The 56,354-nt window shown below is 63.9% G+C and carries 53 protein-coding genes (2 of these 53 cut by a window edge); 24 read left to right on the top strand and 29 right to left on the bottom strand.

Going from position 1 to position 56,354, the window contains the following annotated elements; genetic code table 11:
• Positions 1-72, top strand: the 3' end of a protein-coding gene (locus DVH29_RS08210) for an AfsR/SARP family transcriptional regulator (RefSeq protein WP_158541606.1). 567 nt of this gene lie to the left of the window's left edge; the window shows 72 of its 639 coding nt (coding positions 568-639); the start codon falls outside the window, past its left edge; it ends in the stop codon at positions 70-72.
• A 31-nt stretch (positions 73-103) separates the two neighbouring features.
• Here DVH29_RS08210 and DVH29_RS08205 read toward each other — a convergent pair whose 3' ends face one another.
• The 8 genes from DVH29_RS08205 to DVH29_RS08170 form a co-directional block, all read right to left on the bottom strand.
• A complete protein-coding gene (locus DVH29_RS08205) occupies positions 104-448 on the bottom strand; it encodes a hypothetical protein (RefSeq protein ID WP_114645687.1) in 345 nt (114 codons plus the stop codon).
• 78 nt (positions 449-526) lie between these two features.
• Positions 527-898 (bottom strand): monovalent cation/H(+) antiporter subunit G, encoded by a 372-nt coding sequence (mnhG, locus tag DVH29_RS08200; RefSeq protein ID WP_114645686.1) that lies wholly within the window; start codon positions 896-898, stop codon positions 527-529.
• The gene (locus tag DVH29_RS08195; RefSeq protein WP_114645685.1) at positions 895-1,176 is read right to left on the bottom strand and encodes a K+/H+ antiporter subunit F; all 282 of its coding nucleotides are present in this window, start codon (positions 1,174-1,176) and stop codon (positions 895-897) included. Before DVH29_RS08195 ends, mnhG begins: the two co-directional genes overlap by 4 nt.
• Positions 1,173-1,658, bottom strand: coding sequence for a Na+/H+ antiporter subunit E (locus tag DVH29_RS08190; RefSeq protein ID WP_114645684.1), 486 nt, complete (start codon positions 1,656-1,658; stop codon positions 1,173-1,175). Before DVH29_RS08190 ends, DVH29_RS08195 begins: the two co-directional genes overlap by 4 nt.
• Positions 1,655-3,295, bottom strand: coding sequence for a monovalent cation/H+ antiporter subunit D (locus DVH29_RS08185; RefSeq protein WP_114645683.1), 1,641 nt, complete (start codon positions 3,293-3,295; stop codon positions 1,655-1,657). Before DVH29_RS08185 ends, DVH29_RS08190 begins: the two co-directional genes overlap by 4 nt.
• Positions 3,292-3,636, bottom strand: coding sequence for a Na+/H+ antiporter subunit C (locus DVH29_RS08180; protein WP_114645682.1), 345 nt, complete (start codon positions 3,634-3,636; stop codon positions 3,292-3,294). The genes DVH29_RS08185 and DVH29_RS08180 overlap by 4 nt, the downstream gene beginning before the upstream one ends.
• Complete coding sequence (locus tag DVH29_RS08175) at positions 3,636-6,596, bottom strand: monovalent cation/H+ antiporter subunit A (protein WP_114645681.1); 2,961 nt, start codon at positions 6,594-6,596, stop codon at positions 3,636-3,638. The genes DVH29_RS08180 and DVH29_RS08175 overlap by 1 nt, the downstream gene beginning before the upstream one ends.
• Positions 6,597-6,874: 278 nt before the next feature.
• Positions 6,875-7,300, bottom strand: a complete 426-nt coding sequence (locus DVH29_RS08170; RefSeq protein WP_147276037.1) for a hypothetical protein — start codon at positions 7,298-7,300, stop codon at positions 6,875-6,877.
• A 136-nt stretch (positions 7,301-7,436) separates the two neighbouring features.
• Between DVH29_RS08170 and DVH29_RS08165 the strand changes: the two genes are divergently transcribed.
• The 4 genes from DVH29_RS08165 to DVH29_RS08150 all read left to right on the top strand — a co-directional run bounded on the left by DVH29_RS08165 (position 7,437) and on the right by DVH29_RS08150 (position 12,117).
• Positions 7,437-8,810, top strand: a complete 1,374-nt coding sequence (locus tag DVH29_RS08165; protein WP_114645679.1) for a GumC family protein — start codon at positions 7,437-7,439, stop codon at positions 8,808-8,810.
• 56 nt (positions 8,811-8,866) lie between these two features.
• Positions 8,867-9,184, top strand: a complete 318-nt coding sequence (locus tag DVH29_RS08160) for a P-loop NTPase family protein (RefSeq protein WP_114645678.1) — start codon at positions 8,867-8,869, stop codon at positions 9,182-9,184.
• A 33-nt stretch (positions 9,185-9,217) separates the two neighbouring features.
• Positions 9,218-10,669: a mannose-1-phosphate guanylyltransferase/mannose-6-phosphate isomerase gene (locus DVH29_RS08155; protein WP_114645677.1), complete on the top strand. Its 1,452-nt coding sequence runs from the start codon at positions 9,218-9,220 to the stop codon at positions 10,667-10,669.
• 131 nt (positions 10,670-10,800) lie between these two features.
• Positions 10,801-12,117, top strand: coding sequence for an SGNH/GDSL hydrolase family protein (locus DVH29_RS08150; protein ID WP_114645676.1), 1,317 nt, complete (start codon positions 10,801-10,803; stop codon positions 12,115-12,117).
• 21 nt (positions 12,118-12,138) lie between these two features.
• On the opposite strand, the gene DVH29_RS08145 is transcribed toward DVH29_RS08150, so the two are convergent.
• The 10 genes from DVH29_RS08145 to gmd are packed head-to-tail and all read right to left on the bottom strand — an operon-like array spanning position 12,139 to position 22,468.
• Positions 12,139-13,401 (bottom strand): hypothetical protein, encoded by a 1,263-nt coding sequence (locus tag DVH29_RS08145; protein ID WP_114645675.1) that lies wholly within the window; start codon positions 13,399-13,401, stop codon positions 12,139-12,141.
• A complete protein-coding gene (locus DVH29_RS08140) occupies positions 13,398-14,252 on the bottom strand; it encodes a glycosyltransferase family 2 protein (RefSeq protein ID WP_114645674.1) in 855 nt (284 codons plus the stop codon). The genes DVH29_RS08145 and DVH29_RS08140 overlap by 4 nt, the downstream gene beginning before the upstream one ends.
• A 6-nt stretch (positions 14,253-14,258) precedes the next feature.
• Positions 14,259-14,804: an LbetaH domain-containing protein gene (locus DVH29_RS08135; RefSeq protein ID WP_114645673.1), complete on the bottom strand. Its 546-nt coding sequence runs from the start codon at positions 14,802-14,804 to the stop codon at positions 14,259-14,261.
• 22 nt (positions 14,805-14,826) lie between these two features.
• The gene (locus DVH29_RS08130; RefSeq protein WP_147276036.1) at positions 14,827-15,597 is read right to left on the bottom strand and encodes a glycosyltransferase; all 771 of its coding nucleotides are present in this window, start codon (positions 15,595-15,597) and stop codon (positions 14,827-14,829) included.
• Positions 15,594-16,859 (bottom strand): O-antigen ligase family protein, encoded by a 1,266-nt coding sequence (locus DVH29_RS08125; protein ID WP_158541605.1) that lies wholly within the window; start codon positions 16,857-16,859, stop codon positions 15,594-15,596. Before DVH29_RS08125 ends, DVH29_RS08130 begins: the two co-directional genes overlap by 4 nt.
• Entirely contained in the window at positions 16,846-17,796 is a 951-nt protein-coding gene (locus DVH29_RS08120) for a sulfotransferase family protein (RefSeq protein WP_114645670.1), read from the bottom strand. Before DVH29_RS08120 ends, DVH29_RS08125 begins: the two co-directional genes overlap by 14 nt.
• Positions 17,793-19,145 (bottom strand): lipopolysaccharide biosynthesis protein, encoded by a 1,353-nt coding sequence (locus tag DVH29_RS08115; RefSeq protein ID WP_114645669.1) that lies wholly within the window; start codon positions 19,143-19,145, stop codon positions 17,793-17,795. The genes DVH29_RS08120 and DVH29_RS08115 overlap by 4 nt, the downstream gene beginning before the upstream one ends.
• Entirely contained in the window at positions 19,142-20,392 is a 1,251-nt protein-coding gene (locus DVH29_RS08110) for a WcaI family glycosyltransferase (protein WP_114645668.1), read from the bottom strand. The genes DVH29_RS08115 and DVH29_RS08110 overlap by 4 nt, the downstream gene beginning before the upstream one ends.
• The gene (locus DVH29_RS08105; RefSeq protein WP_114645711.1) at positions 20,389-21,336 is read right to left on the bottom strand and encodes a GDP-L-fucose synthase family protein; all 948 of its coding nucleotides are present in this window, start codon (positions 21,334-21,336) and stop codon (positions 20,389-20,391) included. Before DVH29_RS08105 ends, DVH29_RS08110 begins: the two co-directional genes overlap by 4 nt.
• Before the next feature lie 7 nt (positions 21,337-21,343).
• Entirely contained in the window at positions 21,344-22,468 is a 1,125-nt protein-coding gene (gmd, locus tag DVH29_RS08100; RefSeq protein WP_114645667.1) for a GDP-mannose 4,6-dehydratase, read from the bottom strand.
• A gap of 179 nt (positions 22,469-22,647) precedes the next feature.
• On the opposite strand from gmd, the gene DVH29_RS08095 reads away from it, so the two are divergent.
• Both DVH29_RS08095 and cueR read left to right on the top strand, forming a co-directional pair.
• The gene (locus tag DVH29_RS08095; RefSeq protein ID WP_114645666.1) at positions 22,648-25,152 is read left to right on the top strand and encodes a heavy metal translocating P-type ATPase; all 2,505 of its coding nucleotides are present in this window, start codon (positions 22,648-22,650) and stop codon (positions 25,150-25,152) included.
• Positions 25,152-25,550, top strand: a complete 399-nt coding sequence (gene cueR / locus DVH29_RS08090) for a Cu(I)-responsive transcriptional regulator (RefSeq protein ID WP_114645665.1) — start codon at positions 25,152-25,154, stop codon at positions 25,548-25,550. The genes DVH29_RS08095 and cueR overlap by 1 nt, the downstream gene beginning before the upstream one ends.
• A gap of 10 nt (positions 25,551-25,560) precedes the next feature.
• On the opposite strand, the gene DVH29_RS08085 is transcribed toward cueR, so the two are convergent.
• Genes DVH29_RS08085 through DVH29_RS08070 form a run of 4 tightly spaced genes read right to left on the bottom strand, consistent with a single transcriptional unit; the run spans position 25,561 to position 29,564 of the window.
• Complete coding sequence (locus DVH29_RS08085; RefSeq protein WP_114645710.1) at positions 25,561-26,703, bottom strand: metal ABC transporter permease; 1,143 nt, start codon at positions 26,701-26,703, stop codon at positions 25,561-25,563.
• The gene (locus DVH29_RS08080; RefSeq protein ID WP_114645664.1) at positions 26,696-27,826 is read right to left on the bottom strand and encodes a metal ABC transporter permease; all 1,131 of its coding nucleotides are present in this window, start codon (positions 27,824-27,826) and stop codon (positions 26,696-26,698) included. The genes DVH29_RS08085 and DVH29_RS08080 overlap by 8 nt, the downstream gene beginning before the upstream one ends.
• A 5-nt stretch (positions 27,827-27,831) precedes the next feature.
• Entirely contained in the window at positions 27,832-28,599 is a 768-nt protein-coding gene (locus DVH29_RS08075) for a metal ABC transporter ATP-binding protein (RefSeq protein ID WP_114645663.1), read from the bottom strand.
• Entirely contained in the window at positions 28,596-29,564 is a 969-nt protein-coding gene (locus DVH29_RS08070) for a metal ABC transporter solute-binding protein, Zn/Mn family (RefSeq protein WP_114645709.1), read from the bottom strand. The genes DVH29_RS08075 and DVH29_RS08070 overlap by 4 nt, the downstream gene beginning before the upstream one ends.
• A gap of 293 nt (positions 29,565-29,857) precedes the next feature.
• On the opposite strand from DVH29_RS08070, the gene metH reads away from it, so the two are divergent.
• The 8 genes from metH to DVH29_RS08030 all read left to right on the top strand — a co-directional run bounded on the left by metH (position 29,858) and on the right by DVH29_RS08030 (position 40,147).
• Positions 29,858-33,637: a methionine synthase gene (gene metH / locus DVH29_RS08065; protein WP_114645662.1), complete on the top strand. Its 3,780-nt coding sequence runs from the start codon at positions 29,858-29,860 to the stop codon at positions 33,635-33,637.
• 95 nt (positions 33,638-33,732) lie between these two features.
• A complete protein-coding gene (gene purU / locus DVH29_RS08060) occupies positions 33,733-34,581 on the top strand; it encodes a formyltetrahydrofolate deformylase (RefSeq protein WP_114645661.1) in 849 nt (282 codons plus the stop codon).
• A gap of 13 nt (positions 34,582-34,594) precedes the next feature.
• A complete protein-coding gene (gene folD / locus DVH29_RS08055) occupies positions 34,595-35,482 on the top strand; it encodes a bifunctional methylenetetrahydrofolate dehydrogenase/methenyltetrahydrofolate cyclohydrolase FolD (protein WP_114645708.1) in 888 nt (295 codons plus the stop codon).
• Positions 35,483-35,569: 87 nt separating this feature from the next.
• Positions 35,570-36,514, top strand: coding sequence for a glycine betaine ABC transporter substrate-binding protein OsmF (osmF, locus tag DVH29_RS08050; RefSeq protein ID WP_114645660.1), 945 nt, complete (start codon positions 35,570-35,572; stop codon positions 36,512-36,514).
• A 78-nt stretch (positions 36,515-36,592) separates the two neighbouring features.
• Positions 36,593-37,741 (top strand): ABC transporter permease, encoded by a 1,149-nt coding sequence (locus DVH29_RS08045; protein WP_114645707.1) that lies wholly within the window; start codon positions 36,593-36,595, stop codon positions 37,739-37,741.
• Entirely contained in the window at positions 37,738-38,673 is a 936-nt protein-coding gene (locus tag DVH29_RS08040) for an ABC transporter ATP-binding protein (protein ID WP_114645659.1), read from the top strand. The genes DVH29_RS08045 and DVH29_RS08040 overlap by 4 nt, the downstream gene beginning before the upstream one ends.
• The gene (locus tag DVH29_RS08035) at positions 38,670-39,434 is read left to right on the top strand and encodes an ABC transporter permease (protein WP_114645658.1); all 765 of its coding nucleotides are present in this window, start codon (positions 38,670-38,672) and stop codon (positions 39,432-39,434) included. Before DVH29_RS08040 ends, DVH29_RS08035 begins: the two co-directional genes overlap by 4 nt.
• Before the next feature lie 80 nt (positions 39,435-39,514).
• Entirely contained in the window at positions 39,515-40,147 is a 633-nt protein-coding gene (locus tag DVH29_RS08030) for a trimeric intracellular cation channel family protein (protein WP_114645657.1), read from the top strand.
• On the opposite strand, the gene DVH29_RS08025 is transcribed toward DVH29_RS08030, so the two are convergent.
• The 5 genes from DVH29_RS08025 to DVH29_RS08005 form a co-directional block, all read right to left on the bottom strand.
• Positions 40,129-41,265, bottom strand: coding sequence for a succinylglutamate desuccinylase/aspartoacylase domain-containing protein (locus DVH29_RS08025; RefSeq protein WP_114645656.1), 1,137 nt, complete (start codon positions 41,263-41,265; stop codon positions 40,129-40,131). The genes DVH29_RS08030 and DVH29_RS08025 overlap by 19 nt on opposite strands.
• Before the next feature lie 6 nt (positions 41,266-41,271).
• Complete coding sequence (locus DVH29_RS08020) at positions 41,272-42,030, bottom strand: ABC transporter permease (RefSeq protein WP_114645655.1); 759 nt, start codon at positions 42,028-42,030, stop codon at positions 41,272-41,274.
• A 2-nt stretch (positions 42,031-42,032) separates the two neighbouring features.
• Positions 42,033-42,833, bottom strand: a complete 801-nt coding sequence (locus tag DVH29_RS08015) for an ABC transporter permease subunit (RefSeq protein WP_114645654.1) — start codon at positions 42,831-42,833, stop codon at positions 42,033-42,035.
• Positions 42,834-42,891: 58 nt separating this feature from the next.
• Positions 42,892-43,644, bottom strand: coding sequence for a transporter substrate-binding domain-containing protein (locus DVH29_RS08010; RefSeq protein WP_114645653.1), 753 nt, complete (start codon positions 43,642-43,644; stop codon positions 42,892-42,894).
• Positions 43,645-43,714: 70 nt separating this feature from the next.
• Positions 43,715-44,482, bottom strand: coding sequence for an ABC transporter ATP-binding protein (locus DVH29_RS08005; protein WP_114645652.1), 768 nt, complete (start codon positions 44,480-44,482; stop codon positions 43,715-43,717).
• 276 nt (positions 44,483-44,758) lie between these two features.
• Between DVH29_RS08005 and DVH29_RS08000 the strand changes: the two genes are divergently transcribed.
• Positions 44,759-45,907: a GGDEF domain-containing protein gene (locus DVH29_RS08000; protein WP_114645651.1), complete on the top strand. Its 1,149-nt coding sequence runs from the start codon at positions 44,759-44,761 to the stop codon at positions 45,905-45,907.
• 10 nt (positions 45,908-45,917) lie between these two features.
• On the opposite strand, the gene DVH29_RS07995 is transcribed toward DVH29_RS08000, so the two are convergent.
• Positions 45,918-46,859 carry a nucleoside hydrolase gene (locus DVH29_RS07995; protein ID WP_114645650.1) on the bottom strand — a complete coding sequence of 314 codons (942 nt, stop codon included), beginning with the start codon at positions 46,857-46,859 and terminating at the stop codon, positions 45,918-45,920.
• 226 nt (positions 46,860-47,085) lie between these two features.
• Here DVH29_RS07995 and rirA point away from each other — a divergent pair, with 226 nt between their 5' ends.
• Positions 47,086-47,544: an iron-responsive transcriptional regulator RirA gene (gene rirA, locus DVH29_RS07990; RefSeq protein ID WP_114645649.1), complete on the top strand. Its 459-nt coding sequence runs from the start codon at positions 47,086-47,088 to the stop codon at positions 47,542-47,544.
• A gap of 177 nt (positions 47,545-47,721) precedes the next feature.
• Here the strand turns inward: rirA and rutR are convergent, their stop codons facing one another.
• On the bottom strand, positions 47,722-48,366 hold the full coding sequence (gene rutR / locus DVH29_RS07985) for an HTH-type transcriptional regulator RutR (RefSeq protein WP_114645706.1): 645 nt from the start codon (positions 48,364-48,366) through the stop codon (positions 47,722-47,724).
• Positions 48,367-48,557: 191 nt separating this feature from the next.
• Between rutR and aptA the strand changes: the two genes are divergently transcribed.
• The 7 genes from aptA to DVH29_RS07950 form a co-directional block, all read left to right on the top strand.
• Positions 48,558-49,886 carry an omega-aminotransferase AptA gene (gene aptA, locus DVH29_RS07980; RefSeq protein ID WP_114645648.1) on the top strand — a complete coding sequence of 443 codons (1,329 nt, stop codon included), beginning with the start codon at positions 48,558-48,560 and terminating at the stop codon, positions 49,884-49,886.
• Positions 49,886-51,379, top strand: a complete 1,494-nt coding sequence (locus DVH29_RS07975; protein WP_199562548.1) for a CoA-acylating methylmalonate-semialdehyde dehydrogenase — start codon at positions 49,886-49,888, stop codon at positions 51,377-51,379. The genes aptA and DVH29_RS07975 overlap by 1 nt, the downstream gene beginning before the upstream one ends.
• Before the next feature lie 24 nt (positions 51,380-51,403).
• On the top strand, positions 51,404-52,654 hold the full coding sequence (locus DVH29_RS07970) for a Zn-dependent hydrolase (protein WP_114645646.1): 1,251 nt from the start codon (positions 51,404-51,406) through the stop codon (positions 52,652-52,654).
• Between the two features lie 115 nt (positions 52,655-52,769).
• Entirely contained in the window at positions 52,770-54,224 is a 1,455-nt protein-coding gene (gene hydA, locus DVH29_RS07965; RefSeq protein WP_114645645.1) for a dihydropyrimidinase, read from the top strand.
• A gap of 54 nt (positions 54,225-54,278) precedes the next feature.
• The gene (locus DVH29_RS07960; protein WP_114645644.1) at positions 54,279-55,070 is read left to right on the top strand and encodes an ABC transporter ATP-binding protein; all 792 of its coding nucleotides are present in this window, start codon (positions 54,279-54,281) and stop codon (positions 55,068-55,070) included.
• A complete protein-coding gene (locus tag DVH29_RS07955) occupies positions 55,057-55,623 on the top strand; it encodes a hypothetical protein (RefSeq protein WP_114645643.1) in 567 nt (188 codons plus the stop codon). The genes DVH29_RS07960 and DVH29_RS07955 overlap by 14 nt, the downstream gene beginning before the upstream one ends.
• Positions 55,620-56,354: the 5' portion of an ABC transporter permease gene (locus DVH29_RS07950; RefSeq protein WP_114645642.1), read on the top strand. Its footprint extends 147 nt past the window's final position; 735 of the gene's 882 nt are visible here — the first part of the coding sequence; its start codon is at positions 55,620-55,622; its stop codon lies off the right edge, out of view. Before DVH29_RS07955 ends, DVH29_RS07950 begins: the two co-directional genes overlap by 4 nt.

Genomic DNA, 56,354 nt, shown 5'->3' with positions numbered 1-56,354 from the left:
GGCATCGGGGTCTCGCTCGAAACGCGCATGCTCCACAAGGGGCTGATCAAGGCGATGACGCTGGAAAACTGATCATCGTGAACCCGTGCACGCGCACAAGGCCTTATATGGCGCTACAGTCGCCCACAAGCCGCCGCACAACCATGATTCTTCCCTCGAAATGCGCCTCGGCGACGACGCAACCGCCCTCTTCGAAGGCCGCCTCGATCCGGCTGCGGTCGGCCGCGCTGGCGCGGAGCGGGGGCGGCTGGTTCTGGTCGAACCGCGACAGCGGCCAGCCGCGGCTGCCATCCCTTTCGATGGGAAATATCCCCGTCCAGGGGCAGGGTGGCCGGTAGCAGAAAATGCCCGTATTGCCGAGGCCCCAGAAGGTTTCGCCCTCTGCCGGAAGCGGCAGGGGTTCGGACAGACAGGCGGCGAGGACGAGGGCGGTGACGGTGCGTATCATGACGGTTTCTTTCGTAAAAACAACACGATCATGAGACGGTGCGGTGCGGGGCAAGTTTGGCCCGCACCGCGAAAAAAGCTATTCCCCCGGCGTGGGGGGCGGGTCCTTGGGATGCAAATTGGGCAGCGGCACGGTCTCGTCGCCTTCGGAGCGGTCGCGATGGAGGGCCGCGCGGGACAGCAGCATGAGGGTCACCGGCGTCGTCACGATGATGAACACCACCAGCAGGATTTCATGGAGAACTGGCCGACCCTGGATGAGGGTGAAATAAAGCGCCGAGGCCAGGACGATGCCGACCATCCCGAAGCTCGTCCCCAGGGTCGGGGCGTGAATGCGGGCATAAAAACTCGGGAAACGCAGCATGCCGATGCAGCCGAGAAGGGTGAGCGTGGCGCCGCCGATGACCAGGATGGCGAAGGCGATGCTGCCCCAGAGTGGTAGGTCGCTCATTCGATCACCTCGCCGCGCATGAGGAATTTGGCCAGGGCCACGGTGCTGACAAAGCCCAGCATGCCGATGACCAGCGCCACCTCGAAGAAGATCGATGTGCCGATGCGAATGCTCACCGTGACGAGCATGAGCATGCCCACGACATAGAACGCGTCGAGAGCCAGCACGCGATCCTGGGCGCGCGGGCCGCTGACCATCCGCCAGACGGTGCAAAGCATTGCTATGCCAAGCAAAATCTGGGCAAGGAACAGGGAATATTCGACTATCGCTAAGGTCATTCGAAAATCTCTATCAGCCGGCGTTCATAGCGGTTGGTGATGATGTCGACCCATTCGTCCACGTCGATGAGGTCGAGGACGTGCACCAGCAGATCGCCGGTCTCCTCGTCGAACTCGACCCAAACCGTGCCCGGCGTGGCCGTGATGATCATGGCGAGGAAAGCCAGGATCGTGCGGTTGCGGGTGGTGAGCGGCACATGCATGAAACCGGCCGATTGCGGGCCGCGCGGCGACATGGCCAGCCAGGCGACGGCGGCGTTGGAGCGAGCGATGTCGATGATGACCACGACGATGAGGGTCAGCAGAACCCATGGCCTGCGTACGATGAGCCCGTCCAGTTCCAGCCTGGCGGTGATGAAGCTGGCACCGAATCCGATAAGGAGGCCGAGGACGATCTGTCCCGCCGAGATCTGCTGCTGCAGGATCAGCCAGAGCAACGCCAGGCCGAACATCAGCACGGGATGGGGGAAGATGCGTCTCATGGGTAGACCCCCCGTCCCGGATAGGGCACCGGCATCGCCGATGTGACGCCCTGGATATAGGCCACGGGATTGTGAAGTTCGGTCGCGGCATCCTGGAAGTAGAGCATGGCCGGGCCGGCGAACACCGTGAGGAGAATGCAGGCCGAGATCAGGATGGTGATGGGCACGATTTCGACGACCCCGATGCTGGGGGCCATGTCTTCGCGCGTCGCCCAGAAGGTGTTGATGCCGCCGCGCAGCATGGCGATCAGCACCGCCAGCCCCGACAGGATGATCAGGGCCACCGCACTCCAGTCCGCGCCGGCGATCTGCGAGCCGGCCCCTTCGGTATGCACGCCGATGATCCCGGTCATGATGGCGAATTTGGCGATGAAGCCGGACAGGGGCGGCATGCCGGCGAGCAGAAGCGCGCAGACGATGAAGCTGATGCCGAGGATAGCCAGCTTGGCGGGGATGGGCATGCCCACTTCCTGGTCGTCCGGCAGGGCTTCTTCATCTTCGAAGCCATAGGCCTCCATGGTTACGGCGAGGACGTCGGCGCCCGCCATCCTGCCGCGCTCGATTAGCTCGACCAGCATGAACAGGGCGGCCAGCGCGAAGGTCGAACCGATGAGGTAGTAGAACGCCCCGGCGGCGACATAGATGCCGCCAATGCCGATGGCGACCAGCATGGTGCCTGAGGAGACGATCACCGCATAGGCGGTGAGGCGGGGAAGGGCCTGGGAGGCCAGAACGCCGATCGAGCCGAAAATCAGCGTTGCACCCCCGCCCAGCAGCAGCCAATTCTGCGCAAGGCCTGCCGAGGGCCCGGTATCGAGACCGAACACCAGAAGGGAGAGGCGCCAGACGATATAGATGCCGACCTTGGTCAGAATGGCAAAGAGAGCGGCAACCGGAGAAACGGCGGCCGAATAGGCGGCGGGAAGCCAGAAACACAGCGGCCACATGCCCGCCTTGATCAGGAAGGCCATGCCCAGAACTGCTGCGCCGACTTCAAGCAGGGTGCGGTCGGCATCGGCCACTTCGGGAACTCGCAGGGCGAGTTCGGCCATGTTGAGCGTGCCGGTCACGCCGTAGATGAGGCTCACCCCGATGAGGAAGATCGACGAGGCCACAAGGTTGATGGCGATGTAGTGCAGTCCGGAGCGAACCTTGGAGATCGTCGCCCCATGCAGCAGCAGGCCATAGGAGGCGGCCAGCATGATCTCGAAGAAGACGAAGAGGTTGAAAAGGTCTCCGGTCAGAAAGGCACCATTGACGCCCATGACCAGCAGCAGGAACAGGGTGTGGAAATGCGGCCCAGCCCGGTTCCAGCGCGCGGCGGCGAATAGCATGGCGCAGATGGCGAGGATGGTGGTCAGAGTCACCATGATTGCCGCGGTGCGGTCGGCCACCAGCACGATGCCGAAAATCGGCGACCAGTTGCCGAGGAGATAGACCCCGACCCAGCCGCCATCGCCGTCCGAGCTGGTGAGGACCAGCAGGGTGACGGCAACGGCAAGCTGGACGAGTAGGGTTGCGATGACCGCAACCGCCTTGCCGGTGCGCCGCTGATCCCGCACGAACAGCATCGCGGCGCCGACCAGCAGCGGCAGCAGGATGGGGATGATGATCAGATGCTCGAGAGCAAGGTTCATTGGCCGGGCTCCCGTCCGTCGACATGGTCGGTGCCGGTCATGCCGCGCGACACGATCAGAACCACGAGAAATAATGCGGTCATGGCGAAACCGATCACGATGGCGGTGAGCACAAGGGCCTGGGGCAGGGGATCGGTATAGGCCGAGACGTCCATGGGATTATTGGGATCGATCACCGGGGGCAGGCCGGTGCCCAGCCGGCCCATGGAGAAAATGAACAGGTTCACCGCATAGGAGACCAGCGAAAGACCGATGATCACCTGGAAGCTGCGCGGGCGCAGGATCAGCCACACGCCCGAGCCGGCCAGAACACCGATGCCGATTGCGAGTATGAGTTCCATCAGGCGTCTCCCTGCGGGGCCATGGCCGGTTGCTGTTGTGGTTCGTCGGCGTCCTCCACATCGTCATCGCCCGGCCGCTTCTTGGGTTTTCGCACCGATTGGTGGGCGATGGCGATCAGCATCAGCACCGTCGCGCCGACGACGAGCGCAAAGACACCGAGGTCGAACAACAGCGCGGACGCGGTCGGCACCCGCCCGACGATCGGCAGCTCGGTGTATTGGAAGAAGCTGGTGAGGAACGGATAACCGAACACCCAGGACCCCAGGCCGGTCAGGGCGGCGATCAGGAGTCCCGAGCCGATCCAGCGGACGGGCAGAACCCGCAGGCGCTCCTCGACCCAGCGCGTGCCGCCCGCCATATATTGGAGCAGGAAGGCGATCGACATGGCTATGCCGGCCGCGAACCCGCCGCCGGGCGCGTCGTGGCCCCGGAAGAACAGATAGGCGGCAAGCACCACGATTACCGGGAACATCCAGTGCATGATGATCGAGGAGACCGGCATGTAGCGGCGCGGTCCATCGACTTCGGGGTCGTCCTCGCGGCCGAAATATTCCATGAGGAGCCGCTGTTGTTCCGGGCGCTCCATGCTTTCGGGGGCCGGGCGGAAGCGGCGGAGCAGGGCAAAGACCGACAGGGCGACGATACCCAGGACGACGATCTCGCCAAAGGTGTCGAAGCCACGGAAATCGACGAGGATGACATTGACCACATTGCGCCCGCCGCCCTCGGGATAGGCCAGCTCCAGGAAATAGGTGGCCATGGTGTCGGCAAGGCTGCGGGTCATCACGAAATAGGCGATGAGGGTCATCGAAATGCCGACCGCCGCAGCGATGACCAGATCGCGCGCCCGGCGGATTTTCACCGAGAGCGGCAGGTGGTCGGTTCCGTAGATGTCGGGCTCGCGCTTGGGCATCCAGCGCAGGCCGAGCAGGATCAAGACGGTGGTGACGATCTCGACCAGAAGCTGGGTGATCGCCAGGTCGGGCGCCGAGAACCAAACAAAGGTCAGAACCGTCACGAGGCCAGCGCCGCTCATGAGGACCAGCGCGACGAGGCGGTGGAACTTGGCCTGATGCGCGGCCCCGATGGCGCAGGCGATGCCGGCGATCCAGATCAGGGTGAACACCGGATCGGGCACCACGGAGGGGAAGGTGAACCGGCTCATGTCCGAACGCAGCACGACCGCGATGCCGGCGATGAGGACGACGATGAGAACCACGCCGATCTGGCTTTGCAGGCGCCGGGTTCCCAGGATCTTTTCCAGCCGGCCGGCCAGCCGCCAGGATATGGCGACCATGATCCGCTCGAATATGCGCTGGCCCTGGAGCATCCGCATGATGGGCGGGCCCTCGACGCTGCGGGCATAGTTGCGGATCAGCAGCCAGACGATGATGCCGCCGATCAGTGCCGTGAGGCTCATGATGAGGGGGGTGTTGAAGCCGTGCCAGACCGACAGGCTGTAGTAGGGCGTTTCATCGCCCAGCACCGCGAGCACCGCAGTGGCTAGGAAGGGGCCGATGGTGATGCCGGGAATGATGCCGACCACGAGGCAGATCAGCACCAGGAACTCGACCGGCCAGCGCATCCAGCGCGGCGGCTCCTTGGGCTCCTTGTCGAGCCCTTCGGGATCGGGGCCGAAAAAGGTTTCGACGATGAAACGCACCGAATAGACTACGCTGAACAGGCCAGCCAGCGTCGCTACATAGGGGAGGGCGCGGTCGAGCAGCGTGCCGGTATGGGTCTCGACGGTCTCGGCGAAGAACATTTCCTTGGAGAGGAAGCCATTGAGCAGCGGGACACCCGCCATGGCCGCGCTCGCCACCATGGCGGCGGTGGCGGTGATCGGCATGAAGCGGAACAGGCCCGAGAGCCGGCGCAGATCGCGGGTGCCGGTCTCGTGGTCGATGATGCCGGCGGCCATGAACAGGGAGGCCTTGAAGGTGGCGTGGTTGACGATGTGAAAGATCGCGGCGACACAGGCCAGAGGGCTCGACATGCCGAGCAGAAGGGTGATCAGCCCCAGATGGCTGATGGTCGAATAGGCGAGCAGGCCCTTGAGGTCCTGCTGGAAGATGGCGGCATAGGCCCCGAGCACCAGGGTGATCAGTCCGGCCGTGCCGACGATCCAGAACCACAGGGTGGTTCCGGCCATGACCGGCCAGAGGAGGACCAGGAGGAACACGCCGAGTTTGACCATGGTGGCCGAGTGCAGATAGGCCGACACGGGCGTCGGCGCGGCCATGGCATTGGGGAGCCAGAAGTGGAAGGGGAATTGCGCGCTTTTGGTGAGCGCCCCGAGGAGGATCAACGCCAGCGCGATATCGTAGAGCCCGTCATCCTGGATGGCCCCACGCGAGGCGAGGATGACGTCGAGCTCGTAGCTCCCCGCGATATGGCCCAGCAGCAGCATGCCGGCCATCAGCGCCAGCCCGCCGGTGGCGGTGATGGTCAGGGCCATGCGCGCGCCATCGCGGGCGGCGGCGTTGTGATACCAATAGCCGATGAGGAGGAAGGAAAAGAGGCTGGTGATTTCCCAGAAGACGACGAGTTGGATCACATTGCCCGAAAGGACCACGCCCAGCATGGCGCCCATGAAGGCGAGCAGGAAGGAGAAGAACCGGCGCACGGGATCGTTGGGCGACATGTAGTAGCGCGCGTAGAGCACGACCAGCGTGCCGATTCCGGTCACCAGCACGGCAAACAGCCAGGTGAAGCCATCCATGCGGAAAATGAGATCGAGACCGATGCTTGGGGCCCAGGCGACCTTGAGGGACAGCACCTTGCCGTCGACCACCTGGGGATAGAGTGCTACGGCGATGATCGTCTGGACGATTGCGATGCCGAGCGCCACCCAGCCTGACCGTTCCCGGTCGCTTCTGCTCAGGCCCAGAGCCAAGGCCGCAACAAAGGGCAAGGCAACCAGCAGAAGGGGGAAGAACGAGGGGTCGGGAAAGGCCATGATAGCGGTTTGAACCTATGCGTTCGAAGGGACTGATCAGCCCGCAGCGGCTCGGGGGTCTGCGGAGCGGTGAGGTAGCCGGACGGCGGCACCGGAGGCCGGCTCGCCGCTGAATTTTTACGATAATCCAGTCAATCGCAATCTGTCCTCCTCTGGAAGGGCAAATCGGACTATCGTTTCTTTACGATAGAAAAACTGACAATGGGTGAAACTTTGCAAAAAAACGACATGGGGAAAGCCGGTTCGGGCATATGTCTCATGCTTTGCGGCAGGACGTTTCACACCAGGGGCGGTGCTCGAGGGCTTTTGCAGGCCGCAAGTGGATTGCTCCGATCGGCAGCCGCGCAGGGCGCGTAGCTCAGGCGTGCTTGCGTGCTTCCGGCGCGCTCGAGGTCTGCCGCGACGGGATCCAGCGCCGCGAACAGGGCATCCGGGCCCCATATATCGGCGCGCGTCGCCACGGCCTGACGGACCGGCTGAAGGCGGAGGTGGTCGGGTTCGGCCTCGCCGAGAGGGTCGGCCAGAAGAGAATCGGCGGCGGGGAACGGGTCCAATTCGCTCAGTGGCGGCAGGGTGTCCGGAGAGACGACCCGTTGAACGAAAAGGCAGGCAAGAAGGGCAAAAAGGGCAAACGCCCTCATGCGACAGACATTCGTCTTCAGCCCAGTCTCCACGCGCCACTCCATGTTGATCGCGGCAACCATAAAGGGCCATGCCACCCTGCGCCAGTTCGTTTTTGCAGCGTCCAGAGATTTTGCGAAGGGTGCGGCGCAGGGCGCGCGCATTGCCGCAATGGGCAATTGGGCTTAGGCTGTCGGGAGAGCAGCTGGGGGCGGCGCGATGGAAGACGCAGAGGTCGACATCAGGGGCATCGTCGCGCTGCTGCGCCGCCAATTGGGACTGATCGTTGTGGTGTTCGTCGTGGTCCTCGGGGTGGCGCTGGTCGTCACCCTGGCGTTGCCCCAGCGCTATACCGCCACGGCGCTGGTGATCGTGGATACGACCGCCAAAAACCTCCTCGATCCGGAAGGGAGCGTTGTCAGTGCCGCCGGGGACACCGCCCGGGTCACCAGCGAGGTGGAAATCATCCTGTCTCCCGCCATCCTGGCCCAGGTGGTCGACGCTATGGGCCTGCGCTGGGACCCCGAGTTCGGATCGTCCGGAACGCTGATGGATCCGGTATGGAGATGGCTGCACATCGGGCCGTCCAGCGCGGAAGAGCCATTGAGCCGGGTGTTGGGCCGGTTCCGCAACGCGCTGAGCGTCGAGCGGCGCGGGCAAACCTATGTCATTGCGATTGCGGTGGAATCCCAGGATGCGCGCAAGTCGGCCGAACTGGCCAATGCAATGGCGGACGCCTATGTCGGGCAGCAGGTGCAGTCCAAGATTTCCAGCATCGCGGCGTCGCAGGCGGTTCTCGATGCCCGGATATCCAATGCCCGCGCGACGCTGTTGGCGGCCGAGCAGGCGCTGGGGAGGTTCCTGGCCGAGGAGGCCAATGCGGGGCAGACGCGTGACGATCTTTCCGTCGAGCGTCTCACCCGCCTGTCCGAACTCGAGCAGTCGGTGGGCCTCGCACGCAGCCAGCATAGCACGCTTCTGGCCCGCAGTTCCGAGCTCGGCATGCAGGCCGATCTCCAGATCGCCGACAGCCGCATCGTTTCGCGGGCCTTGCCCAACCACGCGCCGAGCTTTCCCAATCGCCGGATGATATTGGCGATGGCGGGGCTGGCCGGGCTGGGATTGGGCATCGCGCTCGCTTTCCTGCGCGAGCATTTCATCGGCGGCATCACCACGGAAGGGCAGGCGGTCTCGGTGCTGCGCCTGCCGGTGATAGCCGAAATTCCGCGACAAAGGGGGCTGGCGGGAAATGAAGCCATGTCCGTCGCCGACAGCGTCATGACCGTTCCGCTTTCGCCTTATTCGGAAGCGGTACGACGGATGAAGGCGGGGATCGACCGACATCTTAGCCAGCGAATGGCCGGTTCCACTGCGGATGGCCGGGGGACGGTGATCGTTTTCAGCTCATCTGTTCCGCTGGAAGGCAAGACGACCCTGGCGCTCTCGCTGGCCCGGAGCTATGCCCTTGCCGGCCGCAAGACGCTGATGATCGATTGCGATCTGCGCGCGCCGTCGGTGCACAGGCATCTGGGCTCGGATCCGCGCTATGGATTGCTGGACTATCTCACCGGACTGAGGCGCTTGCCAGCGTGATCATCAGGGACAGGGAGACCGGGCTTAGGGTTCTGACTGGCGCGCGGCCATCGCATGTGCCGACCGATCAACTCCTGGCCAGCGCCGCCTTCGACACGCTGATCCAGACTGCTGTCGAAAGGTTCGAGATCGTGGTGATCGATACGCCGCCGGTCCTTGTCGTGGGGGACGGGACCTATGTCTCGCGCCATGCCGATACCATTGCGTTCGTGGTCAAATGGGCGGAAACGAGCCAGGCCGAGGCCCGGGCGGGCTTGAACCGCCTCGAGGCCTTCAAGCGTCCCGACGCGGATTTTCTCGTGGTGTTGAATCAGCACGAGTCGATGCGCTCAAGCGTTTTCGATCGGTATATGCGAAACTATCAGCGCCGCTGATTCATATTCGCACAGTTTCACGACCAGAGTGCCATGGGACAAGACCAAGCCATCGATACCGCCGCCGAAACCATTACGCCGATCATCCTGGCCGGAGGGGCGGGGACCCGGCTATGGCCCATGTCGCGGGCCGACCGCCCCAAGCAGTTCCTGGCGCTGATGGGAGAAAAGAGCCTATTCCAGGAAACGCTCCTGCGCCTCGTCTCCGATGGGCGCTACGGCGCCCCGATCGTCATCACCAATCAGGACTATCGCTTTCTCGTGGCCGAGCAGGCCATGGAAGTGGGCGTCGAACTGGCCACGATCGTTCTCGAACCGGTGGCCCGCAACACGGCGCCGGCGATCGCCGCCGGCGTGTTGATCGCCGAGACACGGCAGCCCGGCGGGCTGGTGCATGTGCTGCCGTCGGACCATCGCATCGTTGTCGATGCGGCCTATGATCGTGCCATCAACGTCGCCATGGAGGCCGCGCGGGACGGTGCGCTGGTCACCTTCGGCATCGATCCGACCGAGCCGGCGACCGGGTTCGGCTATATCGAGGCCGGTGAAAAGCTGGCTTCGGGCGCTTTCGTGGTGAAGCGATTTGTTGAAAAGCCCGATACCGAGCGCGCGACGGCCATGATCGCGCAGGGCGGGTTCTCCTGGAATTCGGGCATGTTCGTCTTCACCACTGAGAGCTTTTTCGAGGCCTGTCGCCAGCATGCACCGGATGTCCTCGCCGCCGCCGAAGCGGCTATCGCCAAAGCCGTTGCCGATCTCGATTTCCTGCGCCTCGACCGGGACGCCTTTGCCGCGGCGCCGGCGATTTCCATAGACTATGCCCTGTTTGAAAAGACCGACCGGGCCGCCGTGGTGCCGGCGGCGATCATATGGTCGGATCTGGGGTCCTGGGATGCGGTGTGGAAAAGCGGGCAACAGGATGAGCGCGGAAATGTCTGGCATGGACCGGTGACGCTCGGAGCGGTCACGCAATCGCTGGTCTTTTCCGAGCGGCATCACGTGGTGGTGGAGGGAATTGACGACATCGCCGTATTGGCCTCCGAGGACGCGATTTACATCGGAAGGCTGTCGGCGGCCCAGCAGGTGGGGGCCATCGTCAAGCATTTGCAAGCCGATCCCGTGACGCGGCCGCTGACCGAAAGCCACCAGACGAGCTATCGGCCCTGGGGCGGATATTCCTCGATCCTGGTCGGGGAGCGCTTTCAGGTGAAGCGATTGTTCGTCCGGCCCGGCAAGCGCCTCAGCCTGCAAAAGCATCATCACCGGGCGGAGCATTGGGTGGTGGTGCGCGGCACGGCCGAAGTCGAGGTCGATGGAGACCGCCTCGTCCTGCGCGAAAACGAGAGCGTCTATATCCCGCAGGGGGCGCTGCACAGGCTCTCCAATCCCGGCAAGATCATGCTCGAAGTGATCGAGGTGCAGACCGGCTCCTATCTCGGCGAAGACGATATCGTGCGCATCGCCGACGAGTTCGGCCGCAACTGAACCCGCGCTTATCCCCGCCGCGGCCATGACCCTTATGCTTCCAGCCCTTTGAATGGTCTGGCGCAGGGAGCATGGGAAATGTCTGGCAGAGGAAGCGGTTCGGTTACGGCTGGAATCGAAGGGGAAGGCCGATGAGCTTTTCGGGGATCGGGGCTGCCCATATCGCCCAGGCCATCGCGGTCGGGGTCAGCGGACGACAAGGCGGTGGCCGGATCGTTGCCTGGGGCGACAGCTTTACGCAAGGCGCCGGCGCTTCGAGCGGTGTCACGCGATATCCCGCCGTGGCGTCGGGTTTGTTCACGCCGCCCCGGACGGTGGTCAATATGGGCATTGGCGGGCAATCATCGCGCCAGATCGCGGCGCGGCAGGGCGGGGTGCCGATCACCGTCAGCGCAGCCGGAGACGTGGTCGCTGCATGGGAGCGGCGGGAATGGGCGTTCGACTTCGAGAGCAGCGCACAGGGCTGGGTGCTGCGGCAAACCACCTCCGGCCAAAGCCTCACGGTGAGCGGAGGTCGCCTGCGTCCGGACAATCTTTCCATCTCGCTCGAGGGGGTGCTGTTCCACCTCGGAACACCGATACCGCAAGGCTGGGAGATCTTGGTCGATGTGGATCTGCCGATCAACGAAACCGGGCGGCCGATCCTGTGCGGGCTGTTAACGGCGGCGACCCCGGCTGGGGTATGGAACACCGATCCACCCAATCGAACCCTGGATCTCGGGCTCAACGAAGGCCTGGCCTTTGTCGCGGGCCCCAATACCAGAGCCATTGGTATCCTTACCAATACCGGGCCCGTGACGCTATCGGGCTTCGAAATCGAGAGCGTCAGGGTCGTCGCGACCGGGCCGAATGTCGGGACGGTGATCACGGATAAATCGGTCAATGTGCTCATGAACAGCGGCGCCCATACCGGCACGCTGGCGGGGACGCTGGCCGGGGTGCCGGGGGTGATGAGCACGGATGCGGCGGGGCAGTGGATTTTTACGCGCGATCGGCCGGGTCCGGCCGTGCCATGCCCGCCAGGAACGGCGTTCGTGCCGCACCAGGCCGCGCAGTTGCGCCGCTATCCGGCATGGATATGGGCAGGCCGGAACAATTTCATCGCGTCGGAAGCCGTCAAGGCCGACATCGCGGCCATGGTCGGCCATCTGGGGCATGGGCGCTATCTGGTCGCCGGAATTCTCAATGGCGCGACCGAGAAGATCGGCACGCCCGAGCATGCCGCGATCACGGCCCTCAATGTCGATCTGGCGCAGATTCATGGAGAACGCTTCGTGGATCTGCGGGCGATGCTGATCGCGGCGGGCCACCCGGTCACCGACGCTGCCGATATCGCCGATGACGTGGTGCCGGCCTCGTTCCGATCCGGCAATCTGCATCTCAACGATGCGGGCTATCACCATGTCGCCACGGCAATGGTGGCGCGGACCATGGCACTGCGCTTTTAGCGATCGGCAGCGGGGCGGGTCTCAGGCTGCCATAATGGCGGCGACGTCGACCTGCCCCATATGCCGCTTGCCGTCTGCCATGTAGTCGACGCAGATCAGCGGCTGCGTTGGATGCCAGCGCGGATGCAGGTCGCAGCGGATTTCGCCGTCGAGCCCAGTGGGGAACTGGAATTCGTGCACCCGATAGGCGCGGTCTTGTGCGAAGCTCGCAACGATCAGCGCGGCCTTGCCGTGGCGGTCTGGATAGGTGTCGGTAATGAACCAGTCGCCATCGCCCCGGAAGGAACAATGCCCGTCCATGGATAGCGCGCCGGTACCGACGGACGTGCGGTGGCCATCCCGGGTATCGAAGAGGATATAGCCGTCCCCGAGCATGGCGGCCTTGAGGGAAGCGGGCTTGCCGAGCCGGCGGTAGAGGCTGCCCAGCATGCGCCCGACAGGCAAGCGGCGCAGCAGGGACCGCTGCGCCGGAGCGAGAAGTCGGCGTTCGCCGGCCCAGGCCAGGAGTTCGTGCCCGTTACGCCAGCCCATATGTGAGGCCATGCCGGAGATGAGGACACGAAGCTCCGAGCCGTCGCGGCCGGCAACCAGCAGGCGGGTTCGCTGGGTTCCGGCGGGATCGATCCAGCGATGCAGGAAGCAGAACCGACGACCGTCCGGACTGTAGAGCGGATGGTTGAGGTAGTGGATGGCGTCGGACATGGTGGTTTCGGGAGCGTATCGTGCCACGGCGCTGGTCGAGAGCAGGAGTTCGCCGCCCCCGGTCTGCATATCGATGCGCCAGAGCCCGTCGCGGTCCGGGCACGCCGAATGTTCGGTGTTATCGAGTGCACCGGCATAGCCATATTCAGGTTTGAGCGCGTTTATGCGGCCGAAATTGAGCGATAGTGCATCGCGGCCGGTTGGGGAAAGGGCGGCGATGGGCCTTGCAAGCGTCGCGGTGTCTCCGGTGCGCGTATCGAGCCGGAGGGCGATGGAATCAGCGCCCTCCATATCGTTATAGATAATCGTGTCGGCGGCGCCCGGAAGCCATTGCAGCATGGCGCCCTGTTGGAAGTTCCAGGCCGTACTGGTGCCGAGGGCGCGATAGTGCCCCTGCTCCAGCAGGCCGATCTCGATGGGCTCGCCGGCCAGCGGCATGCGATGCTCGAAAGGGGCGCGGTGCAGCAGCAGGCGATCGCTGCCGTCCGGGGGCCAGGGGGATTTATCGAAATAGCCGAAGAATCCGCCGCCGATGGTTTCGGTCAGCGAAACGACGGGGCAGGGGGCGTGTTCGAGCTTCATCGGTCCTCGATCTCCGATGCGCCCCGGCGCAGCTCGCGCAATTTGAGGACGATGAGGAACTCATAGAAGCATTGCAAAAGACAGTAGCGCAGGCCGGGACCGCCATCGAGAAAGCCGCCCTTCCAGACATAGAAATAGCAAAATTTCAGCAAGGGGCGGGCTGGCAGGCGGAAGGAGAGCGCTTTGAGGGCGCGGCGTCGCACGACGCGGTCGCGCGAGATGAGGTCTCGCGGGTGGAAACCGCCGGCAGAAAGCGAGCGGATCGTCTCCTCGGCCTCATAGGAGGAATAGGTGTTGTGGCGCGCCACCCAATGGGAGAGGCCCTTGGAAAACGGGTAGTGGTGGTATTCGGACTTGAGCTCGCCGATCTCGCCATCGACGATGGGGACCGGGTTGGCCTTGCGCTCCCAGCGGATGCGGTCGGGTCGGAACAGGCGCACGATACCGAGGGGATAGCCGGTGCAGCGGGGAATCCAGCGGCCTTCGAAATAATCACGCCGATTGACCCGGAACGCCGCCACAGAGGGGGTGGCCTCCTGGGTGACTTGGGCGATCTCTGCCGCTAGTTCGGCCGGTACGCGCTCGTCGGCGTCGGAATAGTAGACCCAGGGATGCTTGAAGGCGATATGAGCCATGGCCCAGTTCTGGTGGCTGGCCCGGCCGTCGAAGGGGCGTTCGAACCAGCGCACGCCATAGCGCCTGGCGATCTCCTCTGTGCGGTCGGTGCTCAGGGAATCGAGGACCACGATATCGTCGCACCAGGAAAAGCAGTCGAGGCAGGCGGCGATGTTGGCCTCTTCGTTGAGGGTCTGGATCAGCACGGAAACCTTGGGCTTGGGCGGTATGCTCATGGGCGTTCAGGCGCTGACCGTGCGCTCGCGCACCGGACGGGCCGGGGTGCCGGCGCAGAGCATCCAGGGTGGCAGATCGCTGAGGACGGTGGAGCGCGCCCCGACCACGGCGCCATCGCCGATTGTGGTGTCGGGGCCGACAAAGACATCGGCGGCGATCCAGACCTGCGCGCCGATGGTGATGGTGCCGGCGACGAGCGGCATGTTGGGATGCTCGAAATCGTGCGAGGCGGCGCAGAGATAACTGTATTGCGAGATCGTCGTATGATCGCCGATGCGGATCGGGCCGGCGCAATAGCAATCCACATGAGGCGCCAGGGTGGAATAAACCCCCATGGCAAGGTTCCAGGGCGCATAGACTTTCGCGCTGGAAAAGACTTTGGCGCCTTTGCCCAGCCGCGCCCCGAACAGCTTGAGCAACCAGCGTCGCCAGGCGTGGAAGGGGCGCGGGCTGGGGCGGAACAACAGGATGTAGACGAGCCCCCACAGGGCGCGCCCGGCGCGGTTGCGGAGCGGGAAGGGGCTCGGCTTGTGGCTGATATCGATTGGCATCCGGCCGGAACCGGTGGAGCGGTCAAACCCGCGATCTGATGAAGTCATAAGCCCCCGGCCATTTGCGTCTGAAATCATTGACTGCGAATTTCGCGGCCACGAGAAGCCGGCTCAGAGCTGTGGGTAACCCGAGGACTTCCCGGTGCAGCCGGATCATCTCGGCCCGGGCATCCTCGATCCGGTCCGGTGCTTGCGAAACGCCGCCCCGGGCGAAATGGCACACCATCAGATCGATATGCCGGGCCTGGGCGCCGCGCTTCAGCAGCGTTGCCGTCAGCGCCCAATCCGCCACGCGGCGGAAGGAGAGGTCGTAGCGCGTGGATGCGATGAAGGCGCGGCGATAGAAAATCGCCTGGTGATGGGTGAACATGGAATATGCGACCATCCAATGGGGCATGGCGCGCTTGATCATCGTGTTTTGCGGACCGATCTCGGTGGCATCGCCATAGGCGATGTCGGTTTCCCCAAGCCGGGGCCAATCGGCCATTCTGCGGAGGACCTCGGCATCGGCGAGGCGGTCGCCGGAATTGAGGAAGAGGAGAAAATCGCCGCGCGCCCGGTCGAGGCCCTTGTTCATCCCGTCATAAAGGCTGCGGTCGGGCTCGCAGATCAGCGCGAGGCGAGAGTCACCCAGTGCGTGGAGGAAATCGATAGAGCCGTCGCGGGAAACGGCATCGACCACGATCCATTCGAAATCCCCGAAACTCTGGTCGCGCAGGCTGTGCCAAGTGGCTGCCAGTCCGGCGTGGTTGTCGAGGTTCACGGTGACGATTGAAAAGCGCGGGGCGGTCATGGTGCGGCCGGCTTCGCTGGGCGCGCCGGCCTGGCGCAAAGAACGCCGATGGCGAACCAAGTGGGCACCGCCATGGAGGTCATGGCGAAGACCGGATTGCCCAGCGATGCAACGCCCCAGGCCAAGAACAGGAACGCGAAATAATGGGCGAAGTTCAGCCGCGAGCGGTGGGCGAAGACGGCCTCCCGAACGAGCGGTGAGCGCAGGGCGGTCACAAGGACGGCCGCGAAAAGCACAAAGCCGAGAAGGCCGCCCTCAGCGAGGATGTCGAGATAGTCGTTATGGGTGGGCACGCCGGTTTCGGGCAGGTTGGGGCGTGGAAGCATGGGGCTACCGGTAAAGCCGCGGCCAAACAGGGGACTGGCCAAAAACTGGTCGAACCGCACCTGCCAGAGATGGAACCGCAGGTCGCTGGCGTTGATGGTGTTGTGGCTGCGGATGACCAGATAGGCAAAGGAGAGTGTGATGGGGATGGCGGCGAGGAACAGCGCCATCCTGACGGGTGAGATGGTCACCCTGCGCTCGGGCTCATGGAGGCCGTGCGTGACGAAGGCGATCATGAGATAGAGGGCCAGCAGCAGATAGGCCGTCGCCTTCCCCGAGGCGAGGGCGATATAGAGGAACAGGACGGCGAAGACCCATTTGAGTAGAGGTTCTGGGCTGCGGGCGCAAAGCCACAATGCGGCCGCGACGAGGAAATAGAGCTCGATATGGAGGATCTGGGTGAGGTGGCCGAAGCCGAGGCCGAGTTCGAAAATCCCGATAAACGCCACGCCGCCGCAAATGCTGATCAGGGCGACTTGCCGCGTCACCGGGGCCAGGCGCTCGAAAAGACCTTTGCGGGAACCGATGACGAGGCCGAGGATCGCGGCAAGCCCGGAGAGCCCCCGGCCGAGAAACGTATCTTCCAGCGCCGGCCCATCGGCGACGAGGGCCGCTATGCTGCCCGTCATCTGATAGAAGAAGAACGCTGCCATCGTGAACAGAATTGGCCGGTAGAGGGTCGATTGCTGCACGCCGCCCAAGGCGACGAAGAACAGCGCCGCGACGGCGAGGATCGCCCCGCCATATTTCAAGGGCAGCACCCACACAGTGCCCCAGCCGTTGCGCGAGGGATCGAGGATGAGAACCAGGGTGTAGAGCAGCATGCCGGCCGTCAGCAGAACGGCAATGGCGTGGTCGCGCGTCGCCGGGCGCTCGGCGATGATTGCGGGCTGCCAAACCCTGCTGCTGCCCCCTCCATCTCGGCTAGCGGCGGGCAAAGCGTGTCTCCCCGGTGCGGCCCCGCTTGGTCCGGAGGGCGTAAGGCTCGAACCAATGATAGAGCGGGGCGAGACCGATGCGGGCGATATCGGTCCAGTGGCTGTCCCCGTGGCGGCGCAATGCGTCCACGAGGGCGGTCCCGTCATAGCCCATGAAGGCCAGGTCGTCGGGCCCGATCCAGTCGAGATAGCGCCGGGCCCAGGCTCGCCGCAGCGGATTTCCGAAGGCGGTTTCCCAGTTGCGGCTGGCCGTTTGCGATACGGAAGCGGGCTGGAGTGCATCGCCCATGACGCCGGACAAGAGCGGGGGAGTGGCGACCGAATCCGGGGTATAGAGTGCGCCAAAATGGGAGAAGATCGCGGGCCAGTGGGTTTCAGGCCTTGCGATCAGATCCTCATATCGCACGCATCTGACGCGGGGATCGGCGGCGTGGGCGCGGGCCGTTCGCCGCAGGGTTTTGAGGCCGAGATAGAGGTCGTAGTGATAGAAATAGGCCTTCCATGTCCCGCCACCCCAGGTGCGATTGATCGAGGCGACGATGGCGAGCGGGTTGCGCCAGACGATGAGAATCGGGGCCTGGGGAAAGGCGCGCATGATGTCGGGAGCAAAGGCCGCGTTGCGGGGCGTCTTGTCGATGAAGATCTGCCCCGTTTCGGTGAAAAAGCCATAGACCTCGCGCGTCATTCCGGCCACCGCTCGGTCCCAGAGGACATTGCCAATCGCCGAGCGTCCGAGAAGGTCGGAGAGGCCGGCGCGCATATGGTCGTAGCCGAATTCGGCGAGGGGGCTGTCCCCGCTGCGGATGCCGAGCAGGGCTGGCAGCAGCCAGGGCTCGGGCACCGTTGCGACATCGGGTGAGCCGGAGAGCACCCGTTGGACATAGGTAGAGCCCGACCGGGGCAGGGAAAGGATGAAGCCTATCCGATGCTCCCTCATGCGGCACGCCTTTTCAGGATGAGGCCGCGGGCAAGCCCGAGATAATCACGTGGGGCCAGATAGGCGTGGGCGGTGATGCCGATGTGCCGGCGAACCATACGAACTGCCACCAGCCTTTGGATCAGGGTGGCGAGCGCGCATCCGGCCACAAAGCCCGGCGGCCCCAGCGCTATGCCCATCGGCAGGGCGAGGCCCAATGTTGCCAAGGCGCCCAGTATCTGCACCCGAAGCGCGGAATCGGCATGGCCAAGCAGGGTGAGGGTGCGGATCGAGAGACCTCCCACGGCGTTGAGGATCGCCACGAGCATGAAGAGCAGTGCCAATCCATAGGCTGGGCCGTATTCTACTCCGAAGATCAATTCGAAACCCTGGGGCCGCAACACGGCCAGCGCGGCGGCAATGGCGATGGCCGCCGCGGTCGCGCAGGAGGCCGAGAGGCGGAGGATTCTTTCCAGCCCTTTGCGATCGGAGAGGGCATGGAGGCGGACGATCAGTTCCGATCCTGCCTGGGTGAGCGTCACGAGAACCGTGCTGGCCAGGGCATGGAGCCGCAGCGCCACGGCGAGGAGGGCAATAGCGCGTGCATCGAAGATGAAGCCGGCAAGCAGGATATGGCCCTGGGCATTAGTGAGAAAGTGCAGCCCTTGCATGCCGTAGAGCGGCATTGTGGATCGGATGGTGGCGCGGCGATGGGCCAGGGCTTCGCGGCCCGGTGACAGTCCGAGAACGGACATGCCGATGAGGAGAGCGATCGAGGCGGAGAGCATGGTGATCCCGACCGAAGCCCAGAGGATGTTGGGCAGGGTCATTTGTCCGGTGGCGGTGAGGATCAGCAGTGCGCCAAGCGTGGCGGCGCTGTTGAAAAGCCCGCCGAACGGGCCCGAGCCATTGAACAGCGTGGCGGGGAGCACCAGACGCAGGCCGCGCAGCCATTCTCCCAGTACCCGGTTGAGGCTCATGGCGATCACCCATATCGCGCAAGGCAGGAGGATGGCGGGGGCTTCGAGCAGCGGCAGGGCGATCGCCAGCGCCAGCCCGCCGATAGCGGGCGAAAGAATGGCCACGCCGATGATATCTCCGGTAGCGGCGATCCGGGCGCGGCGGTCGTCGCCCCGGGCTATGGCTGCAGCGGTGTCGCGCAAGATGGTGGTTTCGGCCCCGAACAGGGACAGGAGGCTCAGCAGGGAAATGGCTGCGAAAGCGGTCGCATATTGCGCGAAGGCCTCGGGACTGAGGCCGCGGACCAGAAGGATGGTGCTGACCAGCCCCAGGCCGGTGGTGCCGATCCGGCCCAACCCGGTCACGAGGAGCACGCGAGAGAACTGAGCACCGACGGCTTGTTCACTCATGAGGGCATCCTCTCGGGAACAAGGGGGCTGAGGATGCGGACCACCTCCGTCTCCCAGGCTCGGAGAATGGCGTGCCGGCTCAGGCGCTGTTCGGCATGTCTCCGGGCCGCCGCGCCGAGGCGATCGCGGACCGTCCGGTCATCGCAGAGGGTCGAGATGGCAGCAGCGAAGGCGGCGGTGTCCTCGGGCGGGGTGACGAGGCCGCGCCCATCGACCTCCTCGGCAAGGGCAGTGCCCTCGGCAGCGGTGGCGATCACGGGGCGGCCCGATGCGAACATATTGGCTAGCTTGGAGGGGAAGAGAAGATCGGCGGTGTCCGGCCGCTGGGGCAGCAAGTGGATGGTGGCGAGGCCCAGAAGCTCGTGGAGGTCGTCGCGGGGCTGGAGATCGTGGAAACGGATGTTGCGTAGGCCCGTCGCCTGCTGCTCGAGCCGCTGTTTGTTGGGGCCTTCGCCGCAGACGACGAAGGTGAGATCGGTACGGCCTTTGAGGAGGCTGGCGGCCTTGACGATGATCTCCAGGCCCTGCTTGTTGGCGATGCTGCCCGAATAGAGCGCCACATGCGGGGTCGCTATGTCCCAGCGGGCTCGGAATGCGGAAGGGGAGGTCAGTGGTCGGATGGTCTCGATGTCGGCCCAGTTGCGGAACTCGACAATACGGCAGTTGGGCACGCCTTTGTCGGCCAGTCTTGCGCACATGGGCGGCGAGATGGTCGACACGATATCAAACAGAGAGAGCACAGTGCGCTCGAACCCATGGGCCAGCCGGGCAGATGCGCCTTTTGCTTCCATGAGGCCGGTGGCGAAGGCGGCTTCGACCTCGAAATCCTGCACGTGAAGCCAGCTTTTCGCGCCGGCGCAGAGGGCGGCGATGCGCGCGACGGGCGCCGCGATCAGCGAGGGGGCAATGGTGAGGACGATATCGGGACGCCAGACGATACCGCTCCATAGAGCCGGGACGGCGCTGCCCAACGCAAAGCTGAGATGATGCAGGAGGCGGCGCGCGGTGGTGGGATTGGCCGGGATGTAATGGGGAACGCGGGTTATGCGGACGTCGTTTTCGTTTCGTCTCGACCAGCCGAAGGGCGAATGTCCATCCATGATCTTCCATTGCGGATAATAGGGCTTTGCGGCGATCACGCGGACGCTGTGCCCGGCCTCGGCCAGATACTCGGCCATGCCGGCGGTATAGATGCCGATGCCGATCGTTTCCGGGGCATAGTTGAGGCCGAGGATCAGGACCTTCATCGCGGCCGCTCTCCAGATGCGTAGCGGATAAACCATTGATAGGTTCGGGCGATGCCATCGCGGAGGCGGACGGCCGGTGTCCATCCCAGCGCCTGCAGGCGCGAGATGTCGAGGCGTTTCGCCGGTGCGCCATCGGGCTTGTCGAGGTCGTGGAGGATATCTCCGGCAAAGCCGACGATGTCGCATACCAGTCGGGCGAGTTCGAGGATGGAGATGTCCTCTCCCGTGCCGATATTGACCGGCGTGTCGTCCGACCAGGATTGCAGCAGCAGGACCAGCGCGTCGGCGCAATCGTCGCAATGGAGGAATTCGCGGCGTGGTGTACCGGTGCCCCACAGGGTCAGGGCGGAATCGCCGCGCATCTTGGCCTCATGCGCCTTGCGGATAAGGGCGGGCAGCACATGGCTCGACGCGGGGTCGAAATTGTCGTCTGGGCCATAGAGATTGGTGGGCTGAGCAGAAATATAGTTGCGGCCGTATTGTCGGCGATAGGCCTGGGCCAGCTTGATCCCGGCGATCTTGGCGATCGCATACCACTGGTTGGTCGCTTCGAGGGGGCCGGTCAGCAGGGCTTCCTCGGCGATCGGCTGGGAGGCATCACGCGGATAGATGCAACTCGACCCCAGAAACAGCAGGCGATCGACATCGCAGGCATGGGCGGCGGCGAAGATATTGGTGGCGATCTGGAGGTTGTCGAGCAGGAAATCGACCGGCCGGGTGGCATTGGCCCAAATCCCGCCGACTTGCGCGGCAGCGACGATGATCGCGTCGGGCCGGGATTGGACGAGCCAGGCTTCGACGTCGCTCTGGCGGCGCAGATCGAGGGTTTTTCGGTCCACCGTCACGATTTCGCAGGCTTCGCGCGCCAGACGGCGCATCAAGGCACTGCCCACCATCCCCCGATGTCCGGCGATCCATACGCGTTTTCCGGCAAGCTCGAACACCATGGCCTCATCCCTCGATGCTGACGGGGAGGGCGAGGCCATGGTCGCGCAGCAGCGCGTGGCGGCGGGCAGCGGCATAGTCGGTGGCAACCATTTCGCTGCACATCTGCCGCGCGGTTATCTCCGGGTTCCATCCGAGCAGGCGTCTGGCCTTTGCCGGATCGCCGAGCAGGGACGGCACTTCGGCGGGCCGGATATAGCGGGGGTCGATCCGTACGATCGTATCGCCGACCGAAACGCTGGGGGCACGGCATTTGTCTACGGCCGTGACGACGCCGATCTCGCGCAGGCCCTTGCCTTCGAACGCGAGCATCATGCCCAGTTCCTCGGCGGCCCAGGTGATGAATTCACGCACCGAGTGCTGTCGGCCGGTGGCGATGACGAAATCCTCGGGGCAATCCTGCTGCAGCATCAGCCATTGGGCGCGGACGTAGTCGCGGGCATGACCCCAATCGCGCAGCGCATCGATATTGCCCATGAACAGGCAGGTTTCGAGGCCGAGCGCGATATTGGCGAGGCCGCGGGTTATCTTGCGGGTAACGAAGGTTTCGCCGCGCCTCGGGCTCTCGTGATTGAACATGATGCCATTGCAGGCGAAAAGGCCAAAGGCCTCGCGATAATTGACGGTGATCGCATAGGCATAGAGCTTGGCGGCGGCATAGGGGGAGCGGGGGTTGAAGGGGGGGGTCTCGCGCTGCGGGGTTTCCAGTGCGTGGCCGAACATCTCGGATGTCGAGGCCTGATAGAAGCGCGTCTTCTCCTCGAATTTGAGAAAGCGAATGGCTTCGAGGAGGCGCAGCGTGCCGATCGCGTCGATATCGGCGGTATATTCGGGCGCTTCGAACGACACCGCCACATGCGATTGCGCGCCGAGATTGTAGATTTCGTCGGGGGCGACATCGGCGATGATGCGGGTCAGGGACGAGGTGTCGGAAAGATCGCCATAGTGCAGCGTCAGCCGCGGATCGTTGCTGTGGGGGTCCTGGTAGAGATGATCGACCCGCTGGGTGTTGAACAGGGAGGCTCGGCGCTTGATGCCGTGGACGGCATAGCCCTTGTCGAGCAAAAGCTCGGCGAGATAGGAGCCATCCTGCCCGGTTATTCCCGTGATGAGGGCCGTTCTCGTCGTCATGTCTCCCCCAACATGATCGCGAACGCAGGGCCATGAACCTTATTCCGGCCATCGCGCTCTCACTGTTGCATATTGGCAGGATATCTCAAGCGCTTCGTTTTTTGCCGGCTCTGCCTCTTGACCTTACCATGGTGGGAAGGTGCATATGAGGGGCGGTTACCGATCAAGGACTGCGCATCATGAGCCAGCTCGATATTTCCCAGCCCGTTTCCACGCTCGATTTTCCCATCGCGGGCATGTCGTGCGCGTCTTGCGTCGGGCGCATTGAAAAGGCCATTCGGGCCGTTCCCGGCGTTGCGGACGTCTCGGCCAATCTCGCGACGGAGTCGGCGCGAGTGGCTTTCGACAGCAAGCCCGATCCGGCTGCTGTCCTTGCGGCCGTTCGGGGCGCCGGATATGAGCCGGCGCCCAGCGATACGCTCGTGCTCGATATCACCGGCATGACCTGTGCTTCCTGCGTGAACCGGGTGGAAAAGGCGCTGCAGGCCGTCGACGGGGTTTTTGGCGTCTCGGTCAATCTGGCGACGGAGCGGGCCACGGTCGACGTTCTGCATGGCGCCGTGGATCGGCGCCGGCTGGTCCAGGCGGTCGAGGAGGCGGGATATGGCGTTCGCGCGGTCGAGGAGACCGACAGGTCCGGCGACCGGGAGCGGGAAAAGGACGCGGAGACGCGGGCGCTGGGCCGAAGCACGCTGTTCGCCGCCGTGCTCACCGCCCCGCTGTTCATATTGGAGATGGGCTCGCATTTCGTGCCGGCCATCCATACGCTGATCATGAATACGATCGGCATGCAGGCCAATGCCCATCTGCAATTCGTTCTCGCCACCATCGTGCTGGCCGGGCCGGGCCGGATGTTCCTCGTCAAGGGCTATCGTAATCTTGCGCGGATGGCGCCCGACATGAATTCCCTCGTCGCGCTGGGCACTTCCGCTGCCTGGGGCTTTTCGGTCGTTTCCACCTTCGCGCCGCAGATCCTGCCGGGGGGCTCAGGCCATATCTATTTCGAAGCCGCCGCGGTCATCGTGACGCTGATCCTTCTGGGCCGCTATCTCGAAGCGCGGGCCAAGGGGCGGACCAGCGCGGCGATCAAACGGCTGGTAGGGCTACAGCCACGCGTCGCGCGGGTCGAGCGCAATGGCGAACTGGTGGAGATCGCCATCGAGGACGTCGCCGTGGGCGACCGGATGCATGTGCGCCCGGGCGAGCGGGTGGCCGTCGATGGGCGCGTGGTGTCCGGCACGTCCTTCGTCGATGAATCGATGATCACCGGAGAGCCCGTGCCCGTGGAAAAGTCCGAGGGCGCGGAAGTCGTGGGCGGCACGGTCAATGGCGCCGGCGCCTTCCTGTTCGAGGCGACCCGGATCGGCCGCGATACCGTGCTGGCCCAGATCATCGCGATGGTCGAGGCTGCGCAGGGCTCCAAGCTGCCGATCCAGTCGATGGTCGACAAGGTCACTTCGGTGTTCGTTCCGGCGGTCATGGCAGCAGCGGCGCTGACCTTCGTCGTGTGGCTGATCTTTGGCCCTTCGCCGCAATTGAGCTTTGCGCTGGTCAACGCCGTCGCCGTCCTCATCATCGCCTGTCCCTGTGCCATGGGGCTGGCGACGCCGACATCGATCATGGTGGGTACCGGGCGCGCGGCGGAACTGGGCATCCTGTTCCGCAAGGGCGAGGCGCTGCAAAGTCTGCGCGGGGCCGATGTGGTGGCCTTTGACAAGACGGGGACCCTTACCAAGGGGCAGCCGGAACTGAGCGATCTGATCGTCGTCGACGGGTTCGACGAAGACGAGGTACTGGCCTTGATGGCCGGGGTCGAGCAGCATTCCGAGCACCCGATCGGTGCGGCGATCGTACGGGCGGCACGCGAGCGGTCACTGACGCTCGGGCAGGTCACCAACTTCGTGGCCGCGCCGGGCTATGGGGTTGCGGGGACCATAGACGGTCGCGCCATTCTGGTCGGCGCCGGTCGGGCCTTGCTGCGCGCCGGCGTTGCCATCGATGCGCTTGCCGGCGAGGCCGGGCGGCTGGCCGATATGGGCCGCTCGCCGATCTATGCGGCGATCGATGGGCGGCTCGCGGCCGTCATCGCCATTGCCGACCCGATCAAGCCCACCTCGCGCGCGGCGATCGATCGCTTGCATGCCTTGGGGCTGTCGGTGGTCATGGTCACCGGCGACGGCGAGGCGACGGCGCGGGCCGTGGCGCGGGAGTTGGGCATTGACGAGGTCGCCGCAGAGGTGCTGCCCGGCGGCAAGGTGGATGCCATAAGGCGTCTGCGCGGCGAGGGCCGGAAGCTGGCCTTTGTCGGCGACGGGATCAACGATGCACCGGCGCTGGCCGAGGCCGATGTGGGGATCGCGGTGGGCACCGGCACCGATATCGCCATAGAGAGCGCCGATGTCGTCCTGATGTCGGGCGATCTCAACGGGGTCGCCGATGCCATCGCCATGAGCAAGGCGACGATCCGCAACATCAAGCAGAACCTCTTTTGGGCCTTCGCCTACAACACCATATTGATCCCGGTGGCGGCGGGCGTCCTCTATCCGGTCAGCGGCATCCTGCTGTCTCCGGCCCTCGCCGCGGGAGCGATGGCCCTGTCGAGCGTCTTCGTCCTGGGCAATGCCCTGAGATTGCGGCGCTTTGCGGTTCGACCCGGGCGGCATGCGGAAATGGAGCGTGGATGATGAATATAGGAGAAGCGGCGCGGGCCTCGGGCGTTTCAGCCAAGATGATCCGCTATTACGAGTCGATCGGGCTGATCGCGCCGCCGCAGCGCACCGATGCGGGATATCGGGTCTATGACGAGAGCGACGTCCATACCCTGCGCTTCGTCAGCCGGGCGCGGGATCTGGGGTTCTCGGTCGAGCAGATGCGCGAGCTGCTGGCCCTGTGGCAGGACCGACACCGGGCCAGCGCCGATGTCAAGGCCCTGGCCCTGACCCATGTGGAGCGGCTTGAGGAAAAGGCCCGTGCGCTGCAGGAGATGAGCGCCACCCTGAGGCATCTGGCGGAGAACTGCCACGGGGATGGCCGTCCCGACTGCCCGATCATCGATGCGTTCGCCGGAGAGCAGCGGGCCTGATCGAGCCCGTTCAGTTGGCGGGCGCCTGCGACCAGGGCTCGAGCACTTCGCGGGCCGTGGCGCGGCCTTTCGGCGTCAGGACCAGCAGGTCGCCGGAACGCGATATCAGCCCGTCGTCAAGGCTTTTGAGCAAGGTCTGACGGGCTTGTTCCGGGCTCCAGTGCAGATGTTCCGAAAGGGCGGCAGCGACGTTTTCCTCGCTGGCATTGGCCTCGCCCTCATGATTGTAGAGATGCACCGCGAGGGTGCGGCAGGCATTCTCGCCGCGCCGCCGTTTCCGGCGCAGCCATTGGGCGAGGATGCCGTAGCGCGGGCCAGCCAGCAGTGCGAGGGTGAAAAAGCCGCCCGTCATCAGCGCCATCATGCCGCCGATCGAGGCGTTGAGCAGCACCGCCAGCCAATAGCCGGCGATCGCCGAAGCGATGGCGATGGCGCATCCTATGACCAGCATCAGCCAGAGTCGGTCGGTGAGCAAATAGGCGGCGGCCGGGGGAACGATGACGAAGGCGATAAAGAGGATGGCGCCAACGGAATCGAAGGCGGCCACGGCCGTGCCGCTCAAAAGGCCCATGGTGGCATAGGCGAGGAGGCCGGGCATGAAGCCAAGTGCCCGGGCCAGCGCGGGGTCGAATGTCGAGAGTTTGAGCTCCTTGTAGAACAAGGTGATGAAGGCGAGATTGAGCAGCGCCATGGTCCCGGTCCAGATGACGGCCTCGGGAATGAGGAGCCCGCCGAGTTCCATGGTGTCGAGCCAGACGAAGCCGATCTCGCCCAGAAGGACGGTATGTTGGTCGATATGGACGTTTCGGGCGTAAATATTGATCAACAGGACGCCTATCGAGAACAACAGGGGGAAGACCAGTCCGATGGCGGCGTCCGATTTCACCTTGCGGGTCGACACGAGGAATTCGGTCAGCGCCGCGGTCAGGAGGCCGGTGAGCGCCGCGCCGATGATCTGAAGCGGCCCGCTGGCCTGACCGGTCAGCAGCCAGACGATGATGATGCCGAAAACGATCGAGTGGCTGATGGCGTCGCTGAGCATGGCCGCGCCGCGCAGCACAAGGAAGGTCCCGACCAGCGAGGCGGCGATGCCGACCAGGGCGCCGGTCAGCATGATCATGGCGTCGGGGCTGTCGAAGAAGGCCTCAAGCATGGTCCTCTCCATTTTCGGTACGGTCGGCCTGGGCGGCGGCGATGCCTGCCTGCGTCAGCTTCCAATGCGCCGTGGTTTCCGGCGCGTGCCGGGTTTGCGTGACGAGGGCGCGATCTTCCAGGCGCTTGAGGGCGGCATGTGTTCCGAACCCGTGATAGGCGTCGATCATCCCCTGTTCGGCGCGATAGGCGGGATCGTTGTGCTCGGCGGCGAGCCTGTAGAGGGTGGAGAGCACTTGGCGGGCGCGCAGGTGCTTGCGGTTTTCGTATTGGCGGAGCGCCTCCCAGACGATGCCGCGCTGCGGCGCCAGCAGGAGAGAGGCGAGCACGAGGACCGAAATGGCGATGACGATCAGGGGGCCTGTCGCCAGTCCCCGCGCCGTGGCGCTGACCAGGGCGCCGAACACGCCGGCGGCCATGCCGAAAAAGGCGGCGAGCCCGACCATGGTGCCCAACCGGTCCGTCCATTGCCGCGCTGCGACGGCGGGGGCGATGATCATCGCGGCCATCAACACCACGCCGACCATCTGCAGGCCGACCACAACGGCCAGGGCGATCATGGTGGTGAGGAGGACGTCGAGGGCGAGGACGGGCAGGCCCAGAGTGGCGGCGAATTGAGGGTCGAAGGTGACCAGCTTGAATTCCTTCCACAACAGCCCCACCAGGATCACGGCCAAGGCGGTGATGGCGCCCATTACGTAGAGATCGGAGCGCAGGATCGCCGCGGCCTGGCCGAACAGGAAGGATTCCAGCCCACCCTGCGCCGCATTGCCGGTGGACTGGATCATGGTCAGCAGCACGATGCCCAGGGCAAAGAAGACCGAGAGCGCGATGCCGAGGCTGGCGTCGGTCTTGAGCCGCGTGGTGCGCCCCAGCATCAGGACGACCAGGGCCGCCGCCGCTCCGGTGAGCAGCGCGCCGCCGAGCAGGAAGGGCAGGCTGCGACTTCCCGCGACGAGAAAGCCGATGCAGATGCCCGGCAGGGCGGCGTGGGAGAGGGTGTCGCCGAGCAGGCTCTGCTTGCGCAATACGGCAAAGCTGCCCAACACGCCGGAAATGATTCCCAGCAGCATGGCGCCGACGACGACGTTCTGGATGGTGAAATCGGAAAGAAACGCGATCATCGGACTTATTCCGCCAATTGGGCGGAGTGGTCGAGCAGGGCGATCTGCCCGCCATAGGCGCGGCGCAGGTTGTCGGCGGTGTAGACCTCGGAAACCGGGCCCTGGGCGATGACGCGCACGTTGAGGATCACCAGCCAGTCGAAATAATTCCGCACCGTTTGCAGGTCGTGATGGACGACGATCACCGTCTTGCCGCTGTCGCGCAATCCGTGCAGCAGCCTGACGATGGCCCGCTCGGTGGTGGCATCGACCCCGGCCATGGGTTCGTCGAGAAAATAGACATCGGCCTCCTGCACCAGGGCGCGGGCGATGAAGACGCGCTGCTGCTGCCCGCCTGAGAGCTGGCTGATCTGGCGATCGGCGAAGTCGAGCATGCCGACCTGTTCGAGCGCTGCGCGCGCCCTTTCCTTCTCCTTGCGGCCCGGGCGCCTGATCCAGCCCAACTGGCCGTAGAGCCCCATGGTCACCACGTCCAGCGCGGTGGTGGGGAAGTCCCAATCGACGCTGGAGCGTTGCGGCACATAGCCTACGCGCCGACGCTGCTGGCGATAGGGGAGGCCATGGATAGTGACGTGGCCGGCGGTGGGCTTGACGAGATCGAGGATCGACTTGATCAGGGTGGACTTGCCCGCCCCGTTGGGGCCGACAATGGCCGCCATGACGCCGGGTGGGATATCGAAGTCGATATCCCACAGAACCGGCTTGGACTGATACGAGACCGTCAGGTCCTCGACATGGACCGCAAGGCCCGGCTCATGCAGTTGGTCCATCATTCAGCAGCCATGGCCCATTTTTCGCTCCAGTCGCCCAATTCGTCCGGCAGGGCGGGCGGCGTGCCGCCCAGTGCCGTGACGATGGTGATCGTGTTGGCGTGGATCATCCCGATATAGGTGCCCTCGGCGGTGTTGTCGTCACCCATGGCATCGGAAAACAGTTCGCCGCCCACCTCGATATCCTGCCCCGCATCGCGCGCGGCGGCAATCACGGCCTCGACGGTGCGGGGGTTTATGGTCGATTCTACGAATATGGCGGGAACGCCGCGCCGGGCGATCAGTTGCGCCGTCTGGCGGATATCGGCGATCGCCGCTTCCGCCTGGGTCGAAATACCCTGGATGCCAGCGACCTCGATGCCGTAGGCGCGGCCGTAATAGGCGAAGGCATCGTGTGCGGTGACCAATATCCGCTGCTGTTCGGGGATGGTGGCGACGGCCGCGCCCACCCAGTCATGCAGGGCTTCGAGCTGGGTCTCGTAATCGGCCGCATTGGTGGCAATGGCGTCGGCGCAATCGGGCCGGGCCTCGGCCAGCGCCTGGGCCACGGCGGGAACCGTCTCCGCCCATAGGGACACATCCATCCACACATGCGGGTCGACGCCATAGGAATCATCGGTAGCGATCAATTGCCCCCTGTCGATGCCAGCTTCTGCGGCGGCGAGGGTCGGGACGCGCGCGCCGTAGCGCTCGAGCACATCGGCAAGCTGGCCTTCCAGAGAATAGCCCGAATAAACGATCAGCGCGGCATGGTTAAGGGTCTGAACATCGTTCGCCGTTGCCTGGTAGAGATGGGGGTCGATGCCCGGCCCCATCATGACGTCGACTGCAACGCAGGCGCCGCCGACCTCGCCGACCACGTCGCCGATCATGCCGACGGTGGCGACGACGTTCAGGGGGTCTTGGGCGAGGGCGGGAAGCGGACCGAGGGCAAGGGCGAAGGCAGCAAGGGAGCGAAGCGTGGGCATGAAGGATTGATCCGGTTGGTGAGGTTGGCTGAACATGACAATCATTCGCAACAACGTCAAGAGTTTTTGCGAATGATTTGCATCTAGGCTTGTCGCATGGCGGTGGAAGCCGAAAGGACCTATCCTCGTCGAACCGTTTTCGTCCGCTCTGCGTTTGACATAAAGATTTCTTTATGTCTCTTAGAGCGAGCCGATTTGCGGCCCGTCGAATGAATGGACTTGATGACATGTGTAACGCTCCCGGATGTACGCACCGCCCCACGCATAGTGCTGCTGAAGGACGCATGGGGGGCATGGGGGGGAGCAGCGAACACGGCACGGTGGCGGTTGTCGCGCTTCGGCCGGGAGCGGGACCGCAGCGCAGCGCGGGGGAAGGCGAAGAGATCCTCGCCGCCCTGACCCAGGCGGCGCGCGAGCGCATTCTGGTGCTCGACGGGGCCATGGGCACCATGATCCAGAAGCACAAGCTCTCGGAAGAGGATTTCCGCGGCACCCGCTTTGCCGATTGGCACAAGCCGCTTCAGGGCAATAACGACCTGCTGGTGCTGACCCGGCCGCAACTGATCGAGGACATCCATTTCGAATACGCTCTGGCGGGGGCGGATATCTTCGAGACTAACACTTTTTCGGGCACCACCATCGCCCAGGCCGATTACGGCATGGAAGCGCTGGCCTATGAGATCAACGTCGCGGGGGCACAGATCGCCCGGCGCGCCGCCGAGCGGGCGCGAGCCGAGGACGGGCGGCGGCGTTTCGTGGCCGGGGCGGTGGGGCCAACCAATCGTACAGCGTCGATTTCCCCCGACGTCAACAATCCCGGCTATCGCGCCGTCACCTTCGACGATCTGCGCATCGCCTATGGCGAGCAGATCGAGGGGCTGATCGATGGCGGTGCCGATATCGTCCTCGTGGAAACCATCTTCGATACGCTCAACGCCAAGGCCGCCGTCTTTGCCGCCGAGGAGGTATTCGAAAAGAAAGGCATCCGCCTGCCGGTGATGATCTCGGGGACCATCACCGATCTGTCAGGCCGTACGCTTTCGGGGCAGACCCCGACCGCGTTCTGGTATTCGCTGCGCCACGCGAAGCCGTTCACCATCGGGCTCAATTGCGCGCTGGGCGCCAATGCCATGCGGGCGCATCTGGCGGAAATCTCCGATATTGCCGACACATTGGTGTGCGCCTATCCCAATGCCGGCCTGCCCAATGAATTCGGCGAATATGACGAAAGCCCCGAATTCATGGCCGAACAGATCGAGGGCTTTGCCCGCGACGGCTTTCTCAACGTCATCGGTGGATGCTGCGGCTCGACGCCCGAGCACATCGCGGCCATCGTCAGTGCGGTCTCCAAATATCCGCCGCGTCCGATCCCCGAGATCGAGCCGCGCCTGCGGTTGTCGGGGCTCGAGCCGTTCACGCTCACCGACGACATTCCCTTCGTCAATGTGGGCGAGCGCACCAACATCACCGGCTCGGCGCGGTTCAAGAAACTGATCACCGGGGGGGATTTTGCGGCGGCGCTCGACGTCGCGCGCGACCAGGTGGAGAACGGCGCGCAGATCATCGACATCAACATGGACGAGGGCCTGATCGACAGCCAGCAGGTGATGATCGACTATCTCAACCTCGTCGCGTCGGAGCCCGATATCGCAAGGGTGCCGGTGATGGTCGATTCCTCGAAATGGGAGGTGATCGAAGCGGGGCTCAAATGCATCCAGGGCAAGCCCATCGTCAATTCCATCTCCATGAAGGAGGGGGAGGAGAAATTCCGCGAGCAGGCCCGGCTGTGCCGGCTCTACGGCGCGGCGGTGGTGGTGATGGCGTTCGACGAGACCGGGCAGGCCGATACCAAGGAGCGCAAGGTCGAAATCTGCACCCGCGCCTATCGCATCCTCGTCGATGAGGTGGGTTTCCCGCCCGAGGACATCATCTTCGATCCCAACGTCTTCGCCATTGCCACGGGCATCGAGGAGCACGACAATTACGGCGTCGATTTCATCGACGCGACCCGCGAGATCGTTGCGACACTGCCGCATGTCCACATCTCGGGCGGGGTTTCAAACCTCTCCTTCTCGTTCCGCGGCAACGAACCGGTGCGCGAGGCGATGCATGCGGTGTTCCTCTACCACGCCATCAAGGCGGGGATGGACATGGGCATCGTTAATGCCGGGCAATTGGCGGTCTATGATTCCATCGATCCGGAATTGCGCGAGACCTGCGAGGACGTGGTGCTCAATCGCCGGTCGGATTCGACCGAGCGGATGTTGGACCTTGCCGAGCGCTATAAGGGGCAGGGCGGCAAGGAAGCCAAGGCCAAGGACCTGTCCTGGCGCGAAAAGCCGGTCGCCGAGCGGATTTCCTATGCGCTGGTCAATGGCATAACCGAATATATCGTCGGTGACACCGAGGAAGCGCGGCAGCTTTTCGAACGGCCGCTGCACGTCATCGAAGGCCCGCTGATGGATGGCATGGGCATCGTGGGACAGTTGTTCGGATCGGGCAAGATGTTCCTGCCGCAGGTGGTCAAGTCGGCCCGCGTCATGAAGCAGGCGGTCGCCTATCTCCTCCCCTTCATGGAGGCGGAGGCCGATGGCACGCGCCAGAGCGCCGGCAAGATCCTGATGGCGACGGTCAAGGGCGACGTCCACGATATCGGCAAGAACATCGTGGGTGTGGTGCTGGCCTGCAATAATTACGAGATCATCGATCTGGGGGTCATGGTGCCCAGCCAGACCATTCTCGACACCGCGCGCAAGGAAAATGTCGACGCGATCGGGCTTTCGGGCCTTATCACCCCCTCGCTCGACGAGATGGCCCATGTGGCCGCTGAGATGGAGCGCGAGGGGTTCGATATTCCGCTGCTGATCGGGGGGGCGACGACCAGCCGCGTCCACACGGCGGTCAAAATCCATCCGCGCTACAATCGCGGCACCACGGTCTATGTCAAGGACGCCTCGCTGGCGGTCAATGTGGTCTCCAAGCTGCTCTCCAAGGATGCGGCCAACGATTATGTCCGGACCATCAAGCAGGAATACCAGACGGTGATCGCCAAGCATCGCAAGGGCGAGGCGGACAAGAAGCGCACCGCGCTTGCCGAGGCGCGCGCCAATGCGTTCAGGCCGGACTGGTCCGGCTATGCGCCCAAGGCGCCCTCTTTTCTCGGCACGCGGGCCTATCAGGATTGGGACCTGGCTGAACTGGCGCGCTATATCGACTGGACGCCGTTCTTTCAGGCCTGGGAGTTCAAGGGCGTCTACCCCAAGATTCTCGAGGACGAGCGGCAGGGTGAGGCGGCGCGCCAGCTCTTTGCCGATGCCCAGGCCATGCTCAAACGCATCGTCGAGGAGAAATGGTTCACGCCCAAGGCGGTCGTCGGTTTCTGGCCGGCCAACCGGGCGGGGGACGATGTGCGCCTGTTTACCGACGAGTCGCGGACCGAGGAACTGGCGACGTTCTACACCCTGCGCCAGCAGCTTTCGAAATCGGGCGACAAGCCCAATGTCGCGCTGGCGGACTTCATGGCCGAGACGGGGACGCCCGATTATGTCGGGGGCTTCTGCGTCACGGCGGGGTTCGAGGAGATCGAGCTGGCGGAAAAATTCGACGACGCCAATGACAATTATTCCTCCATCCTCCTGAAGGCCTTGGCCGACCGGTTCGCCGAGGCCTTCGCCGAGCGGCTGCACGAGGTGGTGCGCACCGAACTCTGGGGCTATTCGGACGAGAGCTTCGAGCCCCAGGAGCTGATCGGCGAGCCCTATCAGGGCATTCGTCCGGCGCCCGGCTATCCGGCCCAGCCCGACCATACGGAAAAGACCACGCTGTTCCGCCTCATGGAGGTGGAAAAGCAGATCGGGGTGCAACTCACCGAAAGCTATGCCATGTGGCCGGGTTCCTCGGTGTCGGGGCTCTATTTCGCCCATCCGGACAGCTACTATTTCGGCGTGGCGAAGGTCGAGCGCGATCAGGTCGAGGACTATGCCGCCCGCAAGGGCATGGCCATCGCCGAGATCGAGCGCTGGCTCGGCCCGGTGCTCAACTATATCCCGGGCAGCGAGAAGGCGGCGGGTTGAGACCTGGCGGCGGGCCGGTGGCGATTCCACCGGCTCGACATCCTGCCAGCAACTCACTATGAAGCCATGTAAAATCGGATGGCTCGGCAGAACTCATGCCCAATTTCACACTCACTCTCTCCTGTGTCGACAAGCCCGGAATCGTGGCCGGCCTGACCAGCGAACTGTTCGGGCTCGGCGCCAATATCGCCGAATCCAATCAGTTCTGGGATCGCGACACGGGCAAGTTCTTCATGCGCATCGGGTTCACGGCCCCTGAGGGTATCGACAAGGACGGGGTCGAACGGACCATCCGTCCGGTGGTCGAGCGCTTCGAGATGAAGATCGCGGTGATCGACGAAGCGCGCATCCCGCGCATCGTCATCCTGGTCTCGAAATTCGACCACGCCATGCTGCACCTGCTCTATCAGATCAGGGTGGGAGCGCTGAAGGCGGAGGTCGCCGCGATCATCTCCAATCATGAGGATGCGCGCGCCATCGCCGAGGCCGAAGGCATACCGTTTCATCACCTGCCCATGGAGAAGGGCCGCAAGGCGGAGCAGGAAGCCAAGGTGCTCGGGATCGTCAAGGCGGCAGATGCCGATCTCGTGGTCCTCGCCCGATACATGCAGATTCTCTCGGACCAGCTTTCGACCCGGCTGTTCGGCAAGGTGATCAATATCCACCACTCCTTCCTGCCCAGCTTCAAGGGGGCCAAGCCCTATCACCAGGCTCATGAGCGGGGGGTCAAGATCATCGGCGCCACGGCGCATTACGTGACGCCCGACCTCGACGAGGGGCCGATCATCGAGCAGGAAACGGCGCGGGTGACCCATGCCATGAGCCCGGACGATTTGATCGCGGTGGGCCGGGACATCGAAAGCCGGGTGCTTGGCCGCGCGGTCAAGAGCCATCTGGAAAACCGCATCATGCTCAACGGCCACAAGACCGTTGTCTTTGCATAAGGATTTTGCCATGATCGCAACGATCATCGACGGCAAGGCCATCGCCGCAGCGGCGATCGAGCGGGTGAAGGCCGGCTCTGCCGCCTTCACCGCCGCGCAGGGCACCCCGCCGGGGCTGGCGGTAGTGCTGGTGGGCGAGGACCCTGCCAGCCAGGTCTATGTCGCCTCCAAGGGGCGCATGGCCAGGGAATGCGGGTTCCATTCGATCCAGCATACGCTGTCCGCCGAGACCACGCAGCAGGACCTCCTGGCGCTGATCGCCCGGCTCAATGCCGATCCGGCCATTCACGGCATCCTCGTCCAATTGCCGCTTCCCGGCCATCTCGATGAGCGCACCACCATCGGCGCGCTCGACCCGGCCAAGGACGTGGACGGGTTGCACGACATCTCCATCGGGCGGCTGGCTTCCGGCCAGGTCGACAGGACGCTGGTGCCGTGCACGCCCAAGGGTTCGATGGAATTACTGGCGACGGTGTATCCCGATGGGGTGTCGGGGCTCGATGCGGTGGTGATCGGACGCTCCAATCTCGTCGGCCGTCCGGTGGCGGCGCTGCTCCAGCACGCCAATGCAACGGTCACCGTCGCTCATTCGCGGACCCGGGACCTGCCGGCCCTTGTGGGGCGTGCCGACATCGTGGTGGCCGCCATCGGCAAGCCCGAATTCGTGCGGGGCGAATGGATCAAGCCCGGTGCCACGGTGATCGATGTGGGAATCAACCGCATCCCGGCCCCGGAAAAGGGCGAGGGCAAGACCCGGCTGGTGGGGGATGTCGATTTCGCGTCCGCCAGCCAGCGCGCCGGCGCCATCACTCCCGTGCCGGGTGGGGTCGGCCCCATGACCATCGCCATGCTGATGGCCAATACGCTTCTGGCCGCCGAGCAGAGCGTGGCAAGGCACTGATCACAAAGGGAACAAATTCCGTTCCCGATTATTTCTCCCGCGAGGGGTGGTCATCCCGGTCTCAGCCTGTAGGCTGACGGGACGCGAATGCATGACCAGCAGCCAGCAGCAACCGGGAGACATCCATTGCGCATCATTTCCACACTCGCCGGCGCTGCCCTTGCGGCTGCGCTGACCTCGGCCGCTCATGGGCAGGTCGTCGTATCCTCCAAGATCGATACCGAGGGCGGCGTCCTGGGCAATATCATCTACAAGATGCTGGAGGCCAATGACATCGCCGTCGAGAATCGCATCCAGCTCGGCGCGACGTCGATCGTGCGCGAGGCTATCGCAGCCGGCCAGATCGATATCTATCCCGAATATACCGGCAATGGCGCCTTCTTCTTCAACGAAGCGGAGGATCCGATCTGGAACGACGCGCAGGCCGGCTATAAACGTGTCGCCGAACTCGACCTCGCGGAAAACGGCATCGTCTGGCTGGCGCCGGCGCCGGCCAACAACACGTGGGGTATCGCCGTACGGGCGGAGATCGCCCAGGAGAACGGGCTGGCGACGCTTTCGGATTTCGGACGATACATCGCCGGGGGTGGCGACATCATCCTTGCGGCGTCGTCGGAATTCGTGACCTCGGCTGCGGCCCTGCCGGCCTTTCAGGACGTCTACGGTTTCGAGTTGTCCTCCGACCAGTTGATCCAGCTCTCGGGCGGGGATACGGCAGCGACCATCGCCGCGGCGGCCAACCAGACTTCCGGGGCCAATGCGGCCATGGTCTATGGCACCGATGGCGGCATCGCGCCGTCCGGCCTCGTGGTCATGGAGGACGACCAGGGCGTGCAGCCGGTCTACAATCCCGCGCCGATCGTCCGCGCGGCGGTGCTCGAGCAATACCCGGCTATCGCCGATATCCTCGCCCCCGTTTTTGAGGGGTTGAGCATCGAGACGCTTCAGGAGCTCAATGGCCGCGTGCAGCTCGGAGGCGAGCCGGCCGAGATGGTGGCCGAGAGCTATCTCAGCGAAAACGGCTTCCTCTAAGGGCTTTGGGGCGCCGCATCGCGCGGGGCCCCGATCCGTTTCCGCTCCCTCGTGATCGCCATCCGTTTCCTTTCCCCGGTGCAGCAGCGCTTCGACAAGCTCGGTGTGGTGATTGCCGCGCTCGGGCTGTTTGCACTCTACGCTCAGCCCTTTCTTGCGTCGCGGGCCAATCGCATCGTGCCGGGCGAACCGCTGATGATCTGGCAGGCGCCGGGCGCGGGCGGCTGGCCGATGATGGCGGCGCTGACCATTGCGTTCGGGGTCTTGCTGTTCCGCACGGCTCCCATCGTCCGGCTGGGCACGGCCTCGGCGGCGCTGCTGGGCCTTGCGATCGCAGTGGGCCTCGGCGCCAGTTCCGTCCTTTCACCGGGGGACAGTTTCGCGCGCATATCGCCGGGGTCCGGCTTCTGGCTCATGGGCTTCGCGCTGGCCCTCGCGGCGACCGATGGACTGGCCCGGCTCAGATTGGGGCCGGTCGCGCGGCTCGGTGTGCTGGTCGCGGTCATTGTGGCCGTGGTCGCGATATTGGCGAGCGGGATCTGGGACGATCTGGCCGCCATGCGTGAGTATCAGAGCCGAAGCGCTGCGTTCTGGCGCGAACTCAATACCCATCTGTTCCTCGCCTTCGGCGCGGTAGGGGCCGCGATCGTGGTCGGGGTTCCGGTAGGGATCGTCTGCTACAGCCTGCCCAAGGTAAGAGGGGCCGTGCTGGGCGTGCTCAACATCGTCCAGACCATTCCCTCGATTGCGCTGTTCGGCCTGCTGATCGCGCCCATGGCGTGGATCGGCGCCAATATTCCCGGCGCCTCGGCCCTGGGGATTGCAGGCATCGGCGTCGCGCCGGCCTTCGTGGCGCTGTTTGCCTATTCGCTCCTGCCCATGGTCTCCAATACCGTGGTCGGGCTCGAAGGCGTGCCGCGCGATGCCAGCGAGGCGGCGCGCGGCATGGGCATGACCGGAGCTCAGCGCATGGCCGAGATTTTGCTGCCGCTGGCCTTCCCGGTGATCCTCACCGGCATCCGCATTGTCCTCGTGCAGAATATTGGGCTGGCGGTGATCGCCGGGCTGATCGGGGGTGGCGGGCTGGGCATCTTCGTTTTCCAAGGCATCGCCCAGACCGCCATGCCCCTGGTGCTGCTGGGGGCCATTCCGGCGGTGGCCATGGCGTTTACCGCCGCCATCATCCTCGACGCCGGCGTCGAACTGAGCCGTAAAGGCATCGCATGATCGAGATCGAAAACCTTACCAAGCTCTATGATGGCCGCGCCGTGGTGGACGATGTGACGCTTACTGTGCCGGCGGGCGAGATTGCGGCCATCGTGGGTACGTCGGGCTCGGGCAAGACGACACTGCTGCGGATGATCAACCGGCTGGTCGAGCCCAGTTCGGGCAGCATCCGCATCGACGGCCGCGACAATCGGGACGTGCCGGCCCATGAACTGCGCCGCCATATCGGCTACGCCATCCAGGGGCACGGTCTGTTCCCGCATCAGGACGTGGCCCGTAACATCGCCACCGTTCCGAGGCTGCTGGGGTGGGACAAGCGCATGATTTCCGAGCGCGTGGACGAATTGCTTGCCCTCTTCCAGCTCGATCCCGCCGAGTACCGCAAGCGTATGCCGCATGAACTGTCGGGCGGGCAGAAGCAGCGTGTGGGGGTGGCGCGAGCGCTGGCTGCGGGGCCATCCGTGCTGCTGATGGACGAACCGTTCGGGGCGCTCGATCCGATCATTCGCCATAAGGCGCAGGAGGACCTGCTGGACATCCAGCGGCGACTGGGGACCACCATCGTCCTTGTGACCCACGATATGGACGAGGCGGTGCGGCTGGGCAATCGGATCGCGGTGATGAGCGAAGGCAGGGTGCGCCAATATGCACGGCCTGAGGAGATCATCGCTGCCCCGGCCGACGATTTCGTCCTCGCCATGCTGGGGACGGGCGATCGGGCCTTCCGGCTGCTTTCGCTGCGGACGGTGGCGGAGGCGTTGGAAGCAGGAGAGGCTGAAGGCACCCCGATCGTCGACACGGCGTCGCTCCGCGAGGCCTATGCGGAAATGCTCTGGTCGCGCCGCGCTGCATTGCCGGTCAGCCGCGCTGGCGCGTTGGTCGGGCGGGTGACGCGCGCGGCATGCGAAAAAGCGGCGACGCGCCAGCCATGAGGATCGTGCTCGTCCTCCGGCTGATCGTTCTGGCACTGCTCGTCGCGTTCATCATCGCGCCGCAGGGTTTTGCGCCGCTGTTCGCGCCGCTGACCCGATTCGATGCGCCCCCGATCTATACCCAGACCTCGATCCTGTCGCTGACACTGAGCCATCTGGGCATCGTGGCGGTGGCCACGCTTGCGGCCACGGTGATTGCGGTCGGTTTCGCCATTCTCGTTACCAGGCCGTTCGGGGAGGAATTCCTGCCGCTCTCGCGCGCCGTCGCCAATATCGGGCAGACTTTCCCGCCGGTCGCTGTTCTGGCCCTGGCGGTGCCGGTGCTTGGTTTCGGAACGGGGCCGACGCTGGTGGCGCTGTTTCTCTATGGCCTCTTGCCGATCTTTGAAAACGCGCTCACCGCGCTGACCGGATTGTCGCCCGCCGTGCGCGAAGCGGCGCGCGGATCGGGGATGACGGGCTGGCAGAGGCTGGTGCAGGTGGAATTGCCGCTGGCCTTTCCGGTGATCCTCGCCGGTATCCGGCTGTCGGCGGTGATCTCGCTGTCGACGGCAACCATCGGGTCTACGGTCGCGGCGCGCACACTGGGGGAGGTGATCATCGCCGGGCTGCTGTCGGGCAATACGGCGTTCGTCTTGCAGGGCGGGCTGGTCGTGGGCGCCCTGGCGGTTTTGATCCATGACGGCTTCGTCGCCTTCGAAAGTCTGGTGACGCGCCGCACAGGCGGGGCGGCAAGGGACTTCGAGACGTCCGTATCCTGACACGCGGCGCTTGCGCGATGGCGCTTTACGCTCCATGGCTCTCTCGGTCACACTCGGGCGGCGCGGACAAGGAGCCTCCAATGCTGTTTCAGATTATCTTCGTCATTGCCCTGGCGGCGGAATCCATGACCGCAGCGCTGGCGGCCGGGCGGCGCAACATGGACTGGTTTGGCGTTTGCGTCCTCGGTTGCGTCACGGCGCTCGGAGGCGGGACTACGCGCGACGTGCTGCTGGGGCACTATCCGCTGATCTGGGTGGAACAGCCCGCCTATCTGCTGGTGACCACTGCCGCGGCGCTGTTCACCATCGTGGTGGCCCGGGTGATGGAATGGCTCAAGCTCACCTTCCTGCTGCTCGATGCGGTGGGGCTGGTGGTGTTCACGATCTCGGGCTGCATGGTGGCCATGGAGATGGGCCAGCCGGCGTTGATCGTCATCGTGGCGGGCATGATCACAGGATGCGTGGGGGGCGTATTGCGGGACGTGTTGTGCAACGATGTGCCGCTGTTGTTCGCCGGCGAGCTCTATGCCACGGTATCGGCCATCACGGCCTGCCTCTATTTCTTCGGCATCCAGGCGGGTTTTCCGGCCGAACTGGTGACCATCGTGGCCATGGCGATCGGGTTCGGCCTGCGAGCGCTGGCCATCGCCTTCAAGATCGAAATGCCGCGTTTCGTTTATGCGCCGGTGCGCGATCAGTCTTCCAAGAGATAGCCTTCGCGCCCGGGCAAGGGGTCGGAGCCAACGATCTTGGCGATCGAATTGCCCGGGAGGACGAATTTGCTCATATTGCGGGAGATGACGCGGCCGGAGGTGTTGGCGCAAACCGGGGTGCGGCGGACAAAGGCCTCGGGCCCATGGAGCGCGATCAGATCGGCGATGGGCTGACCCTTTTCCACGTATTCGCCGAGTTCAACCCGATAGGCGAGGAGACCGGCGCGGTCGACGCGCAGCATTTCGGTCGCGGCGAGGGGAAGCGGCGCGGGCGCGCGCTCCACGGTCGGAGGCGTTCCGGAAACCAGCCCCTTGGCCTGGAAGAAGGCGAACAGACCCCTCGCATCCTGTTCTCCCATCGCATCGAAGACGTCATGGCGCCCCCTGTATTCAAGGGTCGCGGCGCGAGCCGAAAAGGGGATCGGCCTTTTCGGATGGGCGGCCCGCAGGCGCCTCCAGAGCGAGGGCCAGACCTCGTCGAACGAGCCGCCGCCCGAATCCTCGGCGGTCAGTTGCGCGGCCGAACCCATATGGTCGGCCAACTCCCCCAACTCGGCCATGGAGTCGGGGGTCACGAACAGGTGGACGAGGGCTTCGTTGTCGCAATGCAGATCGAGGACGTAATCGGCGTCATGGGCCTCGGTCATCACGAGGTGGCGGAGCTTTTGCAATGCCGTCAGTGGCTTTTGTGCGTCAAGCCATTCCCAGACCGTTTGACGGATCATCGTGACATTGGCACCGGCATCGTCGGTGAGGCGTCCGGCGACGGTATCGCCGATGGCGGCGAAGAGATCGGGCCAGCGGCGGTTGAAATTGGTGCCGGAGCGGAAATGGTAACGCCCGGCATGCTCCTCGAACAGGCGCTGGCCCATGCCCAGGGGATTGACCATGGGCAGGATGGAGAAGCGGGCCTTGAGTTCGCCCTTTTCCTCCGCCGCCTGCAGCATGGGGAGGAGGTGGTGCAAGGCCATGATGCCGGGCTGTTCATCGGCATGAAGGGCGGCCTGGAGATAGACCTTTTGCGCGGCGTCCGCCGGACCGATGCGGAAGATGGTCAGTTCGGCCACGGCTCCGGGCGCGTCGGTTTCGATATGGTGGGTCTGGCGTTGCAGGGTCATTGCGGCCTACCGGATATATTTGGGGCGGAAGCGCAGGCGCGGTCGGGCCGGCACCTGATCGGGAGGAAGATGGCGCATCAGGCGCTCATAGATGCGGCCGAAGATGAAGAAGATCAAAAGGGAAATGGCGAGGAACCAGATCGCCGCGACCGAGAAATGCAGGAAGGCGTTGTAGTCGCGCTCGAACATGAGCTGGGCCGTGTTCATGATATCGCGCTGGGCATTGATGACGGGCAGGGTGAAATAGACCAGCGCCGTGGCATGGAAGAGGAAGACCACCTCATTGGTGTAGGCCGGCCATGCGATGCGGATCGTGTTGGGCCAGGTCACCGTGCGGAACACCTGGGTGCGGGACATGCCGAAGGCCCGGGCGGCCTCGAGCTCGCCGCGCGGCACTGTGCGCAGGGCGCCATAGAGGATTTCGGCGGTATAGGCGGCGGTGTTCATGACCAGTGCCAGGGGGCCGATGAACAGCGGGTTCATCATCAGCCAGGAGAGTTCCATCGGGCGCCACCATATGGGGTTGAGTGCCAACATGATGGAATAGAACATGAAGAACTGGATAAAGAGCGGTGAGCCTCGGAAGGCGTAGATATAGCCGGAGCACAGCCCCCTCAGGACCCGGTTGTTGCTGTTCCGGCCCAGGGCCAAGCCCAGCGCAAAGATAAAGCCGATGGGCAGCGAGGCAATCGCGAAATAGAGATTGAAGAGGGCGGGCTGTCCGTAGCGCGGAATTTCCGACCAGATGGCGAGAAGTGCGTCCATGGCTACGCCTCCACCGGCATGCCGCGCCGGGCCCAGGCGGTGAGACGCCGGAACACGCGCTCGGACAGGAGCGTCACGAGGATATAGAAGACGAACAGCGCGATGAAATAGGCCCAGCGCCAGTCACCATGCACCAGCCCGGCCTGGGGCAGGAAATTGGGCGAGCCCAGCTGGCCTGCCCACCATACAATGTCGGCGATCTGCAGGAGCGAGAGCAGGGAGGTCGCCTTGATCAGCAGCATCCAGACATTGGATAGTCCGGGGAGCGCGTAGATCCACATCTGGCGGATATGGATGCGGGTCAGGACCTGCATGTCGCTCATGCCGAAGGCCCGAGCGGCTTCGAGCTGGCCCCGGGGGACGGCGCGCATGGCGCCGTTGATCACATTGGCGGTGAAGGCGCCATAGATGATGCCGAGGGACACGCAGGCGAGGGTAAGATATTCCGGGGTCGAGAGCAGCCAATTGGCCTCCCGGCAGGGCGGCCATCCGGCATTGGGCGTCGAATCGGGCCCGCAGACCGACATGGAGACGAACCATTCGACCCCTTGCTCGAAAGCGAGCGGGAAGAAGAGGAAGAACAAGACGTCGGGGATGCCGCGCACCATGGAGACGTAGACGGTGCCGATCCCGCGCAACACCGCGAAGCGGGACCGCAGCGCCATGGCCCCGAGCAGGCCGAAGGTCAACGCCAGAACGCCGCCAAACAGCGCCGCCATGATCGTGAAGCGGAAGCTGGCGTACCATTGGAGATGTTTGCCATTGGTGAGATAGCCCCACCAGAAGGCCAGATCTTCGCCCATGCGGAAGCCGTGCCGTTAGGGCCCCGACAGCAGGTTGTCGGGGCCGCATGAGTGGACGTTATTCGGCGTAGAACGGACCAGCGCCGTCGTACCACTTGGCGATCAGGGCATCGACGGTTCCATCGGCCTTGAGGGCGTCGAGCGCTTCGTCGAGTGTGGCGAGAAGTGCGGTGTCTTCCTTGCGGACCCCGCCGCCGACGCCACCACCCACGAGTACGTCCTCGCCGATGAATTCCAGCGCGCCGCCGGAATTGGCGACGACCGGCTCAAGGGACGAGCCGTCCGCCAGCACCACGTCGACATTGCCCGCGGCCAGGTCGGCGATGGACTGGTCGAAGGTCGCGAACTCGACGACGGTGTTATCGGCGGCGAAGTTCTCCTGCACATACCCGGCCTGGATGGTGCTGCTCTGGACGCCGATGCGCGCCCCCGAGAGGTTGTCGAAATCGAGCTCGGTGCCGGTGATGACGATATATTTGGACGGATCGGGCGGGAAATAATCCTGGGTGAAGTTGATCGACGCCAGGCGCTCCTCGGTGATGGACATGCCGGCCATGATCACATCGTAGTTGCCGGCGACGAGGTTGGGGATGATGGGGTCCCATTCGCTCTGCACGAACTGGCAGCTCATGCCCGTATGCTCGCAGATGGCATTGCCCAGGTCGATCTCGAAGCCGGCCAGTTCGCCGGCGTCGTTGATGAAGTTCCAGGGGGCGTAAGCGCCCTCGGTGCCGATGCGCAGGACGTCCTGTGCCGATGCCGCGGTTGAGAGGGCAGCCAGGGTGGCGGCCGCAATGATGAGCTTTTTCATGATGGTGTTCCCGTTTCCTTTTTCTTGGTGGGGTAACCGGTGTCCCGTTTGCATGATGTTGACGCTCCGGTCAGGCGTGACCAGCGGCGCTGAGGAACTGGCGCAACCGGTCGGATTTGGTGGCACCGAACACCTCGTCCACGGTGCCTTCCTCCTCGATCTTGCCGAGGTGGAGGAAGACGACCTTGTCGGAGACTTCCCGTGCGAATTTCATGTCGTGGGTGACGAGGATCATGGTGCGCCCCTCGTCGGCGAGCATCTTGATGACCCGCAGCACCTCGACCTCGAGTTCGGGATCGAGCGCCGATGTGGGCTCGTCGAACAGCATGATCTTGGGATTGATGCACAGGGCCCGCGCGATGGCGGCCCGCTGCTGCTGGCCCCCCGAAAGCTGAGCCGGAAACGCGTCGGCCTTGGCACTGATCCCCACTTTTTCCAGCAGCTCCAGCGCTTGGGTGCGGATCTCGGCGGGGTTGCGCTTCTGGACCCGCAGCGGCGCCTCCATGACGTTTTCGAGGATCGTCATGTGCGACCAGAGATTGAAGCTCTGGAAGACCATGCCCAGCTCGCTGCGGATGCGGCGCAACTGGTCCGCATCGGTGGGGTGGCGGCCAAAGCCCTCGGCCGATAGCGCCACGGTCTCGCCGTCGATGGTGACGTTGCCGCGGGTGGGCACCTCGAGCATGTTGATGCAGCGCAACAGAGTGGACTTTCCCGAACCGGACGAACCGATCAAGGTGACGACATCGCCCGGCCTCGCCGAAATCGATACGCCCTTGAGCACTTCAAGCTCGCCAAAGGACTTGTGAAGGTCCGTCAACTCCAGAATATGCGCCATCGCTTTTCGGCAGGCCCCCAATCCCATGTCTGGCGTCCGCATGCCCCGGCTTGCCACGGCCGGGGGCGGATTGCCGCTTCGCTCCGGCGAGAAAACCAGAGCCCGTTATCATTACAAGACTAAAAGAAACGATTGCGCAACTTTTCCAGACCAAATGGTAAAATATCGGGCGTAAAACGCCCTTACGATTTGGACACCAGTTTGCCAAGCAAGAGCCCGCAGCGGCGGAACTTGGTGATAGAGTCGTGCAGGCGTTGACGATGGGGATGCGGCGCTATGAATTTTGATTACAATTCCATCCTGCTCGCGTCGGGGGCCTCGGGGATAGCGTTGTGCTTCACGCTGGCCATGTCATGGCTGCGCCAGAAGCAGTCGCCCTTTCTGCTGACCTGGTCGATCTGCATTGCCATCATCATCTTCGCGATCATGATGTTCACGCTGTTCCAGCATTCCGGGCAGAGCTGGCACGCCATCGCCGGCGGCCTGTCGCTGACCATTGCCTACGCCCTCAATTACGGTGGGCTGACACAGTTTCGGGATGGCCGGATCGACTCCGAAACGGTGAGGAGCCTCGTGGCGTTGGGAGCGGTCCCCATCGTCGTTCCCGCGCTGTTCGGCTTCGATGGCCTGAGCTATATCGCCACCAATGCTGCGGGGGCGTTCCTGCTGGCGCTTTGCGGCTATCACTACTGGAACATGCGCTCGGAATCGCCGGCACCCATCGGGGCCATCAGCCTGCTGCATTGCTGCCTGGCCTTCACCTATGTCCTCTGCGCGCTGACGAAAACCATCGACGATCCGCTCTATCTCAACGGTTCGATGCCCAATAACTGGGCCGAGCAGTTGAACCTCGTCGTTTCTGTGCTCGGGTTGGCTTGTATCGGCGGGCTGTTCATCACGGTACACCAGGAACGCATCAGCCGGCGGCTGCGGACGGATTCGCTGATCGATCCGCTGACCGGGCTGCATAACCGCAGAGCGCTTTTCGAGCACTTCGCGGCGGAGAAACTGGAAGCGGGAGTTGGGCTGGTCGTTTTCGACCTCGACGACTTTAAGGGACACAACGACAAGAACGGCCACGCGTTCGGCGATATGGTGCTGTGCGCATTCTCCCGGCTGCTGCTCGATACGGTGCAGGAAAAGGAGATGGCGGTGCGGCTGGGTGGCGAGGAATTCGTTCTCGTGCTGCCCAAGAGCTCGCCCACCCATGCCCTTGCCATCGCCGAGCACATCCGCAGCTCGATGGGGCGGCGGGTGTTCCGCAACGGGGACGCGCTGGTCACTTGTACGGTCAGCGCCGGCGTCGCCCTGGCGGAGGACGGCATGAGCCTCGACCGGCTGATCGGCATTGCCGATTCCGCCCTCTATCTCTCCAAGCGCCAGGGCCGCAATCGAGTGTCGCAGACAACATCGACCGCGGCCTGAGCACGGGCTCCTACGGCAGGCGCGCGAGCCGCTCGACGAGCAGCGCATAAAAGGCGTCCGCATCGCCGGTCCGGATGAAGGTCGCGTTGCGGGGGCGGTCGGTGACGTGCCAGTAATCGGCCACCGTCATGCCGCGCGTCAATTCGCTCGCGCATTCGATTTCCACATTGCACAGGCGCCCCGAGAAAATCTCGGGGGCGATCAGCCATGCGGTGACGCAAGGGTCGTGCAACGGAGCACCGGCCCAGCCATATTTGCCGAGGTCGAAGCGCTCGGAAAATCCGAGCATGTCGGCCACGGCCGCGCCGGACCGATTGCCGATGGCGCGAAAGGCGGCGATGCGGTCGGGGGTCCCCAGCATTTGATGAGTGACGTCGAGTGGCATCATGGTGATCGGCGCGCCGGAGCGGAACACGGTGTGCGCCGCCTCGGGATCGACATAGATATTGAACTCGGCGGCGGGCGTGATGTTGCCGACCTCGAAATAGGCGCCGCCCATCAGGACGATCTCGGCAATGCGGCTGGCGATGTCGGGAGCCTTGACGAGGGCCATGGCGATATTGGTCAGTGGCCCCAGCGCGCAGATGGTGACCGTTCCGGGCGCGTGATCGCGCAGGGTCTCGATGAGGAAATCGACGCCGTGGCCGGGTTGTGCCGCGATGGCGGGTTCAGGAAGATCCGGGCCGTCAAGTCCGGTCTGGCCATGGACGTGCTCGGCGGTGACCAGAGGACGCATCATGGGACGGGCGCAGCCGGCATAGACGGGCACATCGGGACGCCCCGAAAGCTCGACCACCTTGAGAGCGTTTTTTGTATTCCGGTCCAGCCCGACATTGCCGGCTACCGAGACGATACCGAGGGTCTCGATCTGCTCGGGCGAGGACAGGGCCAGCAGAATGGCCACGGCGTCGTCCTGGCCGGGGTCGGTATCGATAATGATCTTGCGGGCCAAGGCATGCTCCGGAAGTGGGGAAAATCGGCCGGAGGTTAGAGGATATCGAAAACCGCGCAACACCGAAAATGCCGCCGGCTTCCCATCAAATCATGAACGGGTACATCACCTTTTCTTGACATAGTTTAGAATTGTTATAATCTTTGGCACATGAACGCGATCCATTCAGGATGCGTGTGATTCCCCCGCACACCGTATGTTGTGCAACAAAAGCAGGGCCCGACCCATGAGACTGACCCGTCAATCCAGCTATGCCGTCCGCGCTTTGATGTATTGTGCGATCAATACGCCGGAATTGTCTCGGGTCAGCGATATCGCCAAGGCATATGGCATTTCCGAGCTGTTCCTGTTCAAGCTGATCAAGCCGCTGGTGGAGAATTCGCTGCTGGAGACGGTGCGCGGGCGCCATGGAGGAATCCGGCTGGGGCGTCCGGCCGCCGAAATCACCCTGCTCGACGTGGTCAAGCTGACCGAGGAAAATTTCGCCCTCGCCGAATGTTTCGAGGGCGGAGGCGAGACGAGTTGCCCGCTGGTCGGCGGATGCGAGCTCAATGCCGCCCTTTCCGAAGCGCTGGAAGCATTTTTCACGGTGCTGCGCTCCTATACGATCGCCGATCTCACCGACAAACGCCGCGCCATGCGCTCGCGGCTGGGCATCGAGATGATGGGGCTGGAACTGAACTAGGTTCGGCTCCGGCGACCGATCTGCAAATTTTATAATTATGATCTTTACAGTCATATTTTAATGGGCTAGAAACACTCCTGCAGGAGTGAGGCCTGCCCCTTGGCCCTGTATGCGGAGCGCCAAAGCCGCGTACAGGGCCTTTTTATGTCCGGTTTTCTTGGTGGGAAATCGTCGGGGCTAGGCTTTTTTCTTCGGGCTCAGGCCAGAGAGAAACAATTGGTCGAGGAAGCGGGCGGCATCGTCGAAGCGGCCCTCGCCACCGCGATCGGGGCCGAGGACGGCGCGGACCTGGATGTCGAAATCGGCATAGTGCTGGGTGGTGGCCCAGATGGAAAAGATCAGGTGATAGGGGTCGGTGACGGCGAGCCTTCCTTCGGCCATCCAGCCCTTGATTAGCCTGGCCTTCTCATCGACCAGGTCTTTCAGGTCGGTGTGGAGAATCTCATAAAAGCCCGGCGCGCCGCGCAGCATTTCATTGGCGAACAGCCGGCTTTCCCGGGGAAAGTCGCGGCTCATTTCCAGCTTGCGGCGGATATAGGAGCGGATTTCGGCGAGGGGATCGCCGTCATCGTTCATCTCGCGCAGGGGATCGAGCCAGATATCGAGGATCCGCTCCAGGAGGGGCGCGTGAATGTCTTCCTTGGACTTGAAGTAGTAAAGCAGGTTGGGCTTGCTCATCCCGGCCGCCTCGGCGATCTGGTCGATGGTCGATCCGCGAAAGCCGAATTGCGAGAACACATCCAGCGCGGCCTCCAGAATCACCTCCTGCTTTTCCCGCTGAATCCGGGTAACCGGCCGCGGGGGCCCAGCATCTGTCGTCATGTCCGGCATAAGCCTCTCAAGCCGATTTCCCGGGTGGAAATCATTGGTCGGTGCCGCGCCTCGTGGCGGCGGAGGTCATTATCCCCCTTGAACCTTAAATTCAGAGTGCTAGAATTTTTCCAATCGGTCAAAAAAAATCTGACCGGAATCAACAACCGGCCGACGCAAAAAGGACCGGAGAGGGAACATTCATGTCACAGGACGCGCCGTCCATCCCCAATGATCTCGATGCATTCTGGATGCCGTTCACGGCCAATCGGCAGTTCAAGAAAAATCCGCGCATGTTCGTGGCCGCCAAGGACATGCACTACACCACCTCGGACGGGCGGCAAGTGCTGGACGGGACGGCGGGGCTGTGGTGCGTCAATGCCGGCCATTGCCGGCCGCTGATCACCGAGGCCATCCAGAAGCAGGCGGCGGAACTCGATTACGCGCCGGCGTTCCAGATGGGGCATCCCAAGGCGTTCGAACTGGCCAATCGGCTGGCCGACCTTGCTCCCGAGGGCCTTGATCACGTGCTGTTCACCAATTCGGGCTCCGAATCGGTGGAGACGGCGCTCAAGGTTGCGCTCGCCTATCATAAGGTTTCCGGGCAGGGCAGTCGCACGCGGCTGATCGGACGCGAACGTGGCTATCACGGGGTCAATTTCGGCGGCATCTCGGTGGGCGGGATCGTCGCCAACCGCAAGATGTTCGGCACGCTCCTGACCGGCGTCGATCACCTGCCGCACACTCATCTGCCGGGCAAGAACGCCTTTTCGCGCGGCGAGCCGCAGCATGGGGCGGAACTGGCGGACGAATTGGAGCGCATCGTGGCGCTTCACGATGCTTCGACGATCGCCGCAGTGATCGTCGAGCCGGTGGCGGGGTCGACGGGGGTTCTGATCCCGCCGCCGGGGTATCTCAAGCGCCTGCGCGACATCTGCGACAAGCACGGCATCCTATTGATCTTCGATGAGGTGATCACCGGCTATGGGAGGCTGGGCACCCCGTTCGCCGCGGATTATTTCGGCGTGGTGCCGGACATGATGATCACCGCCAAGGGGCTGACCAATGGGGTGATCCCGATGGGATCGGTGGTGGTGTCCTCCAAGATCTACGACGCCTTCATGACCGGGCCCGGGCATCTGATCGAATTCTTCCACGGCTATACCTATTCCGGGAACCCGATTGCCAGCGCGGCCGGGCTGGCGACGTTGGAGACCTACAAGCAGGAGGGCCTGCTGACCCGGGGCGCCGAACTCGGCGCCTATTGGGAGGACGCGCTGCATTCGCTCAGGGATGCGCCGCATGTGATCGACATTCGCAATATCGGGCTGGTGGGCGCCGTCGAGCTGCAGCCCATTGCGGGGGAGCCAACCAAGCGGGCTTTTTCGGCTTTTGTCAAAGCCTTTGAAAAGGGCCTGCTGATCCGCACCACGGGGGATATCATCGCCCTGTCGCCACCGCTGATCGTCGAAAAGGGCCATATCGATCAGATCGTCGATACCATTCGGACCGTGCTGGGGGAGGTGGACTGATGCAGGTGATCGAAAACGCCATAGGCGGCAAGCGCGTCGTTTCCACGTCCGGTCGCAAGGCTTCGGTCTACAATCCCGCCACCGGCGAGCAGATCGCCGAATTGCCGCTATCGGCGGGCGGGGAAATCGACGCAGCGATTGCCGCCGCCAAGGCGGCGCAGCCGGAATGGGGCAATACCCCGCCGCACAAGCGTGCCCGGGTGATGTTCAAGTTCAAGGAATTGCTCGACCGGCACGCCGCCGACCTGGCGCGCGAGATTTCTCGCGAGCACGGCAAGACCCATGACGACGCCTTGGGCGAAGTACACCGCGGCATCGAATGCGTGGAATATGCCTGCGGCATTCCCGAACTGCTCAAGGGTGCGTTCTCGCGCAATGTCGGCCCGGCCATCGACACCTATTCCGACCGCCAGCCGCTGGGCGTGGTGGCGGGGATCACCCCGTTCAACTTCCCGGCCATGGTGCCGATGTGGATGTATCCGGCCGCCATCGCCTGCGGGAACACGTTCATCCTCAAGCCGTCCGAACGCGATCCCTCGGCGCCGATGCTGGCCTGGGACCTTCTGATGGAGGCCGGGTGCCCGGACGGGGTGCTTAATGTCGTTCACGGGGACAAGGAGGCGGTCGATCATCTGCTCGACCATCCCGACATCAAGGCGATAAGCTTTGTCGGCTCCACCCCGATTGCGGAATATGTCTATCAACGTGGGACCAGGGCCGGAAAGCGCGTGCAGGCGCTGGGCGGTGCCAAGAACCACATGGTGATCCTCCCCGATGCGGATCTGGACCAGGCAGCGGATGCGCTGATGGGGGCCGGGTTCGGATCCGCTGGGGAGCGCTGCATGGCGATTTCCGTCGCCGTTCCGGTGGGCGAAAAGACCGCCGATGCGCTCATCGAAAGGCTGAGGCCGCGGGTCGAAAGCCTCAAGATCGGGCCCTCGACCGACAAGGACGCGGAAATGGGGCCTGTGGTCACCAGCATGCACCGCGACAAGATCCTGGGTTATATCGACAAGGGCGTCGAGGAGGGCGCCGAACTGGTGGTCGACGGGCGCGGCTTCACGCTGCAGGGCTATGAGGGCGGCTATTATGTCGGGGGAACGCTGTTCGATCGCGTGACGCCGGAGATGACCATCTACAAGGAGGAAATCTTCGGGCCAGTGCTATCGGTGGTGCGCGCCAGCGACTATTCCCAGGCCGTGCAGATGATCAACGATCATGAATTCGGCAATGGTACGGCGATCTTTACCCGGGACGGGGACGCGGCGCGCGACTTCGCCGATAGGATCGAGGTGGGCATGGTCGGGGTCAACGTGCCCATTCCGGTGCCGGTCGCCTATCACTCCTTCGGCGGCTGGAAACGCTCGCTGTTCGGGGATCATTCGATCTATGGGCCGGAGGGCGTGCATTTTTACACGCGGCTCAAGACGGTGACGACGCGCTGGCCGGCGGGCATCAAGTCGGGCGCTCAGTTCACCTTCCCGACCCTATAGAGAGTGCGACGAGAGGGGATTTGCATGGCCACGCTGGGTGACAATATCAAGATCAACGGCGACCGGCTGTGGGACTCCCTGATGGAGATGGCACGGATCGGCCCCGGGGTGGCGGGCGGCAATAATCGCCAGACGCTGACCGATGCCGACAAGGAAGGCCGCGAACTGTTCCAGCGCTGGTGCAAGGAGGCCGGGCTGGAGATGGGTGTCGACAAGATGGGCACCATGTTCGCCCGTCGCGAGGGCACGGACCCCGAGGCGCTGCCGGTCTATGTGGGCAGCCATCTCGATACCCAGCCGACCGGCGGCAAGTATGACGGCGTATTGGGCGTTCTGGGCGGGCTCGAACTGGTCCGCACGCTCAACGACCTCGACATCAAGACCCGGCATCCCATCGTTGTGACCAACTGGACGAACGAGGAAGGCACACGCTTCGCGCCGGCCATGCTGGCTTCCGGGGTTTTTGCGGGGGTGCATGACCTCGATTGGGCCTATAATCGCGAGGACGCCAAGGGACTGAAATTTGGCGACGAACTCAAGCGCATCGGCTGGGTGGGCGAGGAGGAGGTCGGCGCCCGCAAGATGAAAGCGTTTTTCGAGCTGCATATCGAACAGGGGCCGATCCTCGAGGCGGAAGGTAAGGATATCGGGGTGGTCACGCACGGGCAGGGCCTGTGGTGGCTGGAGGTGACACTGATCGGCAAGGAGGCCCATACCGGCTCGACCCCCATGCCGATGCGCCGCAATGCTGGGCTGGGCATGGCGCGGATGACCGAACTGGTGCACCGGATCGCCATGAGCCACCAGCCGGAGGCGGTGGGGGCGATCGGCCATTGCGACGTCCATCCCAATTCGCGCAACGTCATTGCCGGCAAGGTGGTGTTCACCATCGATTTCCGCTCGCCGAACCAGCAGACGCTCGATGCCATGAAGGCGCGGTTCGAAGAGGAAGCGCCGAAAATCGCCGAGGACCTCGGCTTGACGATGCAGATCGAGGTGGTCGGCCATTTCGATCCGGTGAGCTTCGATTCGGGCTGCATCGCCGCGATCCGTAATGCCGCGGCGCGCCTGGGCTATTCGCATCGCGATATCGTTTCAGGTGCGGGCCACGATGCGTGCTGGGTCAACAGGCTCTACCCGACCGCCATGGTGATGTGCCCATGCGTCGACGGGCTCAGCCACAACGAGGCCGAGGATATCTCCAGGGAATGGGCATGCGCGGGGGCGGATGTGCTGCTGCATGCGGTGCTGGAGACGGCGGAGATTGTGGAGTGAGAAGGTTAGCTCTTATCCAACCGACTGTCCGCCGGCTTAGCCATACGGACCGACGATAATGGCGCGCCCGATTTCATATTCGAGCGCTGACATTCCAGAATAAAAGGGAGATATCATGAGCACGGTGATCAAGGGCGGCACCATCGTTACGGCCGATCTGACCTATAAGGCCGATATCCTGATTGAGGGCGATACCATCGCCCGGATCGGGCCCGATCTTTCGGGTGACACAGTGCTCGACGCAAGCGGATGCTATGTGATGCCGGGTGGAATCGATCCCCATGTGCATCTGGAAATGCCCTTCATGGGGACCTATTCCACCGACGATTTCGAGAGCGGCACCCGGGCGGCGCTGGCGGGGGGGACGACGATGGTGGTGGATTTCTGCCTGCCAAACCCCGATCAGAGCCTGCTGGAAGCCTTGTCCATGTGGGATAACAAATCCGGGCGGGCACATTGCGATTATTCCTATCACATGGCGATCACCTGGTGGGGCGAGCAGGTGTTCGACGAGATGGCGACCGTGGTCCGCGAGAAAGGCATCAATACTTTCAAGCACTTCATGGCCTACAAAGGCGCGCTGATGGTGCAGGACGACGAGATGTTCGCGTCGTTCCAGCGCTGCGCCGAACTGGGCGCAATGCCGCTTGTTCATGCTGAAAATGGGGATGTGGTGGCGGATTTATCGGCCAAATTGCTGTCTGCGGGCAATAGTGGTCCGGAGGCGCATGCCTATTCCAGACCGCCACAGGTCGAGGGAGAAGCGACCAACAGAGCGATCATGATCGCGGATATGGCGGGTGTTCCGCTCTATGTGGTGCACACCTCCTGCGAGGAGAGCCATGAGGCGATCAGGCGGGCCAGGCAACAGGGCAAGCGCGTCTATGGCGAGCCGCTGATCCAGCACCTGACGCTCGACGAGAGCGAATATTTCGACAAGGACTGGGACCACGCCGCGCGCCGGGTGATGAGCCCGCCCTTCCGCAACAAGGCGCATCAGGATTCGCTGTGGGCAGGGCTCGCTTCGGGCTCGCTGCAGGTGGTGGCGACCGACCATTGCGCCTTTACCACGCAGCAGAAGCGGACGGGCGTCGGCGACTTCACCAAGATCCCGAACGGGACGGGAGGGCTGGAGGACCGGCTGCCCATGCTGTGGACCCATGGGGTCAATACGGGCCGGCTGACCATGAACGAGTTCGTCGCGGTGACCTCGACCAATATCGCCAAAATCCTCAATATCTATCCAAAAAAAGGCGCGGTGCTGGCCGGGGCGGATGCGGACCTCGTGGTGTGGGACCCGGAAAAGGAAAAGACCATCTCCGCCAAGTCGCAGCAATCGGCGATCGACTACAACGTCTTCGAGGGCAAGAGCGTGAAGGGCCTGCCGCGCTTCACGCTGAGCCGGGGCCGGGTGTCGGTCACCGATGGCGAGATGACCTCGCGGGAAGGCCATGGCCGGTTCGTCCGGCGCGAGCCCTATACGGCTGTGAACAAAGCGCTTTCTACCTGGAAGGAACTCACCGCGCCGCGCAAGGTGGAGCGGACCGGCATTCCGGCGAGCGGGGTCTGACCGAGGGGAAACGGCCCGGACACAGGACAACGTCAAACAGAGGGGTGAAGACGTTTGACGACACATGCCAGCGTAGTCGAGGCCAGCGGGCTTGGGCTGACATTTGAGACCGCGGACGGGCCGGTGCATGCGCTTTCGGACGTCAACCTGACCATCGGCAAGGGAGAATTCGTTTCCTTCATCGGACCATCGGGCTGCGGCAAGACCACCTTCCTAAGGGTGATCGCCGATCTCGAACGGCCTACAGCGGGCACGATCACGGTCAATGGAGCGGCGCCGGGACAGGCGCGAAAGGACCGGGCCTACGGCTATGTGTTCCAGGCGCCGGCGCTCTATCCCTGGCGGACGATCGAGCGCAACGTCGCCCTGCCGCTCGAGATCATGGGTCATTCCAGGGCCGAGCAGCAAAAGCGCATCGCGCGGACCCTGGACATGGTCAATCTCTCGGGGTTCGAAAAGAAATATCCCTGGCAATTGTCGGGCGGCATGCAGCAGCGGGCCTCGATCGCCAGAGCCCTGGCTTTCGATGCGGACCTGTTGCTGATGGACGAGCCGTTCGGGGCGCTGGACGAGATCGTGCGCGACCATCTCAACGAGCAATTGCTCGATCTGTGGGCCAAGACCGAGAAGACCATCTGCTTCGTTACCCATTCGATTCCCGAGGCGGTCTATCTGTCGACCAAGATCGTGGTGATGAGCCCAAGACCGGGACGGGTCACCGACATGATCGAATCGACGCTGCCGCGGGAAAGGCCGCTCGATATCCGCGAGACGCCGCAATTTCTCGAAATCGCGGCGAGGGTGCGCGAAGGCCTCAAGGCGGGGCATTCCTATGCGGATCAGTGAGACCGCCGCGACCGGCAGCACTCCAAATCGCTTCGCCGTCAAGAGAAAACCGGGGGAAACCATTATCCATGTGCCGGTAAAGCGCAGCTTCCGGCATGTTTTCAAGACAGTTTTCTTCACCGCCTTCATGGCGATCGGCGGTCCCTTCGCCATGCTGTTGATGGCCGCGCAACCCGAGAAGGCCAGTTTTTACCGGCTATGGATTGCCTGCTGGGTGGTGGGGATGATTGGCTTGCTCGCCTATCTGGCGTGGACGCTTTTCGGGGCGGAAAGGCTGGTGCTCCGCTCGGATGGCATGAGGCGTGTGCGGACGGTCTTCTTGCTGCGGCATGCCCAGTCCTTTACCCCCGACGAGGCTAGGGCGATCCGCTATGTGCCCAATGATTCGTCCGTACGGTACAAAGCGGGCCGGACGCGCATCGATGTCAGCGCGCTGACGCTCACAAACATGCATCGCCACGTCGCCTTCGCCCGTGGCATCACCCCCGTGGAAGCCAAGCTGGTGCTCGGCGTCATCGGGTCCCACTTCGGTGTGCGCGGGGGCCGGTCATGAAGCGGTGGGTCGATGGACGCATCCTGCCGATCACCGTGGTGGTCCTTGCCATCGTCCTCATCTGGTATGTCTTCACCGTCCTCCTCAACACGCCATGGCAGCAATCGGTCTATGGGCGCGAGGGCGCGGTGGACGTGCCGTTCACCCAGTTCCTCAGCGACGTCTTCTCGCAGCAGCGGCCGGTGTTGCCGGCACCGCATCAGGTGGCGGCGGAATTCTACACTTCGGTGTTCAACGCTCCGGCCCATACGCCGCGCAGCTTGATCTTCCATGCCTGGATCACGCTGTCGGCCACCGGGCTGGGCTTCGTGTTCGGCACGCTGCTCGGCATCGGCCTGGCGGTGCTGATCGTCCACAACCGGGCCATCGACAAATCGCTGATGCCCTGGGTGATCGCCAGCCAGACCATACCAATCCTGGCCATCGCGCCCATGGTCGTGGTGGTGCTGGCGTCGGTGAGGCTGACCGGGCTGATCCCCAAGGCGCTGATTTCCACCTATCTTTCGTTCTTCCCCGTGGTCGTGGGGATGGTGAAGGGGTTCCGCTCGCCCGAAGCCATCCATCTCGACCTGATGCGCACCTATAATGCCAGCCCGGCGCAGGTGTTCTGGAAGCTGCGCTGGCCGGCGGCGCTGCCGTTCCTCTTCGCGTCGATGAAGGTGGGCGTGGCGGCCTCGCTGGTCGGGGCCATTGTCGGGGAATTGCCGACCGGTGCAGCGGGCGGACTGGGC

The organism is Pelagibacterium lacus, assembly GCF_003345525.1.
Lineage (GTDB): Bacteria > Pseudomonadota > Alphaproteobacteria > Rhizobiales > Devosiaceae > Pelagibacterium > Pelagibacterium lacus.
This window is presented reverse-complemented; position numbering and strand designations above follow the sequence as displayed.

Excerpts from the sequence above, each read along its gene's own strand:
- DVH29_RS08170 (WP_147276037.1), bottom strand. The coding sequence starts at position 7,300 with ATGGTTGCCGCGATCAACATGGAGTGGCGCGTGGAGACTGGGCTGAAG.
- DVH29_RS07955 (WP_114645643.1), top strand. The coding sequence starts at position 55,057 with ATGCGGATCAGTGAGACCGCCGCGACCGGCAGCACTCCAAATCGCTTC.
- DVH29_RS08030 (WP_114645657.1), top strand. The coding sequence starts at position 39,515 with ATGCTGTTTCAGATTATCTTCGTCATTGCCCTGGCGGCGGAATCCATG.
- aptA (WP_114645648.1), top strand. The coding sequence starts at position 48,558 with ATGTCACAGGACGCGCCGTCCATCCCCAATGATCTCGATGCATTCTGG.
- hydA (WP_114645645.1), top strand. The coding sequence starts at position 52,770 with ATGAGCACGGTGATCAAGGGCGGCACCATCGTTACGGCCGATCTGACC.
- DVH29_RS08070 (WP_114645709.1), bottom strand. The coding sequence starts at position 29,564 with ATGCCCACGCTTCGCTCCCTTGCTGCCTTCGCCCTTGCCCTCGGTCCG.
- DVH29_RS08085 (WP_114645710.1), bottom strand. The coding sequence starts at position 26,703 with ATGCTTGAGGCCTTCTTCGACAGCCCCGACGCCATGATCATGCTGACC.
- DVH29_RS08165 (WP_114645679.1), top strand. The coding sequence starts at position 7,437 with ATGGAAGACGCAGAGGTCGACATCAGGGGCATCGTCGCGCTGCTGCGC.
- DVH29_RS08095 (WP_114645666.1), top strand. The coding sequence starts at position 22,648 with ATGAGCCAGCTCGATATTTCCCAGCCCGTTTCCACGCTCGATTTTCCC.
- DVH29_RS08130 (WP_147276036.1), bottom strand. The coding sequence starts at position 15,597 with ATGACCGCCCCGCGCTTTTCAATCGTCACCGTGAACCTCGACAACCAC.
- DVH29_RS08040 (WP_114645659.1), top strand. The coding sequence starts at position 37,738 with ATGATCGAGATCGAAAACCTTACCAAGCTCTATGATGGCCGCGCCGTG.
- DVH29_RS08000 (WP_114645651.1), top strand. The coding sequence starts at position 44,759 with ATGAATTTTGATTACAATTCCATCCTGCTCGCGTCGGGGGCCTCGGGG.
- DVH29_RS08155 (WP_114645677.1), top strand. The coding sequence starts at position 9,218 with ATGGGACAAGACCAAGCCATCGATACCGCCGCCGAAACCATTACGCCG.
- rutR (WP_114645706.1), bottom strand. The coding sequence starts at position 48,366 with ATGACGACAGATGCTGGGCCCCCGCGGCCGGTTACCCGGATTCAGCGG.
- DVH29_RS08195 (WP_114645685.1), bottom strand. The coding sequence starts at position 1,176 with ATGACCTTAGCGATAGTCGAATATTCCCTGTTCCTTGCCCAGATTTTG.
- DVH29_RS08020 (WP_114645655.1), bottom strand. The coding sequence starts at position 42,030 with ATGGACGCACTTCTCGCCATCTGGTCGGAAATTCCGCGCTACGGACAG.
- DVH29_RS08110 (WP_114645668.1), bottom strand. The coding sequence starts at position 20,392 with ATGAAGGTCCTGATCCTCGGCCTCAACTATGCCCCGGAAACGATCGGC.
- DVH29_RS08005 (WP_114645652.1), bottom strand. The coding sequence starts at position 44,482 with ATGGCGCATATTCTGGAGTTGACGGACCTTCACAAGTCCTTTGGCGAG.
- mnhG (WP_114645686.1), bottom strand. The coding sequence starts at position 898 with ATGAGCGACCTACCACTCTGGGGCAGCATCGCCTTCGCCATCCTGGTC.
- DVH29_RS08175 (WP_114645681.1), bottom strand. The coding sequence starts at position 6,596 with ATGGCCTTTCCCGACCCCTCGTTCTTCCCCCTTCTGCTGGTTGCCTTG.
- DVH29_RS08145 (WP_114645675.1), bottom strand. The coding sequence starts at position 13,401 with ATGAAGCTCGAACACGCCCCCTGCCCCGTCGTTTCGCTGACCGAAACC.
- DVH29_RS08135 (WP_114645673.1), bottom strand. The coding sequence starts at position 14,804 with ATGCCAATCGATATCAGCCACAAGCCGAGCCCCTTCCCGCTCCGCAAC.
- DVH29_RS08205 (WP_114645687.1), bottom strand. The coding sequence starts at position 448 with ATGATACGCACCGTCACCGCCCTCGTCCTCGCCGCCTGTCTGTCCGAA.
- DVH29_RS08075 (WP_114645663.1), bottom strand. The coding sequence starts at position 28,599 with ATGATGGACCAACTGCATGAGCCGGGCCTTGCGGTCCATGTCGAGGAC.
- DVH29_RS08025 (WP_114645656.1), bottom strand. The coding sequence starts at position 41,265 with ATGACCCTGCAACGCCAGACCCACCATATCGAAACCGACGCGCCCGGA.
- DVH29_RS08140 (WP_114645674.1), bottom strand. The coding sequence starts at position 14,252 with ATGAGCATACCGCCCAAGCCCAAGGTTTCCGTGCTGATCCAGACCCTC.
- DVH29_RS08080 (WP_114645664.1), bottom strand. The coding sequence starts at position 27,826 with ATGATCGCGTTTCTTTCCGATTTCACCATCCAGAACGTCGTCGTCGGC.
- DVH29_RS08035 (WP_114645658.1), top strand. The coding sequence starts at position 38,670 with ATGAGGATCGTGCTCGTCCTCCGGCTGATCGTTCTGGCACTGCTCGTC.
- DVH29_RS08185 (WP_114645683.1), bottom strand. The coding sequence starts at position 3,295 with ATGAACCTTGCTCTCGAGCATCTGATCATCATCCCCATCCTGCTGCCG.
- metH (WP_114645662.1), top strand. The coding sequence starts at position 29,858 with ATGGGGGGGAGCAGCGAACACGGCACGGTGGCGGTTGTCGCGCTTCGG.
- DVH29_RS08180 (WP_114645682.1), bottom strand. The coding sequence starts at position 3,636 with ATGGAACTCATACTCGCAATCGGCATCGGTGTTCTGGCCGGCTCGGGC.
- DVH29_RS08190 (WP_114645684.1), bottom strand. The coding sequence starts at position 1,658 with ATGAGACGCATCTTCCCCCATCCCGTGCTGATGTTCGGCCTGGCGTTG.
- rirA (WP_114645649.1), top strand. The coding sequence starts at position 47,086 with ATGAGACTGACCCGTCAATCCAGCTATGCCGTCCGCGCTTTGATGTAT.
- DVH29_RS08010 (WP_114645653.1), bottom strand. The coding sequence starts at position 43,644 with ATGAAAAAGCTCATCATTGCGGCCGCCACCCTGGCTGCCCTCTCAACC.
- purU (WP_114645661.1), top strand. The coding sequence starts at position 33,733 with ATGCCCAATTTCACACTCACTCTCTCCTGTGTCGACAAGCCCGGAATC.
- DVH29_RS07970 (WP_114645646.1), top strand. The coding sequence starts at position 51,404 with ATGGCCACGCTGGGTGACAATATCAAGATCAACGGCGACCGGCTGTGG.
- DVH29_RS08015 (WP_114645654.1), bottom strand. The coding sequence starts at position 42,833 with ATGGGCGAAGATCTGGCCTTCTGGTGGGGCTATCTCACCAATGGCAAA.
- gmd (WP_114645667.1), bottom strand. The coding sequence starts at position 22,468 with ATGACGACGAGAACGGCCCTCATCACGGGAATAACCGGGCAGGATGGC.
- DVH29_RS07975 (WP_199562548.1), top strand. The coding sequence starts at position 49,886 with ATGCAGGTGATCGAAAACGCCATAGGCGGCAAGCGCGTCGTTTCCACG.
- DVH29_RS08120 (WP_114645670.1), bottom strand. The coding sequence starts at position 17,796 with ATGAGGGAGCATCGGATAGGCTTCATCCTTTCCCTGCCCCGGTCGGGC.
- DVH29_RS08150 (WP_114645676.1), top strand. The coding sequence starts at position 10,801 with ATGAGCTTTTCGGGGATCGGGGCTGCCCATATCGCCCAGGCCATCGCG.
- DVH29_RS08115 (WP_114645669.1), bottom strand. The coding sequence starts at position 19,145 with ATGAGTGAACAAGCCGTCGGTGCTCAGTTCTCTCGCGTGCTCCTCGTG.
- cueR (WP_114645665.1), top strand. The coding sequence starts at position 25,152 with ATGAATATAGGAGAAGCGGCGCGGGCCTCGGGCGTTTCAGCCAAGATG.
- osmF (WP_114645660.1), top strand. The coding sequence starts at position 35,570 with ATGCATGACCAGCAGCCAGCAGCAACCGGGAGACATCCATTGCGCATC.